The organism is Corynebacterium felinum (assembly GCF_030408755.1).
In the GTDB taxonomy this organism is placed as follows: domain Bacteria; phylum Actinomycetota; class Actinomycetes; order Mycobacteriales; family Mycobacteriaceae; genus Corynebacterium; species Corynebacterium felinum.
Genome location: NZ_CP047209.1, coordinates 1,902,618 through 1,960,288, shown reverse-complemented (window position 1 = coordinate 1,960,288; position 57,671 = coordinate 1,902,618). Strand labels below are relative to the sequence as shown.

Genomic DNA, 57,671 nt, shown 5'->3' with positions numbered 1-57,671 from the left:
ATTTGCCGCGTTCTTCGTGGTGGGTTGCGACCTGTTTTTTGGCGGTTTCGAGCGCGTGTGCGGCGCTGCGTTCGGCGCTAAGTAGTTGTGCTGCTTCTGGGGTGGATGTGCGGTGTTCGATTTGGGCTTTGATGTGTTCTACTTGTTTTTCCACGCTGTCTACGTCGATGTTTTCCCAGCGTGTGTTCTTAATTGCGAGCGCGGCGTCGTAGTTTTTGCGCTCTTGTGTGATTTTTGCTGCGATGTGGTGTTGGTGTTGCAGGGCGTGTTGTTCGGCTGCGCGGGCGTGCTGTAGTTCGGTGCGCAGTAGTTCCACTTTGTCCATGTTGGAAGATCCCAGTTGGTAGTGGCTTTTGGCTCCGAGTGGGCTGCGGTCGTCTTTGAGGTAGGAATAGGCGCCTTGTTGTGTGCTGGCAAAGCGCATCAGCCCGTCGATGGTGACACCTTTAAGGTGTGCTGGGAGTTGGTCGAGTTCGGCGCGTGTGGCTACACACTGGTAGTCGAAGCGGCGGGCTAGTTCGGAGTCGAGCCATGCTTTCATGGGGTGGTCGATGACGTTGATTTTGCGCACGAGGGAGTTTGCCCCGGTGCGTTTGGTGGGAAAGTCTTGTGTGGGCTCGATGCTGTGGAAGTTCAGTCGTAAGTTGAGCGGGGTTGTATTGATGTAGTCGGCGACTTGCGGGTAGAGCTGGTGTGGGACGAGTAGTTGTTGGGCGAAGTTGTATAAGGTTCGTTGAATGACAGGTTCCCATTTTCTGTGCTCGGGGTTGATATCGATGAGTTCGCCGATGTAGGGCAGTTGGGTGGGGTCGAGTTGGAGGCTGGTGCAGAGTTTTTCGCGCAGCTTTTGGTAGCGGGCTGAAATATTGCTTGTCGACGCCGCTATGGCGCTGAGATTGTCTTCGCACTGTGTGCGCGTATCGCGGGCTTGTCGCGTTTCGACGATTGCGTTGTGGTGTTGTTCTTCCAGTGCTTTGTGGATGTGGTGGTAGTCGGCGATGATTGCTCGCGCGGAGCCTAAAAGTTCATAGAATGACTCAGGGGTATCTGGGGTGATTGGGGTTAAGGGGGCGATTGTGGTGGCCAGCGTGTTGCGTGCGTGGGTGCAGTGGTGAAGATCGCGTTGGCGTGATTTGAGTTGTTCGTGAAGTACTGCGATTTCGCCTTGGGAGTGTTGTTGCAGTGCGTTTTGGGCGTGGCGGTAGTTTTCTTCGGCGAATTTTTCGGCGGTGCGGGCTTGTTCGAGGGCAGCTTCGGCGATGTCGGCTTCTGCTTGGGCAATGGTGAGTTCGTTGTGTAATTCGACTCGTTTCAGTTGTGTTTCCACATGGGGCAGGGCGTGGATGAGTTGCTCACATGTTGATAGTGACTGTGCGGTGCGGGTTGCGTTGTGGTGGAGTTTTTTCAACGGCTCGAGGTGTTCGATTTGCGCTTTGATGTCTTGGACATGCGCATAGGCTGTTTCTAGTTCGGCGAATTGTTCGACTGCTTCGGCGGCGTGGGTGAAGGTTTCGGGTACGGCAAGCATGTAGTCCCGGAACAGTTGGTCGAGGCTGTCGAGGGATTTGGCTGATTGTGTGCGTTGGAGCAGCAGCAGTACTTCTAAGGAGCTGATGCCCACAAGGGGGCGAAATTTCGCGGAGAAAACGGAGTGTTTTTCACTAAAAGTAGCCTGTGGGAACTGTTTTTTGATGGCTCGTTTATCTATTCCGCGTTTTAAGAGTGCAATGAAGTCTTCAGCATTGGCTTCGCCTTCGGGGAATACACCGAAGAATTTGCTCACATCGGATTGGGCGTGTGCGCCCCCACGGAGGAAAAAGAGGGCAACAGCGCTGCGCACTAAGCCTGCCCCATTACTGAAGCTGAGCACGATGATGGAATAGGTGGCGTTGGTGCGTAGATATTCGGAGACAATGCCGCCGGAGTGTAAGTCTTCCTTGGTGCGCCAGGCGCCACGGATATAGGAGACGAGGTCGCGTCCCCGGCCGCGTTTGGTTTCGTGTTGTGCAGCGGCGTTGAATTTCAATTTTTCAGTGGAGACTAGCACTGCGGAGATGGCGTCAATGAGGGTGGATTTGCCAGATCCGGAACCTCCGGTAATCAGATAACCTTTGCGGTGTACTGGGATGGTGACTAGTCCGTGAAAAGTTCCCCAGTTGACCAATTGAATTTTTGACAGGCGCCATTGCGAAGGAAAGATTTCACGTACGTTTTCTTCGGTGGGGAGGTGTGGGTGGGATGAGGTTGGGTTAGCTTTTGAGGAGTTCATCGCAATAGATCCTGTGAAAAGGGTGGGGTGTTAGTCTTCGGTGGTGGTTTTTTCTAAGAGTTGGGTAAATTCGGCGCGGATTCCTTCGACTACTTGGGGGTCGAAAAGATGACGCAGCACGGGTGAAACTTCGTATCGGTCATCAGTTTCTGTTGGCGAAAGCAAGGCGTAGTCGGTGATCATGCGTTTAAGTGAGGCGCTCAAGCGTTTATCGAAGGTGGATTCGTCGCGGTCTTCCAACCGGCGGTAGAGGCGGGCATTGTCGCGTAATTCTTCGGCGTCGACAAGCACTCGTTCGCCGGGGGCGGCTAAACCGAGCTGTGTGCGCATATAGAGCAGGAGTGCGGTATCAATGATGGTCATTGTTTTGGTGCGCAGCACTTTAGGTACTTCCACTTCTTTACCCCCGAGTGATAGTGGTGCCCCTCCATTTGCGGTGCGGGTAAAGGCAATGCCTGCGTCTTCGTCGACAATGAGGTCGAGGAAGATATCGGCGAGCCGTGAGCGCAGGGCGGTTTCATCGGTGAGGATGGCGTGCCAAATATGGGGTTGCTGGCGTGCGCGCACTAACGGCCCTTGGAGGAGTTGGGCAAGGGCGCGGCGCGAGTCGAAGCTCAACGTGCCGGTGTCTGATTCCCATAATTTATCGTCGACTGGCGTGTGTTGGGTGCTGTGAGGTTGGGTTGTGCTCATTGGTTTTTCCTTGCAGTTGTTCACACCGCGGTGGTTGGGCTTGAAAAGAACCACCCTTCGATTGTTGCGTGCATGGTTATTTCCTTGTGCTGATCCTCATCGGGTGCTTCGAGGCTGTCGCCGATGGGTGCGCGTTCGGTCCAGGACACGGATTCTTGGTGTCCGAGGGGGTGGCCGTTGGACAGCGCTAAGTAGAGTAGCCCTACTACAGATGCTAATCCTTGGGTTGCGGGGAAGTGGTGCAGAACCTCGCCGATGGTGATTTTTGTGTGGGTTTCGAGCAAGTGGGCTATTGCTTCTTCGAGTTCGGTGAAATTGATCTCTGAGGCGCTCACTGAGGCAAGCAGTTCATCCACGTCGATGGTGACTTCCGCGATGGGCACGGGGTCGGTGTCGACGAAATCGAGGCCCGGGTTTTTGGGCACCAGCGCCGATACAGAGGATATCGACATGCCAATTTTGGTCAGTGGGGTGTTCATGTGGTGCAAAGGGCCGAGTTGGTGGCTTTCGACCGCCTTCGCACTTAAGGCGCGGGTGGCGCGTAAGAGTTCGAGCATGCGCCGGTTTTCGGCGAAGTCTTGGGTTGTCACATAGTGGCGTAAGCTGCGCGCGAGGGTGGTCATCACAGTGTTGACCTCATAGCCGAGGGTTTCCATGTCGCGGAACAGATGTCGCAGGCGCTCTTTGTGCTCGATTTCGATGCTGGCGGATTGTTCGCGCTCTAAAATGCTGGCGATCCAGGAATCGATGTGGGCGGAGCGTTCGTGATCGAGCAGTATTTCGTAGAAACCATGAAAGCTGCGCCCGGCTTCGGATTCGGCAATGAGATCAACGCCGCGGAAAATATCATCGAGTACTGTTCCGCGGGAGTCTTCGGGGTCAAGCAGTTGCCTGCGTACGGTGCGGTTGAGTTCTTCGAATTCTGCGCGTACCCGGGCAAAATCCGCGGGCACGGAGGAGGCGAGGTCGAGAATGTCGGTGATTCTTTCCCGGATTTGTTCCGTGTCGAGAACGTGGAAGTGACCGGATTCTGTTTCTTTAATCAGCTGGTCGATCTGTTCGCGTTGGCGCAGCAAATGGTCGATTCTTTGCTGCGCGTCGGGGTCGGAATCCCGTGCGAGGCTTTCCACAGCAAAAGCGATGGATTGGATACGGGAGGCTGTCATTGTGGAGCGTGGATCGCGCCAGCGGTGTACGGCTTCGAGTGCGTTGAGGCTGTGGTCGCTGGGTTCGAGGGTTTCGCCGGTTTTGCTAGTGCCGGGTTTGCGGATCAGCCAGCCTGCTTTGATCCAGTCGGCAACATATCCTTGCGGGCCTTTGGGGAGGTCAAAGTTGTGGCTGCGCAGCATGTTGAGGTCGGCGTCGAGAAGCTCGTAGATTTCTGCGGCCGGCCGCGGGGAGCTGCCGTGGGGGAAGTGGACGGCTAGAAAGCTGAGGATAAGTGGGGCATGTGGGCTGCGTATAAGACTAAACACGGGTGATTGTTTCGCTAGTGTGCGAAAGCTGAGAGCTTGGGCAACAACGCTCACACAAAAACCTCCTTGTGCTTGTGGTCTTGTTCTACCATACCTAAGCTGCCCCAGTGGGGCGTGTCGGGCAACCTCAACAGCGGGGGAGGACGTGGGCAGGCTGAGGAGCAGGTGTGTTCGGCGGTGGGGTAAATACATCTGTGTGGTTTAGCAACCTACTACAATAGTGCGAATGACACTTTCCATTAATGCTGCCATTGCTTCTACCGTGGCCCATGAGCTGGGTGTGGACACCGCACAAGTTCTAGCCGCAATCACCTTGTTGGATGAGGGGAATACGGTTCCGTTTATTGCCCGCTACCGCAAAGAAGTAACAGGTGGGCTTGATGATTCCCAGCTGCGCCGACTCGAGGAGCGCTTGGGGTATCTGCGGGAGCTTGAAGATCGGAAGCAGACTATCCTGGCTGCGATTGACGAACAAGGCAAACTCACCGACGCCCTGCGCACCCTGATTGTTGAGTGTGAGACCAAGGCGCGCCTGGAAGATCTGTACTTACCGTTTAAAAAACGCCGCAAAACCAAGGCAGACAGCGCCCGCGAGGCAGGGTTGGAGCCCCTGCTCGATCAGCTTATCGACGCCCCCACGAACAATCCCGTATCGCTTGCCTCGCAGTTTGTGTGCGCAGGTTTCGAGGATGAAAAGAAAGCGCTGGAAGGTGCGCGCGCCATTTTGGTTGATCGCTTTGCCCTCGATGCGGACTTGGTGGGTGAAGTGCGCGAACGCCTTTATAACACGGGCACGATGGTGGCAACGGTGATTGAAGGTAAAGAAACGGAAGGGGCAAAGTTCAAAGATTATTTTGAATTTTCCGAACCTTTTCACACCCTGCCATCGCATCGCATTTTGGCGCTATTTCGGGCAGAAGCTGAAGGGGTAATTCACCTTTCTCTCGATGCGGGCGATGAGCAAGCGTATACCGGAATGATTGCCTCACACTGTGGTCTGGATACCTCCTCGGCGTGGCTTGCCGATGCCATCGCCTGGGGGTGGAAAACCAAACTGTATGTTTCTGCCAGCCTAGATACTCGCATGCGGTTGAAAGAAAAAGCAGAAGTAGGCGCACTAGATGTGTTTGCCCGCAACCTCAAAGATGTGCTTCTAGCCGCACCGGCCGGCCAACGCGCCACACTGGGGCTTGATCCCGGCTACCGCAACGGTGTCAAATGTGCTGTTGTGGATGGCACAGGCAAGGTAGTAGATACTTTGTTCGTCTACCCACACCAGCCACAAAACCAGTGGTCGCAGGCGGTACAGCAGTTGGCCGCGCAGTGCGCTACCCACAGTGTGGACCTTATTGCGGTGGGCAATGGTACCGCATCAAGGGAAACAGAAAAGCTTGCCTCTGAAGTAGCAGCCTTAATCGCGCAGGCCGGCGGGAAAAAACCCACCCCAGTGGTGGTCAGTGAATCCGGCGCCTCAGTCTATTCGGCCTCGGAAATTGCGGCAAAGGAATTTCCCACCATGGATGTGTCCTTACGCGGTGCGGTCTCCATTGCGCGTCGTCTGCAAGACCCTTTGGCTGAGCTGGTCAAAATTGACCCCAAGGCCATCGGTGTGGGCCAATACCAACACGATGTGAACCAAACCCAGCTGGCAAAAACCCTCGACGCTGTGGTTGAAGATGCCGTCAACGCCGTGGGCGTGGACCTAAATACCGCATCTGGCCCACTACTTTCCCGCGTCGCCGGTATCAACCCCACCATTGCGGAAAACATCGTCGCCTACCGCGATGAAAACGGCAGTTTCGCCTCCCGCGCCGCATTAAAGAAAGTACCCCGCCTAGGGCCAAAAGCATTCCAGCAGTGCGCCGGATTCTTACGCATTAACGGTGGCAAAGACCCACTCGACTCCTCCGCCGTGCACCCCGAGGCCTACCCAGTGGTGCGCAAGATCGCAACAGCTACCGGTTTGAGCATTCCTGAGCTCATTGGAAATACCGCAGTGCTCCGCACCCTTACACCCGCCGATTTCGCCGATGAAACCTTCGGCGTACCCACCGTTGAGGATATTGTCAAAGAATTAGACAAACCCGGCCGCGACCCACGCCCCGAGTTCAAAACCGCAACCTTTAAAGAAGGCGTGGAAAAAATCACCGACCTAAACCCTGGCATGATCCTCGAAGGCACAGTCACCAACGTGGCAGCATTCGGCGCCTTCGTCGACATCGGAGTACACCAAGACGGCCTGGTGCACATCTCCGCCCTGAGCACCACATTCGTCTCCAACCCCCACGATGTTGTGCGCTCCGGCGACGTAGTAAAAGTCAAGGTCATCGACGTCGATGTAGCCCGCAAACGCATCGGCTTAAGCATGCGCCTAGACGACGAACCAGGGCAAAAAACCACACCTGCCCGCACACGCGAGCGCCGCGAAAACAAACAGCACACCAAAAACACCAACACACGTCGAAACCAACCAGCCGGAGGCTCCCTCGCCGATGCCCTCAAACGCGCCGGGTTTTAAAAAAACAATCACCGTTTGAGGGAAAGACAAAAACCATGACCCACATTCTTTACACCATTGAAGAGCTGAAAAAACAGCGCGCCACCCACAACGGCCCCGTAGTTTTGGTCCCCACCATGGGAGCTTTACACGAAGGGCACTTAAGCCTCGTACGCCTAGCCCAACAAATCCCAGCGGCCACCGTCATCGTGAGCATCTTCGTCAACCCACTGCAATTCGCGGAAGGCGAAGACCTCGACGCATACCCGCGCACACTTGAAGCCGACGTCGACAAGCTCACAGCAGTCGGCGCCGACTACGTCTTCGCACCCAGCCCCCGCGACATGTACCCACAAGGACCTCGAACAACGATCCACCCCGGCCCAGCCGGAACGGTACTAGAAGGCGCATCCCGCCCCACCCATTTCGCCGGCGTACTCACAGTCGTGCACAAACTTTTTGCGCTCACGAACTGCACCCACGCCATATTTGGCGAAAAAGACTACCAGCAACTTCTACTCATCAAACAGATGGTTGCCGACCTCAACCTCAACGTGAACATCATCGCTGCACCCATCGTGCGCGAAAAATCCGGCCTCGCGCAAAGCTCCCGCAACCAGTACTTGAGTGCGCAACAAACCCAGCTTGCCACCACACTATGGCGCGCACTCGCCGCCGGGCAACAACAGCACACAAAAGAAACAATCCTTCACTCAGCCCACGCCATCCTTGAAACAGAACCTGACATCAAACTCGACTACCTCGCACTCCGCCACAACGACCTGGTTAGCGAACCCACCGCGGGGGAAAACCGCCTCCTCGTCGCCGCCACAGTGGGCAAAACCCGCCTGATCGACAACGTTGCAGTAACCCTCAACTAATCAAGGACCAACCAATGCTTGCCCATTCCACCTACACCTCACCCACAGGTAATTACATTCTCTGCGCCCACAACGACAGCGTCTGCGGGATCTGGCGGGATGAGCAAGCACCCAAAAAACACCTAACCCAAGCCACCGCCAACCCCAACCACCCCACACTCAAAAACCTCAGCACCTGGCTAGACAAGTACTTCGCCGGGGAAAACCCAGACCCAACCACACTCAAACTGCAGCTCGAAGGAACCTCCTTCCAACTGCTCGTGTGGGAAGAACTACTTACCATCCCATACGGACACACCGAAAGCTACGGCGCAATAGCGCGCCGGGTGGCGAAGCGTGTAGGCAAGCCGAATATGAGTGCGCAAGCTATAGGGGGCGCAGTGGGCAAGAACCCGATTTCCATTGTGATCCCGTGCCATCGTGTTGTTGGGGCTAAGGGGCAGTTAACTGGTTATGCCGGTGGGATTGCGACCAAACAGTGGCTGCTTGAACACGAACACAAGCATGGATTCACAACGTAAATAGGTAGTGAAAGAGCTTTGGCCTAGCTTTATTGCTGGTCGAAGTTTTCGCTGCAGTAAATGCGAAGGTGCTTACAGTAAGAAAACTGGGGCACCTTCCTTTCGTGTGTGGGTGCTTATCCCAAGGGTTGGCTGATTTGCGTGTATAAGGCTATCTGCCAAAAATCCCCCTGAAGTTCCGGCTAACCGCCACGAGTCAAGAAAACTCTCGGGCAAGTGTGAGCTCTAGGGCAAATCCTGATGATCCTAAGCGCAGCTGCTACTAGCTAAAACAGCAGGTCACACTCTCACGAGTGTACGCAATGAGGAATCAGCATCATTTCCTTGGGTGGGTCTACTCGACCTTTTCGTGTGTACGCCTTTGTTTTAGGGCGTTGGGGGTCGGAAAGGTCGAGTTGGCTTCGGCACAGCTTGAGGGTATTGCCTTTGAGATGGTCTTTTATGGGTTTGCTCGACCTTTTCGTGTGTAAGCCTTTGTTTTAGGGCGTTGGGGTTTGGAAAGGCCGAGTTGGCTAATTCCAGCACCAAGACGACTCGACCTATTGGGATCACCGCAGCGTTTATCCACTGCGAATTGTTGTAAAAGTCGAGTAGGTACGAAAGCCCAGTTTTGCTCCCAGCACCGCAAGCGGGATTGTTCCCCGGGGGCAAGCTTTGAGGGGCCTGTTCGACCTTTTCGTGTCTGAGCCTATGTTTTAGGGCCTTGGGGGTCGGAAAGGTCGAGTTGGCAAAATCTCGGTTAGTCATGAATCACTGTTCACATGATGCGCGCGACAAAAAGAAGGTGCCCAGGATAATCCTTAGGGCACCTCGAATTAAGTAAAAGGGTTAAAAATTGTGGCGTTCACCGGGGAAGGTTTTTTCCGCGACTGCCTTTTTGTAGGCGGCCGCCGTGCGAATGAGTTGCTCACCAACCTCGCCAAATACTTCGACGAACTTTGGTCGATGTCCGCCAGGGAACATGGCTGCCATGTCATGCCACACCAATACCTGGGCGTCGGTATCGATACCCGCACCAATGCCGATAGTGGGGATGGGGCAGTTCCTAGTGATTTCAGCCGCTAAGGCTGCGGGAACCATTTCGAATACAACCATATCCGCGCCTGCTTCGACGACAGCGGTGACGTCGGCGCGGACGGCGTCGGCGGCGTCGCCACGCCCTTGGACTTTAAAACCGCCTAGCCCATTAACGGACTGTGGGGTAAAACCAACGTGAGCACACACAGCAATGCCAGCGGCTTTCAGCGCGCGGATGCGACTAGCCATTCGCACCCCACCCTCAATCTTGATCACATGCCCACCAGTGCGGTGCAGCATCTCAGTTGCCGAACGCACGCACTGTTCATCGGAAGCCTCGTAAGTGCCGAAGGGGAGATCAACAACCACAAGCGCGTTGCCGGCGCCGCGGACAACAGCGGCTGCAAGCATAGCCATTTCATCAAAGCTGATTTTTGTGGTGGTGTCGTAGCCGAGTACAACATTGGCGGCAGAATCACCGACAAGAATGCACTCGATGCCCGCTTCGGCGAAGAGCTTCGCGGTGGCGTAATCGTAGGCGGTGAGCATAGCCCAGGGGCGTTGGCCCTTCAGGGCTTGAAGATCGGTGACTCGAACCTGCTTGGTGGGTAGTAAGTAACCTTGGGTGGACATGAACCTTAATTTACCGCCTTTGTGGTGGTGGAACTAATTGTCGGCGGTAGGTATGAGGTAGGTGAAGTGACACTTTTTATTGGTAATATTTTTCTAAAAATCTGAATTAATAATTGCCCACTATGGTGAGCATTTTTGAAAAGGTATAAGTTTTGCCATGGGCGGTGATGATGGGGGTGGATTTTTAAACTTTTAAAAAATAATCGAAATGCTGGGTGGATTTTGTGGATGCGCTGGGGAAAGCGTTTTTCAACAACTGGTTTACTTGGGCAAGAATGGGGGGACATTAGACAAGTAGAGCCTTATTAAGGTAAGCCTTGGGTTATTCTAACTCTGGGTTGTCTTACATCACTGTGAGCAACGCAAGGTAGTTGAGAACACTAAGGGAGTTTCAGTTGAGTATTTTCACTCGTTCTCGCGGCATTGCACTGTGCGTGGCATTAGCCACAGCTTTTGGTTTGGGCAATGTTCCCGCGATCGCACAAGAAGACACCACAGCACAAGTGGAGGCTACGCAGACTGCACCTGCTGCTGATTCCGACGGTGCTGCCGCACCGGCCGAAAATGGTGCAGCTGCCGCTGCAAATAATGAGGCTGAAGGCGAAACTCCGGCGGATTCCGCCACCGATGGCCAGTCGCCAACTGGGGCAGAGGTAGCTGCAGAAACTGATGCTGAGGATTCTCCCGCTCAGGGGGAACCTAAAGGTACCGATGTTGCTGCTGCACCAGCTCAGCCAAACGCTGAAGCCCTTGCACCAGTATTGACTACTCCTTCCGGTGTCCAGGTTGTCGGTGCTGACAAGCTGAGCAATAAAGTTGTGACAGTAAGTAGCGGTAAAGCAAACTGGGACTGGGTTCGTTCTTTCCGTCAGTACGTTGGTTTGCATCAAGAAAAGCGCACCAATGTCACGCTTGATCCACACAACAATTACCTATTGTGGCCGCTTGATGAAGCACAGCAACTTGACTTGTCTAATCTTCAGACTTTGAAGTTCACGGGTAGCGTTAATTGGAATCACCATGGTGGCGTTCTGGATGTGACGCTGGCTAATCCCACGATCGATTTTGTGAACAAGAAGCTTTTGGTTGACGGTAAGACAATCGGTACTTTAGCCAATCCAGATGTGAAGGTTGACAAGAAGCAAACTGGGTTGGTGGACTTGGAAGACTTGAAGGTTGAAGTCAAAGACGGATACCTTTTGATCACTGCGTTTATCCCGCGAAATACCCACTTTTCTCATGAGCTAGTGGGTTTCTACCAAGGTGAGGCGCGCGAACCATTCGTTGCGGCAGTAAAGATCAATGAACTTGCCGGTGATGCACCAGAACCTATTTTGTGGCAACTCTTCCCGGAGAAATTCGGCCACTTGCGTCCAAGTAACTATCAAGTCGAAGACCCTGACTTCAAAGATGAAGCCATCAACCTGGATCCGGCTTTGGCGAAGTGCGTTCGCAAATCGTTGGATATTGCTGACGAGAATGAACAAATTATGAAGAGCCATATGGTTAAGCTGAAGGCCTTCCAGTGTATTGGTGTAAACACACCGGAAGACCAGAAAGTGCGCTCACTCGAAGGCTTCCAGTATGCACAGAACCTTTCGATTGTGCGTTTGCGTGATCAACGAATTGAAGACTTGAGCCCCTTGCGGGATCATCCAAATATTGTGCATTTGGACATTTCCTTCAATAATCTCTCGGAGATCAACGGCCTAGGATTCTTGCCAAAGCTGACTAATTTGAATGCAGACAATAATCAGTTGGTCAACATTGATCAAGTGGCAACCTTGTCAAACTTGGAACGCTTGCGTTTGAATAACAACAAATTGTTCCACCTGAAAGCACTGCCATACGATAAGGGAAATTTGCGCTATCTCGAAGTGAAAAACAACGAGATTGAAGATATTTCACCGTTGTCTCAGTACTTGTATTTGAAACAAGTCGATCTCAGCAGCAATGCCATTAGTAAGGTAGATGGTTTGGCTATTCGCGGTATCGAGCGGATCGATATTTCTGACAACTTCGTGGAAACGTTGGAACCACTAAAGGCGTTGCTTCAGTACGATAATTTGCGTTCGCTGAAAGCAGATAAGAATAAGCTCACCGATACTCGTGAATCACTGAAGGAATTTGGTGGAAAGCTACGCGGTATTCCAGACGAGGGTGACATTCCGCAGAATGATCGTGAAAAACCAGTAGCGAAGACCGCTCCGAAAATCATCACCCAGCCTGCAGCTCAAACGGCTGAAAAGGGTAAGTCTGTTACTTTCACCGTGGAAGCAACTGGTAACCCTGCTCCTGTGTACCAGTGGCAGCGCAAGGTAGGCAATAACTGGAATAACATCCCAGGTGCGCGTGAAGCAAGTCTGACTGTGACCGCAGGCGAAAATGGTGCTATCAATGGCGCTGAATATCGTGTTGCAGTTCGCAACGCTGTGGAGTCGGTATTTAGTAAGGAAGCAGTACTGACTATTCCTGAACCACCAAAGCAGCAGGAGCCATCTGAGCCAGCAACTCCACCGGCAAAGCCCAATGAGCCTGCAACCCCTTCGGTTGCGCCAAGCAATCCAGCAACTCCACCGGCAGCACCAAGTCAGCAGCCAAAACCATCGGTGACCCCATCTGCTACGTCATCGGCTACTCCAAGCAGCTCCGAGGCGCCGAAGCCAAAGCCACGGCTAAGCACCGGCGCGATCGTTGGAATCATCGCAGCCATCGCAGCGATCATTGGCGGAATCGCAGCAGCACTAGCAAACCTGCCTTTGCTCAACAACTTGGTAAAGCAGCTTTTGCCGCGATAAAAAACTTTGGTACCTTACAGCCTTGAAGCACGGGACATAACAAGGGCTAGAGGCTCAGGCGGTGCCAAAGACTACAACTTCACAAACCTATTCGAAACCACACCCCCTGCACACTGATTGCTTTTTGCGAAAAGTAGCAATGTACAGGGGGTGTGTTGTGCACGCACACCTTGCTCAAGGATTCTTGCCCGGTACAGGAAGACAGGAAGGTGGCGTCGATACGCATAAACACAATCTTGGAACAGCCTACGAACTTTCGCTAACCTAGTGTGAGCACCGCACACCCAACCTTGTTCAAAGAAGGAAAACATTGAGCACCCTTTGCGCCCTGATCAGTGTGTACCAACACAGTGACCCGCACGAACTCAACCAAGCACTAACCTCACTAGTTAACCAAACCCGCCCCGCCGATAGCATCATCATCGTCGAAGACGGGCCGCTGACAAACGCGCTCGAACAAGTCCTCAACCAGCACATCGCCGACAACCCCACCAGCCGACGCATACGACTAGCCACCAATCAAGGTCTGGGCGCAGCACTACGCGCAGGACTACAACACATTGACACAGAATTCGTCGCCCGCCTCGATACCGACGACATTGCCGCACCACACCGCTTCGAAACCCAACTTGCACTCTTTGAAACCCGCCCCGAACTCGACGTCGTCGGCAGCGCAGTAGCCGAATTCACAGACCAACCGGGCGATAGCACCACCATCCGGGCACTGCCGGAAACCCACGACGGGATTGCCCGCTACATGAAAATCAACAATCCCATCAACCACCCCAGCGTGATGATGCGCGTTCGCGCCGTCAAACAAGCAGGCGGCTACCGTGATGTTCACTTCATGGAAGACTACGACCTGTTTGCCCGCATGCTCGCAGGCGGAAGTCGCTTTCACAACATCGCTGAAGCACTCACATACTTAAGAGTCAGCGACGCACAATTTGCACGGCGCACCAGCAAAGGTATGTGGCGCAGCGAAAAAACCATGCAAACCAACCTCGTGCGCTACGGAATCATCAGCAAACCCCGCGCCGTAGCCAACTTCATCATCCGCAGCACCTACCGGCTACTGCCACAACAAGTATTGAAAAAAGCCTACGGGATTCTCTTCCACAAAAAATAGCCCTACAGCACCTTCAACACCACATCGAAGGAACGGGCCACATCCGCCCACTGGCGCACAAACTGTGCCGCGCGAAAACCCGAAGCGCAAAACACGCCCACCGTGCACCCGCGATACGTTGCACACAATTCTTCCACCTGTGTGTGCGTCAGCGTTGATAAGGGCAAGTGCACAGAATCAGCACACTTGAGCTGGCTGTTGCGCTCCTCCAATTCCCGCACATCCACCCGCACATCAGGAATGCGATGGGCATCCAGATTCACAGCTGGATTGCGGGCCGGATCACGCAGCACGCCGAAACGAGAACACGAACCCGTTAAGGCGTCGTAACGCACAAGCATGCCCTCAATCGTGGGCAAACCAGAAAAAAACTTCAACACCTCCGTCGCCATCAACGACCCCACCACCGCAGTTGTCGCCCCCAACACCCCAGCGGTTGCGCAATCCTCCCGCACATCAGGCAGCGTAGGAAAAACATCCCGCAAATGCGCGCCACGATGAAACAGGCTCAGCTGGCCTTCAAAACGCAACACCGTACCCCACACCAGCGGGGTAGCAGTGATCTCACAGGCATCAGCAACCACATACTTCGCCGCAAAAGAATCCGTACAATCCACTACCACATCCACCCCATCAAGCAGGGAAAAAGCCGTGGTCGCATCAAAAAATTCCTGGATAGGCTCCACCGTGATACTAGGCTGCAAACCCCGCGCCTTGTCAGCAGCCACCGCAACCTTCGGGGAGTTGACATCAGCAGCCGAAAACAACACCTGGCGCTGCAAATTGGACCAACTCACCACATCAGGATCAACCAGCTGAATAAACCCCACTCCAGCAGCCGCCAAGGCCTGCACCACCGGGCAGCCCAAACCCCCAGCACCCACCACCAGCACCCGACCGGCCGCAACACGATCCTGATCGAAACCCGGCAACAAGCGCTGGCGGTGCGTGCGATCTCGCTCAGAAAAACCTGCTACATCCACGACACTAACCCCTCCTTCGGGGAAGAAGCATGGGCATGTTCACGCTTGGGAATCCGACCCGCCGACCGCGCCAAAAAACCAGCCTCAACCGCGCACTTCATCGCCCGCGCCATCGCGACTGGATCCTGGGCACGATTGACCGCCGAAGCCAACAACACACCGTCACAACCCAGCTCCATAGCCATAGCTGCATCCGATGCCGTACCCACCCCAGCATCCAACAACACCGGCACTTGGGCGCGGGAACAAATCAGCTCAATATTATGCGGATTCAAAATACCCAAACCCGTGCCGATCGGTGAGCCCAAAGGCATCACGGCGCTCACGCCCACATCCTCCAAACGCTGAGCCGTGACCGGATCATCCGAGGTATAAGCCAACACCACAAACCCATCGAGTACCAGCTGCTCACAGGCATCAACGAGTTCGATCACATCCGGCAAAAGGGTGTGCTCATCAGCAATTACTTCCACCTTCACCCAATTCGTGCCCAGTGCCTCCCTAGCTAACTGGGCGGTGAGCACAGCATCGCGGGCAGTACGACATCCCGCAGTATTGGGCAGCGGCGCAATGCCGAGTTTTTCCAGCAGGGGGAAAATAGGAGTACCTGATGCATGGCGGCGCATCGCCACTGTGGTCATCTCCGTACCGGAAGCAACCAGCGCTTTTTCTAGCATGTCGAAACTCGTCGTCCCGCCCGAGCCCATGATTAGGCGAGAAGAAAAAACCTTGTCGGCAATCTGCATACTCTTCTAACCTCCCTGCACAGCGCTGAGCACATCAAAACAGTCGCCATCGTCTACTGGCGTTTCCTCCCACAAAGAGCGGGGGACAACCGTGCTATTGCGGGCAACGGCGACGCCATTGACCGACCCCACCTTCTCGACAACAAGCTGCGCCACCGTCGTAGCACTCGTAACACACGAAGATTCATTGTACACAATTGTTTTCATGATTTTTGGTTTTCCTTTCACTACAAATACCCACGCACCAACGCGCAAAATGTACCGAACACACAATTAGCTCGTGCCGAAACGCCCCGGATCGCAAGGGCTAAACTCGGGCACAATCTCACCCGTGCACAACGCCTCAGCGCCGGCATATCCGGCCAGCGCCGCCAGCAAAATCCCATGCCGGAAATACCCATTCGACACCAACTGTCCATCAACCCACCCAAAAATAGGCAGATCATCCGGCGTACCAGGGCGAGCACCTACAGAAATTTCCATAATCTCTGCTTCCTCTAGTCCCGGCACAATCGCAATCGCATCCCGGAGCAACTGATACACACCATCGACACTCGGAAGCCTGCGCTTATCCTCCCTAGAGGTCGCCCCAATGGCAATCTCCCCATCCGGGCGCGGAATGATATACACTGGCCGATCCTGGACAAAACCACGCACAACATGGCGCACAATCGACCGCGGCGCCTTCAGGCGAATAATATCGCCCAAGACTGGTCGTAGCGGGAAACGGTGCGCATCACCCAAGCCGGTGCACACAACATCACCGCGTACCTGCTCGCCCGAAGGCAAGCGGTAATCCTCAATCCGGCTGTGAATAAACTGTGCACCCTGCGCACGAAGCGCATCCATGAGCGCACGCAGCAACAACCGCGGATGTACCTGATGATCCGAAGGGATATGCACGCAACCAGCTAAAGCGGGAGCAAGCCCAGGCTCCAACGCGCGTGCTTGGCGCAGCGTGAGTCGGTGCGTGGGGCGCTGGGCGGACTGGTAGTAGCCAGAAATATCACCCAAATGCTGCGCGTCCGCCCGATCCGCCGCCACAATTAGAGTCCCGGTGCGATCGTAGCCAGTCGGCAGCGAGGTGCATTGAGAAATCCGGCGCAAAAAATCAGGATAAAGCTCAGCGCTTTTGCCCATCAGCGGAAACAGGTCATCTTGCTGAAACTGTACCTCCGCCATGGGAGCAAGCATCCCGCCGGCGAAAAAACTCGCCGAATCGCCACGCAATCCGGGGGCGGGGTCGAAGATACGCACCTTCTTGCCCCGCTGCACAAGCTCAAAAGCGGTGGCAAGACCAATAATGCCCGCCCCTGCAACATTGATAGGGCGATCGTGCGTATCGACGTCGCCACCAGCCGTCCCACTCACAGCACTGTGTGTCACGCTCATGCGTTGCCACCACCATTTTCGCTCGAAGGCGTAATGCACAAACCGGGATTGTCCACAAAGGCACGCACCATCGCAATTCCACTGACACCGGTTTCGAACAATGCGGGCGCATCTTTTGGCCAAATATCCCCGATGGCAACAACTGGAACCTTTGACAGTTCCACCAGCTGACGCATACCTTCAATTCCTAAAGGCGGCCTGTTTGACACCTTTGTTGGGGAGGGACGGAACGGGCCTGCACCAATATAATCAATCACATCCGCGAGATCATTGGCTTTTTCCACCAACTCGCGCGTGCCGGTAGTCAAACCAATAATCGCATCAGGGCCTAACAGGGCGCGTGCGTCATGAACTGGCAAGTCGGTTTGCCCAAGATGTACACCATCAACCCTGATCCCGCGGGCGCGCAACGCGAGGGCAACATCGACGCGGTCGTCGATAAGCAAGAGCTGATCGGGGCGAATAACCTCAGCGATAGCGCAGGAAAGCTGATACAGATCACGCACCTCAATCGGCTTCGAACGCACCTGAATACACGTTGCATGCTGCGCGTGACGTACCGTTTCAAAAGGGTTTTCCCCAGTAACAAGATAGGTAGAAAGATCCAACACATCACCAGCGCGACGGCGCATCGAAAAGTGGGATGAGGTAGTTGTAGTCACACACTCTCGCTTCCTTCGCCCAGCACAACACTGGGGCAGGTTCGGACGGTCTCTGACGCGCAGCACCAGCGCTTGATACAGATCTCAGCCCCGCTTTTGCTATTCCGGGGCACCCGTGGAGTTAAAAATGAAAAGGATTTAGCCACAACCAGCTGGGCAGATACCTATAAAACCCAACCAGATTAGACTCACGTAAAAGAGTAAGTCAGTGCGCACCAGCTGTGCAAACAATGGGGCAAGCACGGGGGCGGGAAGCACACATGCGAACAGGGGAGTGGGCAAGGTGAAGGAAATACATGCTGAGCACGAGTAGTAAAAGTTGAAAAACTCAGCAGTTTCGTGCGATAATGCCATGGTTGTCTGGCATCTTGCCAGCCTTCGCACATATGTAGTGGATATGAACCAGCACGAAGCGCCCTGAAAAAAGCTAGGGAGATGCCGCTAGGTTCCTCTTTCCTAAAAGTAAAGGATTTGGTTTTCACATGAACCTTCTTGACAAGGTCGATGCAGCATCTTTGCGCGACGACATCCCAGCTTTCTTCCCAGGCGATACCCTGAACGTTCACGTTAAGGTTATCGAGGGTTCCAAGTCTCGTATCCAGGTGTTCAAGGGTGTTGTCATCCGTCGCCAGGGTGGCGGCATCCGCGAGACCTTCACCGTCCGCAAGGTTTCCTTCGGCATCGGTGTTGAGCGTACCTTCCCAGTTCACACCCCTAACATCGAAAAGATTGAGGTTGTGAGCCGCGGTAAGGTCCGTCGTGCCAAGCTGTACTACCTGCGCGACCTGCGCGGTAAGGCTGCCAAGATCAAGGAAAAGCGCTAATAGCGTTTCACTTGTTCCGCGCGTAAGCGCACACACCCAGCGTTATCTTTGTTTTGATACAAAGACAACGCTGGGTGTTTTTCTCTGTTTTTTAAGGCGGCGCCGCCCGTTGGAGCGCTCCTAATCCCCAGCTGCTTCCACCTCGGGCGAATCAGCCGACACCTTCTTGGGATTCGTCTCGTCCAAAGCCCAATTCAGCTCCGTCAGTGTTGGTGCTTCAGGATTATCCTCCGTAGGCATCGACACATAGTTCTCCCACGACAACCTATGTTGCGGGGTCGATGCACCGTTCTTAGCGAAATGCTGTGACACTGCCTGTTGGAATTCTTCCCACGCCTGACCCAAACCGTCGTAACTACCCTCATAAGTCCAAGAGGCCACTTCGCCCGGGGTGAATTCATACACCTCAACATCCACCGTGGCGGCCCTATCCAATACATCATCAAGCTTGTGTTCGGGAATTTCGAAACCACTGAAGACGTCGAAAAGCTCAGCAGCTGCGGGGAAATAGTACGAAGCCGACGCACCCAAATCCGCCTCAGCCGCCGCCATGACCGCAGCGGCATCGGCAAAAGCAGTATCAAAAAACTTCATCATCGCATCGTGATCTAACAACGCACGCTTGCCGACGAAAAAACGCTGCGGAACCGACGAAAAATTCAACGAAACCATCACACACTACCTTTCTAAGAAAACACAGGTATTCGTCAACCTTCACTCATCCCCGCACCACAAACAGACGACACCATAAGAACAAGTTGGCCGAGAAACTTTCGCCCCATTATAGTGACAACGAAAGCAACAGGGGGCGCTGGGCTGAAGATTTTCGGCGCACAAAACTGCTAAGCTCAGTGGTTGTGAATCAACAGGACAGTTTTGACGCAAACGACAACGCACACTCGCGTGCCCACGCATCACAAGATGTGCCCGCGCAGGATGCGAAAGATTTTGGGAAAAAGAAAAAAGAAAAGAAACAAGCACCCTGGTACGTGGAAATTCCCGTCGCAGTACTTGTCACCCTCATCGTTGTCGGCTTGCTTCAAGCATTCGTGGGCCGGATCTACATGATCCCTTCCCAATCCATGGAGCCCACCCTGCACGGATGCTCCGGCTGTATCGGTGACCGCATTTTGGTCGAAAAAATTACCTACCGGTTCTCCGACCCAAAGCCCGGCGATGTCATCGTCTTTGAAGGCACCGAATCCTGGAACAGGGGAGTAGTATCACAGCGCTCCGCCAACCCACTATTGCGCGGGGTGCAAAATATCGGATCCTTCGTCGGCGTCGTCGCACCTGACGAAAACAACCTTGTCAAGCGCATCGTGGCTACCGGCGGGCAAACTGTCCAATGCCTGCCAGGCGACGAAGGGATCATGGTTGATGGCTCAAAGGTCGACGACTCCTTCACCTTAAGCCCCTTCCAATACCCCATTAACGAAGCCACCGGCTCCCAAGCCTGTGGTGGTGACTACTTCGGCCCCATCACCGTGCCCGATAAACACCTGTTCATGATGGGCGACAACCGCACCAACTCCTCCGATTCCCGCTACCACCTCGGCGATGACACCCAAGGCACCATCCCGCTGGAAAACGTTCGCGGTAAAGTCTCCGCCATCGTCTTCCCATTCAACCGCATGGGCCTCGTCGACGACCCAGAAATCCAGCACTAGTAGCTCAGGAAGAAACCTTCCACACATCCACGGAAATACTGACGAGTGCGCAAACTCAAACACCACCGAACCTATGAAGTAGCGCTGGACAAAGCAGGTTTAGGGCCCGTAGCAGGTGTCGATGAAGCAGGGCGTGGCAGCTGCGCCGGCCCTATTAGCATCGCCGCCTGCATCCTGCCGGTCGAACCCATCAAAGATCTAGCAGCGCTCACCGATTCGAAAAAGCTCAGCGCCAAAACCCGCGCCGAACTTTTCCCACTCATCCAAAAACACGCACGTGCGTGGTCCATCGTGCACATCGACGCCGGTGAGATCGACAGCTGGGGAATCCAACACGCGAACATCTCCGGGATGCGCCGCGCCGTCGCCCAACTCGAAATCCAACCCCACTACATCCTCACCGATGCAATGAAAGTGCCAGGTTTTGCCACCCCCTCCCTTCCCATGATTGGTGGGGACGCGATAGTACGATGCATCGCCGCCGCCAGCGTGCTCGCTAAGCACTCGCGGGATGAAATTATGGACGAATACCACGAGAAATATCCCAGCTACGGCTTCAACGGGCATAAAGGATATGGCACAAAGATTCACATGGACGCGGTGCGCCTTTACGGCGCAAGCCCTGTCCATCGATATAGTTATGCAAATGTGGCTGCAGCACACGACGAATACTTGCACGCCCGACACTAACAAGACCCAATACGTATCAGATGGGGGAGGACTCCAATGAGCGCTGACGAACTGGAAAACTACGAAGCCGAAGTCGAATTGGCACTGTACCGGGAATACCGGGACGTGGTCAGCCAATTCTCCTATGTGGTGGAAACCGAGCGCCGGTTCTATCTCGCCAACGCCGTGGAACTGATCCCACACACCGAAGGCAACGACGTGTACTACGAAGTCCGCATGTCCGATGCATGGGTGTGGGACATGTACCGAGCCGTACGCTTCGTACGCTTCGTCCGTGTCATCACCTACAAAGATGTCAATATCGAAGAACTCGACAAACCAGAATTTGTCATCCCCGACTAAAACACCCCGTGCCACCGTCCACGCGGTGGAACATGTGTGAACTTCAACCCCGCGAGTGTGAAGCCCCAGGAAAAGGGTGCGACACTTTCGGGGTTGTGTGCATTGCACAACTCCCCACATTTCGCGGAACAAAATCCTCGGCACTAGGGAATTCCACAGGCGGTCTGCGTTCGCCTTGCGCAACCATAAAAGTAGCCATTAAAATATTTCCCCTCTAAACGTGCGAACCCCAGCCAAAACAGCTGGTCAGTGACCGGCGTCGAAAAGCAAATTCCACAAGCGGTACCACAAATGCGCCCACAACAGCATCGACACACCTCATCACGGTAGCCTCAAGATCAAGGGATGCGATCACAGCCTCCACATTTTCGTGCACATGCGTCAACCCCCTCACGCACACGGAAAGGAAGGCGTGCAATCACCATGCCCGCACCCATCTTGAGCACCCACAACCGCCACACAGACACCTGGCAACCACAACCCGACCCCCACAACGATGCACTCCAGCTCGATGCCCACGAGCTCGGGCGCCGTGGCGAAGAAGCAGCCGCACGCTTCCTTCAACGCCACGGATACACAATCATCGAACGCAACGTGCGCAACGTGGCCGGTGAAATCGACATCATCGCCGCCATCCCGAACACCAACACCCTTGCCTTTGTCGAGGTCAAAACCCGCCGCGACGACTCCTACGGTGCCGCCGACGCAATCGACCCTGCCAAATTCAACCGCATGCGCAAAGCCGCGTACGTGTGGCTTCGCGGAAAACCCAGGGTGACCGTGCGTTTCGACGCCATCATCATCCTCGCCCGCACCCTCAAGCAAGCCGAGCTCACCTGGTATCAGGAGGTGGATCGTGGCGCTCGCTAAAACACTCAGCGTGGCATTCGAAGGCGTCAGCGCCACCCTCGTGCACGTCGAAGCAAATATTGGGCCGGGTTTGCCCGGCACCTATATCGTCGGCATGGCTTCAGCAGCGGTGACTGAAGCGAAAGATAGAATCAAAACCGCAGCCCACAACAGTGGATTGGACTGGCCTAAAACAAAAGTCATTGTCAGCCTCGTGCCCGGTAATCTCCCAAAATCAGGCACACATTTCGACCTCGCCATTGCCGTAGCAATCTTGTGTGCCGCAACTACTAACGCCCGCATCATTGATTCAGTCAAAAACATCCTGTTTCTCGGGGAGATTGGACTGGATGGACAATTAAGGGAAGTCCCCGGCGTGCTCGCAGCGTTGCTTGAAGCCGGTAACCACAACGTCACCGCAGTAGTAGTACCCCCAGGAAACGCGGCGGAAGCAGCGCTAGCAGCGGGCGTCGATGTGTTTGTCGCTACGAGCGTGGAAGAAGTAATGGAGTGGATCAACGGCGACCGCATCCTTGAACGACCACAAGCACTAAGCGCTGAGCAACACGCCAACACGCGGCGGATCGACATGGATCAAATCGCCGGACAAGAACACGCCAAATTCGCTGCCGAAGTCGCAGCCGCCGGCGGGCATAACCTCTTTCTCATCGGCCCTCGCGGAAGCGGAAAATCCATGATTGCCGAACGCATCCCCACCCTGCTACCGCAACTGAACCAACGGGAGCGAATCGAAACCACTGTTGTCCACTCCATTGCTGGGCGCAGCGACAAACATCACCCAAACCAGCCCCCATTTGTAGCACCCCACCATTCCATTTCCCCCGCAGGGCTTTTAGGTGGGGGATCAGGCAACCCCAAACCCGGTGCGGTAAGTCTCGCCCACAACGGTGTGCTGTTTCTAGACGAAGTATCAGAGATACCAGCCCGAGTACTCGACGTATTACGCATCCCCATGGAGCAAGGCTCCGTACGCCTTGTGCGCAATCAACGCACCGTCGAATTCCCTACCCGATTCCTACTTGTTCTCGCGGCAAACCCATGCCGCTGCGCTGCGGAAGAACCTAGCGCCTGTAGCTGCCCTGCGAGCGTGCGCGCAAACTACCTGAATAACATTTCTGGCCCTTTGAAAGATCGCATCGATATTTTCGCACACACGCACGCCCGAGGAGGTCTCAGCACAGCCGCGGGCGAAAGCTCCGCCACCATCGCACAGCGTGTAGCACATGCACGCGATCGGGCACGTCACCGGTGGCGTACAGGCGGATACGGGGATATCACCACAGCCGCTATGGATCCTTGCGAAGTGCGTAAACGATACCCCGCCGATGCGGAAGGAATGGCGATGCTGGAATACTTCCTTGCCAGCGGGGATATCACCCAGCGGGGAGTTGACCGCGCCCTGAAACTAGCCTGGACCTTGTGCGACCTTGAAGATCTCACAACTCCAACAGTGGACCATGTCGCTCGCGCCGTAGAATTGCGCTCCGCCGCGTGGCCGGAGGTGACCCATGCCGCATGATGAAAGGCGACTAGCATGGGCCTATCTCTCCCGCGCCATCGAAGGACCCAGCCGCACACTTTCGACACTTCTGGCCAGTGGAAAAGAGGTGGAGGCAATTGCCACCGCAGTGAAAAAACGCGAACCGTGGATCGGTGATCTCCTCGCCGAAACCGCCAGCCGCTACGACTGGAATCGGGCGGCACAAGACCTCGATGATGTAGCAGCACTTGGTGGGCGCATGATCACACCCGACGACGCCGAATGGCCCAGCGAAGCCCTTGATAGCGCGTTCAGTTTTGCCGCCAGCGGAATGAGCGAACATATCCGCAGCTACCAATCAGATGCCATTGCGCCACATGTTTTATGGGTGAAAGGTGCACCGCTACGACCTTTGACAGCCCAAGCTGTGACCATCGTAGGAACACGTGCATTAAGCAACTATGGGCGCAACGCCACAGCTTTACTGACCCGTGGGCTCGTCCAACATTCGTGGACAATCGTATCCGGTGGTGCCCTTGGGGTGGATACCGTGGCGCATGAAGAAGCACTCGCCCAAGGCGGAAGCACCATCGTTGTTCAAGCATGTGGGCTTGACCGAACCTACCCATCGGCGAATACTCGCCTGTTCCGCACTATTGGCACTAGCACCCATTCAGCCCTCGTGACCGAATACCCACCCGGTGTTAATCCCCAACGCCACCGATTTCTTACCCGCAATCGACTCAGCGCAGCACTAAGCCTAGGCACGGTTGTAACCCAAGCAGCGTGGCGGTCCGGTGCGCTCAACACGCTCAGCTGGGCTGCCGGATTAGGAAAAGTCGCCATGGCTGTACCAGGGCCTATCACCGACACCAACTCCTTTGGCTGCCTTGCAAAAATTCGTGACGGTGACGCCCAGATGGTCTGCTCCGCCGACGAAATCAGGGCACTGCTGTCCGCCGTTGGTGAAATCGATGTAGATGCCCAGTACGAACTCGACTTTGCGGCAAACCCAATTCAAAAACTTAGTCGTAACGAAATGCGAGTCTTCGATGCGCTTTGCGCCCAACCCCAAAGCGCAACAACCATCGCGGAAAACGCAGGGCTCACCGTTGGGCTCACCATGCACCTACTCCTCGAGCTCGAACGCAAAGCACTGATTCAACGACAGCGCACCAACTGGGTCAGGCACCCTAACTTCAAAGGTTACTGATCGCCCGCTAACCTAGAACCATGACTCCAAGGCACCACACGCACGCATCACACCAAGCTGAACTATCGTCGTGTGGGCCTAACCCCATCGGCGAAGCCATTAACGACTTCGCCGAACACCTCACCTTAGTGGTCGGTCGATCCCCAGCCACTGTCAAAGGCTACCGCGCTGATCTCAACGATCTCGTGTCGTACCTTCACACTCAAACCCCCACACCAACCTTCGCTGACTTCACGTTGACAAACCTCCGCGCCTGGCTTGCGCATACTGTTGATGCGGGTAAAACCCGCGCCACACTCGCGCGACGTGGCGCAGCGGTGCGCACATTCTCCACGTGGTGTGTTAAACAAGGATTCATCGATCGTGATGTAGCCGCGAAACTGCAAACGCCCAAGGCTGGGCGCAGCTTACCAAAGGTGCTCACCGCCACTAGTGCGGCACAGGTGATGGAAAGCTCGGCTGCCACGCGTGAACCAGAATTCCTCCGTGACTGTGCCATCCTTGAACTTCTCTATGCCACGGGGATGCGTGTATCGGAACTGTGTGGCACGAACCTCAACGATTTTGATTTTTCCCGTAACCAAGTCAAAGTCACAGGTAAAGGCGATAAACAACGCGTTGTTCCTTTCGGGCCCACCTGTGCTGATGCGCTACTGATGTGGCGCGATAGTGGGCGAGCGGCATTGCTTAAGAAAACCACCGATGCGTTTTTCCTAGGCTCACGGGGTGGACGCATCGATCCCAGCGTCGTCCGCTCAATAGTTGCTAGGGCTGGCGCGCAGGCGGGGGTTCAAGGTTTAGGCCCGCACGCGCTACGACACTCAGCAGCCACACATATGCTCGACGGTGGTGCCGACCTACGTGTAGTCCAAGAAATGCTGGGCCACTCGTCACTCCAAACCACCCAAATTTATACCCATGTGTCAACGGCGCGATTAAGGGAAGCCTACCGCCAAGCACATCCGCGGGCTTAAGGATTCTTCCACGGCTTGAGCCTAATTACTGGAGTATCCAACAATCCGAGGGGGTTGATATACGTATCGTCATCGTACTTTGCGCCCCACTGTAAACCAGGGTCGAGGCGAGGTGCTGCGCTCAGTGTGCCGATGCGTTGCCCAACGGTCACCTCATCACCTACCACAAGGGTGCTCGACACGGGCTGATAGGTGGTGCGAAAGCCTTGCGGGTGCGCGATGGAAATTGTGGGGATTCCAAAAATCACCCCGACGAAATGCACAGTTCCGCTGCCAGCGGCATGAACAGGAGCGCCAACCGTAGCGGCGAGATCAACTCCGCGGTGCCCAGGCATCCACGGCTTGTCAGGATTGTTAAAACCCCGTAAAACTCGGGAAGGAAATGGCGAAACCGCTATAGGGTCGACAAATCCTTGGCGCGAAACAACGCTACTGGCAGGTAGAGTGTGCGCTTTTGCCACAGCGATCTGATTGAAAGAGATACCGAGAACAAAAGGCATAAGGCAGCTGATACACAGCACCACGAAACGGTGAACGTACGGGGTTGGTAGCAGGGAGCGTCGATAAGCACGAAGCGTCAATGCATCGTTTCGCGTGCGCGCGCCGGTGTTGAGAAGGAGAGTAAAGATCGACATAGTTTGAGCACACCGTAATGCAGCAAGGTGATGCTAGCGGTGGCGCTTGAGGCTGTGGACGCAGTGACAGATGTGATAATTGAGACACATGTGATTTTGGCTGTGGATAAACCCTGGGATCGGGGCGAAGAAAGTACTGAAAGCAAATGGTGCGACCAGCAGATAAAAGGGTTTGGAAAGTTCACCATTATGCACTAAGATTGCTCGTCGGCAGTGTGTCTGCATCACCGTAACGGTGAAAAGGCGCACTGACTACGCGCAATCACGACCCCTATCAAGCACTACCGCAGGAGCGGTCAAGCAAAAATAGGGGGCCGAAGAAGTTGTCCACGCGGTCCACGCTTCTTGCTTTTTAAAGTTGTTCGTGGTGTGTACACCGGTGCTGATTGCTAGGACGCAGGGAAAACCTGCGATTGTAAGAACCAAAAGCCTATAAAGAAAGGGAGCACCATGGCAGTTGTAACCATGCGCGAGCTTCTCGATTCTGGTGTGCACTTCGGCCACCAGACCCGTCGTTGGAACCCAAAGATGCGTCGCTTCATCTTCACCGAGCGCAACGGCATCTACATCATCGACCTGCAGCAGACTCTGACCTTCATTGACGAGGCTTACGAGTTCGTCAAGGAGACCGTTGCTCACGGCGGCACCATCCTCTACGTTGGCACCAAGAAGCAGGCTCAGGAGCCAATCGCTACTGAAGCTGAGCGCGTTGGCATGCCTTACGTCAACCACCGTTGGCTCGGCGGTATGCTGACCAACTTCCAGACCGTTTCCAAGCGTCTGCACCGCATGAAGGAACTGCAGGCAATGGACGCAGCTGAGAACGGCTACGACGGCCGCACCAAGAAGGAAATCCTCATGCTGACCCGTGAGCGCACCAAGCTGGAGCGCGTCCTCGGTGGTATCGCTGAGATGACCAAGGTTCCTTCCGCACTGTGGGTTGTTGACACCAACAAGGAGCACATTGCAGTTAACGAGGCTCACAAGCTCAACATCCCAGTTGTGGCTATCCTCGACACCAACTGCGACCCAGACGTTGTGAACTTCCCAGTTCCTGGCAACGACGACGCAATCCGTTCCATCTCCGTTCTGACTCGCGTCATCTCCCACGCAGTGATCGAGGGCAAGAAGGCACGCGAAGAGCGTGCACTGGCTGCTGCTAAGGAAGCTGCTGGCGACGCAAACCGCGAGACCGTTGAGGTTGCCGCTAAGGTTGAGGCACCAGCTGAGGTTGCTGCTGAGGTTGAGGCTGAAGCACCAGCTGCTGGGTAATTAACTTGTGCGTGAAGCGTGCGCACACAGCCGTGAAACTTTTCACACTTGAGATTTGATCTCGGTGCGTAGAGTTTCTGGTGGTGTGCGTGTTTCATGTTTTTACTCTCACCACAACCGTGCCGTGCGCTTATGTGAGCGCGTGGTCATGTGAACCCCGCCCTCACGTTCTTAAAAAACACCCAATATTCACCTTGGAGTGACTTTAAGGCTGGGGGCGTTTTTTGACTACGGGCTCATGATCTGTGTGCGCTGCGGTCCTGGAAAAGCCATACATGAGTTTATAGGCTTTGAGATGCGGCAGTGGGGTTTGAACAGGGTGGTTTTTGTCCACTGTTTTCACCATTGCCGTGCAGGATACTCAAAATTTGAGTACTCTTACTCTAAGAAATTTTCTTCAACAAACCCCTATACCAGAGGAGGATCGCCCCCACATGGCGAACTACACTGCTGCAGACGTAAAGAAGCTCCGCGAAGTCACCGGCTCCGGCATGCTTGACTGCAAGAAGGCTCTTGAGGAGACCGCTGGCGATTTCGACAAGGCTGTCGAGGTTCTGCGCATCAAGGGTGCTAAGGATGTTGGTAAGCGCGCTGAGCGTAACGCAACTGAGGGTCTGATTGCTGTTTCCGGCAACACCATGGTTGAGATCAACGCTGAGACCGACTTCGTTGCTAAGAACGCTGAGTTCAAGGAATTCGCTCAGAAAGTTGCTGAGGCTGCTGCAGCTGTTAAGGCTAACTCCGCTGAGGAGCTGGCTGCTGCTTCCGTCGATGGTGAGCCAGCTGCTGAGGCTATCTTGAAGCTGTCTGCAAAGATTGGTGAGAAGCTGGAGCTGCGTCGCGCTGTTACCGTTGAGGGCGACAATGTTTCTGTGTACCTGCACCAGCGCTCCGCTGACCTGCCTCCTGCAGTTGGCGTCCTGGTTGCTTACACCGGCGAGGGCGATGCTGCTAAGGCTGCTGCTCACAACGCTGCTATGCAGGTTGCTGCTTTGAAGGCTGCTTACCTGACCCGCGAGGATGTTCCTGCTGAGGTTGTGGAGAAGGAGCGTCGCGTGGCTGAGGAGATCACCCGCGCTGAGGGTAAGCCTGAGGCTGCTATTGCGAAGATCGTTGAGGGCCGCTTGGGTGGTTTCTTCAAGGATGTGTGCCTTCTGGAGCAGGCTTCTGTTGCTGATTCCAAGAAGTCTGTGAAGCAGCTGATGGATGAGGCTGGTGTTGTGATCACCTCCTTCGCTCGCTTCGAGGTTGGCCAGCACTAATTTTGGTGTTCGGTCCTTTATAAAAAAGGGAAGTGGTGCTTTGGCGCTGCTTCCCCTTTTTTAGGTTTTCTTCCCTGCGTGCGTTGGCGATCGTTGGTGGTTGCTGTGGTGTGTGGGGATTTTGTTGTTTTTGCTCACTTTTTGGTTGTGTGGGGTGGCTGTGGTGGGTGGGGTGTGGGGTTTTTAGGGTAGAATCTTGATTTTGAGATTTACGGATCTTTGTTGCCCTTTGGTATCGGAAGTGTTTTTCGTGCTGCTGTTTGCGTGTGTGCACGTGGGCAGGTTTTTATAAGGGTTGCACGTGTGCCAACTTCGGTGTTGCTTGTCGACGTCGCCACCTATTCTTCCTGCTGTTGCGGCGGGTGTTGTGGGTGGGGGTTTTGAGGTTGTGGATTCGTGTGAGAGAAAATCACAAACAATTGAAAGGCGTCTGGGGACGAAATATGGCTGAACAAAGCACCAAGCGTACTGGTTACAAGCGAGTGATGTTGAAGCTTGGAGGTGAGATGTTCGGCGGGGGTGCTGTGGGCATTGATCCAGATGTTGTGTCTAATGTTGCGCGCCAAATCGCAAGTGTTGCCCGTGATGGTGTTGAGGTTGCTGTGGTGATTGGCGGCGGTAACTTCTTCCGTGGCGCCCAGCTTCAGGAGCGCGGGATGGATCGTAACCGCTCTGACTACATGGGCATGCTCGGTACTGTGATGAACTGCTTGGCTTTGCAGGATTTCTTGGAGCAGGAAGGCATTGATTGCCGTGTGCAGACTGCGATTAATATGGCGCAGGTTGCTGAGCCTTATTTGCCTTTGCGTGCGAAGCGCCACTTGGATAAGGGCCGTGTTGTGATCTTCGGTGCGGGTATGGGTATGCCGTATTTCTCTACGGATACCACTGCGGCGCAGCGTGCATTGGAGATTGATTGTGAGGTTCTGCTGATGGCTAAGGGTGTGGATGGTGTGTATTCCGATGATCCTCGCGTGAATCCTGATGCGAAGCTGTTTGGTGAGATCACTCCTCGTGAGGTGATTGAGCAGGGGCTGAAGGTTGCTGACGCTACTGCGTTCTCCTTGTGCATGGATAATAATATGCCTATTTTGGTGTTCAATTTGCTCACTGAGGGCAATATTGCCCGTGCTGTTGCTGGCGAGCAGATTGGCACTTTGGTCCAGTCGTAGAGCCTCTTAGCCTGTGAGTGGTTTATGGTGCGGCGTGCACGGTGGGGCTTGATGCCTTGCGGTGCGGGCCGCATTGTTTTTGCCCGGGGTGTTGTGGAGTGGTGGTGGGGGAAGTTTTCGGGTGGTTCAAACTGCCTACTTTTGGCTTCGGGCTGTTATTGTTGAAGTTTGTAGACTTTCCCTTCGCATGTTGATGCGGGGTGCCTTGTGGGTGCCTGTGTTAGGGGTCCGACGATTCTTAGAAGGAACAAACCATGATTGATGATGTCTTGTTTGAGTGCGAAGAGCACATGAACACCTCTGTTGAGCGCACTCGCGATGATCTTGTAAATATTCGTACTGGTCGCGCGAATCCTGCAATGTTCAACGGTGTCATCGCTGACTACTATGGCGTTCCTACCCCGATCACTCAGATGGCAACCATTTCGGTTCCTGAGGCGCGTATGTTGCTGATTAAGCCTTACGAGCAGTCGATGATGAATGAGATTGAGAACGCTATCCGTAATTCTGATCTTGGTGTGAACCCGACGAATGATGGCCAGGTTTTGCGTGTGACGATTCCTCAGCTGACTGAGGAGCGCCGTAAGGAAATGGTGAAGCTGGCGAAGGCGAAGGGTGAGGACGGCAAGATTGCTATCCGTAACGTGCGCCGTAAGGGTATGGATCAGCTGAAGAAGATCCAGAAGGATGGCGAAGCTGGTGAGGATGAGGTGACCGCAGCTGAGAAGGAGCTGGATAAGGTGACCGCGAAGTATGTGTCCGCAATTGATGAGGTTGTGTCGAAGAAGGAAGCTGAGTTGATGGAGGTGTAGTCCTCTCGTTTGCTTTCTCCCTTGTTGGCCGCGCGATCGGTGGCACCTAGTGTAGGTGTGTGTCGTGTGGTGGTGAAAGCCTGATGGCGAAAGTTTTTCCCCGTCAGGCTTTTTGCTTTCAATGCGTGAGGTTTTGTCAAAAGTATTCTTCTGTTTGGTGTCGAGTAGTAGGTTGCTGGACGTAAAGTGGAAGAATTGTTCATTAGTCCCCCTTTGTTGAAGGAAACGTTGGTATCGTTAGCTCCGGCTTGGTGCCAAGGTTTGCCGACGTGGAAGGATGACCTGTGGGGGTAGGGGTGTCCTTCTTTGGAAAGAGAGCTTCCATGAGTAAACAAGTGCGGCATTTGCCGAAGCCGAAGAATTCTGCTGGTCGTGATTTGAAGGTTGCGATTCCGGTGGGGTTGGGTTTAGGGGCCGCAGTTCTGCTCGCAATTTTTATGATTCCCCATGGCTGGTATCCGCTTGTTGCTATTGCGATCTTTTTTGCGATGTGGGAGGTGGTTTCGCGCCTGCATGAGAAAGGCTATATTGTTCAGCGCTGGTGGTTGCTCATTGGTGGCCAGTTGATGTTGTGGATGAGTTGGCCTTTCGGCCCGAAAGGGCTTGTGTCGGGTTATGTGACCGCCGTGTTGCTCTTGATGTTTTCTCGGTTGTTCCATCATGGCCGTCATACTGCTCCGCAGAATTATCTTCGTGATACTGCCATGGGTGTGTATGTTTTGACCTGGATTCCACTGTTTGGCAGTTTTGCAGCGATGATGTGGCTGCTTGAAGGCCAAGATGGTGTGAAGGGGTCGATGTTCATCATCACATTTATGCTGTGTGTGATTGCTTCGGATACTGGTGGTTATGTTGCGGGTGTGATGTTTGGCTCGCATCCGATGGCTCCTGCGGTGAGCCCGAAGAAGAGCTGGGAAGGTTTTGCCGGTTCGGTTATTTTCGGTGTGGCTACGGGTTGTTTGACCGTGCAGTTTCTACTTGGCTACGACTGGTGGTGGGGCATTTTGCTGGGCTTTGGTCTGGTGATTTGTGCGACGTTGGGGGATTTAGTGGAGTCGCAGTTTAAGCGCGAATTAGGAATTAAGGATATGTCGGCGATGCTGCCTGGTCACGGTGGTGTGATGGATCGTTTGGATGGAATGTTGCCTTCGGCGATGGTCACCTGGCTAGTGCTCAGTTTTATCGCCTCCTAAGTGTTGGGAAAGTCCCTGCCCGCGGTTACTTTCGCGGGCAGGGACTTTTCCTAATCTTGGGCATGATGGGGTTTTATTTTCTGGTCATTTTTTCGGCGAGTATTGTGAGAAAGCCAGTGATAAACAGCGGAATGCTCAGCCAGATTGGCCAGAAGTAGAGTGCTTCGTTCGTGATCGCGATAATCACCCAGATCAGTACGTTGATGAGAAACGCGAGCAGGCACAGGTAGAACAGGATGGTTGCGGCAACGCGTAGTGCGTTGCCGGAGTTGGCGGTGGTGCCTGCAGTGTGGTGTACGCGACATTCAATGGTGTTAAGCGGTGCGACAATGTCTAACGCGCGCTCGGGGGTGGGTGCTTGGTTGATGCTGGCGAGGAGCCTGTCAAGTTCATCGAGGCTAATCCAACCGTTGCTGAATGCTTCTTTCGCGGTTGCGGTTGCGCGTGCGTGACCGTCGAAATGTGAGGTGCTGGGTTGGGTTTCGTCCATCACTGTTTAGCCTCCCTCGCTGTCCTTAGCGCGGTTTTTATCCACGGCGTATTTGAGGCCGAAAACGATGAGTAGGGGGATGATGATCCAAATTGGCCAAAAATACATGACGTTGCCTGCGAATGCGAGCCCTGCCCAAATAATGATGTTGAGAATGCTGGCGAGAAACAGCATGAGAAACAGTGCTCGCAGGGCTTCGCTGAGCGAGTGTTTTCCGTGCGTTCCTGTGGCTGGGTAGTGCAGCGCGTGGCTTGGGGGTGCAGCGGGGTTGGGCATGATTGTGGAGAGCCCATCGACGTCGGTGTCATTTCCCAAGACGTGGTCACCCATGGCGCGTTTGAAGGCGTGTGCTGCGTGGAGTTTAGATCCGTTACGGCCGTCAAGTGCTCCCAAAAGTGGCGGGGTCGAGTGGAAATGAGTGTGGTGGTGATTGGTAATCACTGGTGGTTGGGGTGGGGTAGGAGGGGTTGGTGGAGTAGGCGGTGTAGGAGGGGTTGGTGGAGTAGGCGGCGGTGGCGGTGGAGTAGGCGGCGGTGGCGGTGGAGGAGGTGGCGGCGGCGGAGGTGGCGGCGGAGGTGGCGGCGGAGGAGGTGGTGGGGGAGGTGGTTGTGGTGGATAAGTCATGGGGGCTCAACCTCCTTGGTGTAGCAAAACTCAGGTGAATCATTGTGCGCACAACGCGACTGACCTAGCAGGTGTTGTGCTTGAAGATCATGCGCGTACGTGCGCAATATCCCATTAGTGAAATTTATGGGTATTTAATCTCATGATAATTCTAGTGTCTTTGGCGTATTTGTGCACGGGAGTTTCCATGCTGACTGTAGTTGAAGTGACAGCTAGGGGTGGGGTGTGGGGTGGTGAAGTGCGGATTCCGTGGGGTTTTAAGAGTTGTTTAAGATGTTGTTTACTTCATGCAATTTAGGTATTTCCTGAATGTTTTAAGTTTCTTTCTTAATGTTTTATCGTATGGTTGTGGTGGATCGTGCTGGCTTTGTTCCCGGCAATCATGTTGTGAACAGTGACGAAAGAAGTGGCATCACGGCATGGTGGTGCCTTAAAGCGTGATGGTGAAAGTCTTAGGATGAACCGTTGCGGGTGAGGTACTGAGAATAAATAGCAATTTTTAAGTCCGCACGATTTTTGCTGTGCTCTATGCGGTTCCAGGTGTGGTACGCACGCACTACCTGCACTATCGGGGCGGGGCGAGTGCGGCGTCGATACGCTTGTTGTGAGTAGACAAAACCCCCGCTACATCGCGTTGTGTGCATAACAACGAGTAACGGGGGTGAGAAACGTGAAAGCTTAGTGTGCCTTCTTGATCTGGCGGCGCAGTTGCAGCATGCGCACGCCACCAACGATGGCCATAATAAGCGCTCCTAAAATGGCAGCAAGCAAGAAACCCACGCCGGCAGGGAATGTAAAGTTCCACGCAAACAGGGTTAAATCAACCGGCTGCTGGTTTTGCAGAATAAACACAAGCAGCACAATTAACAGCAATGCGCCGATAATAAGCGCAACCCACGTGCCCCCGGCGAAAGAGCTTTTCACCGCAGGCTTCGGGGCGGGCGCGGGTGCGACGTGGTCCTCCGCCACGGCGGGCAGGTTCTCGGCTGCAGGTGCGCTGAAATCAGTGTCGAAGGTATCGTCCAGCAGCGGTTCGGTGTGGTCGCCGCTTACAGTGGTGTCGGGTTGAAAATTGTTGTGGTTACGTTCTGGCATAAACACTATTCAACTTGAATGGTGGTGCTAATACAACCACAGTGGCGAAAATCGTAGAAAATTGTTGTGCAACGAGCTTGTCACTTCCCGCCCCAAAGAAATCGACCTTTGTGGCAAAACATGACAAGATTAGTGGATTATGTCTACACCCATCCCCTTAAACTTTTCTACTCCGCGCCGGAGTATGCCACCGAAGCACTTTGCTGATTTGAGTCACGACGAACGTATCGCGGCTGTTGCCGAACTTGGCCTGCCCAAGTTCCGTGTCAACCAGTTGGCGAAGCACTATTACGGTCGCATGGAGGCTGACCCGCGCACCATGACTGACCTGCCAGCAGCGGCACGTGAGAAGGTAGCAGACGCACTGTTTCCTACTTTGATGGAGCCGGTGCGTCAGGTGGAAGCTGATGATGGGGAGACGCAGAAAACACTGTGGAAGCTTCACGACGGCACATTACTGGAGTCCGTTTTGATGCGCTACCCCAACCGCGCAACTTTGTGCATTTCTTCTCAGGCGGGTTGCGGTATGGCTTGCCCATTCTGCGCTACTGGCCAGGGCGGTTTGGACCGTAACCTTTCGACCGGCGAAATTGTGGATCAGGTGCGTGCCGCCGCGGCCACGATGGATGCGGAAGGTGGGCGTTTGTCCAATATTGTGTTCATGGGTATGGGCGAACCTTTGGCTAACTATAAGCGTGTGGTGTCGGCGGTGCGCCAAATTACCCAGCCGGTGCCGGAAGGTTTTGGGATTTCGCAGCGTAACGTCACCGTTTCCACGGTGGGTTTGGCACCAGCGATTCGCAAGCTTGCGGATGAAGATATGTCGGTGACCCTCGCGGTGAGTTTGCATACTCCCGATGATGAGCTGCGCGATACCCTTGTGCCGGTGAATAACCGCTGGTCGGTGGAGGAAGTTTTGGACGCCGCCGCTTATTATGCGGATCGTTCCTCCCGTCGTGTCTCGATTGAATACGCTCTTATTCGTGATGTGAACGATCAAGGTTGGCGTGCCGATATGTTGGGCAAGAAGCTGCGCAAGGCTTTAGGTTCTAAGGCTCATGTGAATCTGATTCCTTTGAACCCGACCCCGGGTTCGAAGTGGGATGCTTCCCCGAAGGCGCAGCAAGACGAGTTTGTTCGCCGCGTGATCGCCCAGGGCGTGACTTGTACTGTGCGTGATACCAAGGGTCAAGAAATTGCTGCAGCCTGTGGTCAGCTTGCGGCCGAGGAGCGTTAAAGCGCAACAATTTTACTTTGCCGATTCTGGCCAATTCCAGCATTGGTGGGTGTAAGTGTAACCAACCCCCTCATCACAGTTTTATTGTGTGGCGAGGGGGTTTACGCATGGGCCATGAAATTTTTTTTGCAAGTTCGACGACCAGTCGAGGCGCATTCCGGCCTAATTTAGGCTAACCGCCCATAGGCTACTCGACCTTTTGGTATGAAGGGGTGGGTCTGGCGTGCGTTGGCGGTGGAAAGGTCGAGTTGGGTGCGTGGGGCTTGGGGTTGGTGAGAGGTGGGAGAGTGTTGGTGTGTGCATCGCTGGCGGGGGTTGCTCGACCTTTTGGTATGAAGGGGTGGGTATGGTGTGCGTTGGCGGTGGAAAGGTCGAGTGGGGGTTGGTGTGAGGGGAGTGTGGAGGCTGAAGCGGGAGGAGGTGGGGTGGGTTGCTTTGAGCTGAGCAGAATGCGCGAGGGGTGAAAGATGAGGGGTATGGGGGTGGGAAAAGCAAGGAGCTTCAGATGTCAGAAATTCTTTGCGATTTTGCCGCCAAGGGCGATGTTTCTGCAGCGTGAGGGGAATTTTTGGTGGGAATGGCGGAAATGCTTATGGGTGTGAGAAAAAACTTTTTAATCCAAAACCCTTTAAACCTACGCTTTCGTAACCTACGCTGGCGTAGTGGGGCAGTTGCTTTTTGTCCCAAAATATAATCCCTAGCCTAACTTTCTATGAAGGAAATGGTATGAATCTCTCCCCGCTGCACACATTGGAAAACCCCGGCCTGCTCTTTGGCGGACAAGCATCCGACTGGAAAACAAACCTCGCAGCTTTCAACACAGACCCATTCATGAACGAGCAGCTGATCACACTGCTTGAAAAAGCACAGCACAAAACCGCGCCCTGTGCACGAGAACTCGCACAAATCGTGCCCGGCGCGCACGCACGATTGCTTGAGATCATTGCCGGTGATACTTCAGCGCATGCGCTTGATGGCGAACCGGCCGTCAGCGTTCCGGGTATTGTGTTGGGCCAGATTGCAGCGGTGGCGCAGTTGAAGCAGCTGGGTTTGGGGGAGTTTGTTGGCTATGGGCATTCGCAGGGGATTTTGGGGGTGTTTGCTGCACGCCATGTTGATGAGCGCCCGTGGGCGGATAATGAGGTGTTGGTTGATTGTGTTGCGTTTGCGTTGCTGTTGGGGGCGGGTACTTCGCAGGCGCGTTTTGGTCGCATGGTGGCGGTCAAGGGTGTTCCTGTTGAATTGTTGCCGGGTGTTCCGGCGGTGACGAATAGTCCGCGGCGTGCGGTGTATTCCGGTGCTGCTGTGGAGTTGGCGAAGGTGCGCCGTGTGGTGCAGGAATCGGTGGATAAGCACAATGCGGCTATCGACCAGCATGTTCGGGGTGGGGAGCATGTAGATGTTGATTTCATTGATTTGGGGGTGGATGCAGCCTTCCATCATGAGGGCAATAGGGATGCTGTGGCACAGATTGTGCAGTGGTCGGCTGATTGTGGGGTGCAGTTGGATGCGGCTGGTTTCGCTGAAGATATTTTGATTACCCCCTTTGTGTGGGAAGTAGGCGAGCATGACTATTTCGTCTCCTTGGATTCTGCACTGGGGGCGATGACTGCGGAGCTCAGCGATGCGGTGATCATTGATGCATCGAGCCCTGCGTTGCGGGATGATTTGTCAACGCCTGGCACACAGTTGCCACAGGTTGTTGATTACAGTGCGTTTGCGCCGAAGGTGGTGCGTTTGCCTCATGGTGAGGTGAAGGTGGAAACGGCGTTTAGCCGTTTGACTGGTTTGTCGCCGATCATTCTGGCAGGCATGACGCCAACCACGGTGGATGCCGATATTGTTGCAGCGGCAGCCAATGCCGGCCACTGGGCGGAGCTTGCTGGTGGTGGCCAGTATTCGGAGGAGGTGTTTAACCGCAATAATGGGAATCTGCAGGCACAGCTGGCCCCAGGGCGCAGTGCGCAGTTTAACTCCATGTTCTTCGACCGCTACATGTGGAATCTTCAGTTTGGGCAGCAGCGGATTGTGTCCAAGGCTCGTGCGGCAGGAGCTGCCATTAATGGTGTGACCATTTCCGCCGGTATTCCGGAGCTGGAAGAAGCAAGTCAGTTGATTGCTGATTTGCATGCCGATGGTTTCCCCTTCATTGCGTTCAAACCAGGTACCGTGGCGCAGATTGAAAGCGTGCTCGCTATCGCCGATGCGCATCCTGAGACTGATATCGTGATTCAGATTGAGGATGGGCATGCAGGTGGACACCACTCCTGGGTGGACTTGGATGATCTTTTGCTGGCCACCTATAAGAAGCTTCGTGCCCGCGATAATGTTGTGGTGGTTGTCGGTGGCGGTATCGGTACCCCTGAGAAAGCCGCAAAATACTTAAGCGGTGAGTGGGCCAAGGCGCACGGCCGTCGTGTGATGCCTTTAGATGGCATTTTGGTCGGAACTGCGGCCATGGCAGCCAAAGAAGCGAAGACCAGTGATCAGGTTAAGCAAGCACTCGTTGACACCCCCGGTATTCCGGAAGGGTGGGTTGGCCGACTGAAGTCGAAGGGCGGAATGACCTCCGGGCAGTCGCACCTGTTGGCAGATTTGTACGAGATCGATAATGATTTCGCCCGCGCCTCCCGCCTGATTACCTCGCTTGACCCCGACACCTACGCCGATCACGCCGATGAAATCATCGAGGCGATTAATAAGACGGCGAAACCATACTTTGGCAACCTCGAAGACATGACCTACGCACAGTGGGTTGAACGCTTCGTCGAACTTGCCTACCCATTCACCGACCCCACCTGGGACGATCGCTTCTTCGACCTGCTGCACCGCGTCGAAGCGCGTTTGAATGAGGCAGATCACGGGGAAATCCCCACCCTGTTTGCCACCATCGAGCAGATCGCCGACGCCCCTGCCGCCGTCGATACGCTTCTTGCCGCCTACCCGCAAGCCCGCGAGATTCTGGTACGCCCCGTCGACGCCGCCTGGTTCATCGCACTCAACCGCAAGCACCACAAGCCCATGCCATGGGTGCCGATCATCGACGGCGACCTCAAACGCTGGTTCGGCCTCGACTCACTGTGGCAAGCACATGATTCCCGCTACCCCGCACACGCCGTGCGCGTCATCCCCGGCCCCATCTCAGTCGCCGGAATCACCGAAGCCAACGAACCCGTAGCCAGCATCCTCGGCCGCTTCGAGCAAGCATGCATCGACCACGTGCGCAACGCAGGTGGGAAGGAAGAACACAAGTTCTCCAGGTTAGGCGCAACCGCATACGACGCCGTGCGCAATGCGCGCACCATCTCCTGGCACGGGCACCTCATCGACAACCCTGCGCACTTCCTCAACGAGGACGCCTTCGAACTGATCGAAGAAGACGCACACAACTACACCCTGCGCATCCTCGCCGACACCACCTTCGAGCACCTGCCGAAAGAAAACCGACCCTACCTCGTGGAATCGGTGGACATCCCGCTGGAACTCGGCCCCGACTTTGCCACCGGCGCAAGCCCAGTAGTGTCCCACTCGCGCCTGCCCGACGCCGTCTTCGCGCTACTTGCCGGAGTCGCAGGTGTCGGCTCCACCTCCGCCGCAGGCGATACAATCACCGCCCTGCCGCGCGTCGATAGCGACGGCTACGTGCACGACAGCTTCCACCTGCCCGCGCAACTCCCACGCACCCACGCCGGAGTCTCGAGCGGCAACCCCGAAGAAATCACCCCCGATGTACTCGTCGGCCCCTGCTGGCCCGCGATCTACACCGCACTGGGCACCGGCAAGCTTCACGACGGCTACCCCGTGATCGAAGGCCTGCTCAACGCCGTGCACCTCGACCACCTCGTCAACCTGCACGTGCCGCTGAAAGAACTCGCCAACGGCCGCGAAATCACCGTCACAAGCTACTGCGAGTCCATCGCCGAATCCGCCTCCGGGCGCATCGTCACAGTCACACTTAAGCTGTATTCCGGCACAACACTCGTGGGCACCATGATGGAACGCTTCGCCATCCGCGGACGCCAACAAGGTACCAACACCCCAATAGCAGCCCCCAACTACGGTGACGCACAGGTCGACATCACTAGCACACCACGCTCCTTCATCGACCGCGCCACCTACCACGCGCCCGCCGACATGACACCGTTCGCCATGGTCACCGGCGACTACAACCCCATCCACACCTCCTACAACGCCGCCAACCTCGTGGGCCTGCCCGCGCCACTCGTCCACGGCATGTGGCTATCAGCCACCGCCCAACAAGTAGCCGGCCGCCACGGAACAGTCACCAGCTGGACCTACTCCATGTACGGCATGGTCCAACTCAACGACGAAGTAGAAATCACCGTCGAACGCGTCGGACGCGCAGGCACCCGCCTCGCACTCGAAGTCACCTGCCGTATCGACGGGGAAGTCGTCTCCCGCGGCCAAGCCCTTCTTGCCCAACCACGCATCGCCTACATCTACCCAGGCCAAGGCATCCAAGCCAAAGGCATGGGACGAAGCGACCGCGACGCAAGCCCAGCCGCCCGCGCAGTCTGGGAACGCGCCGATGCCCACACCCGCGCACATCTCGGCTTCTCCATCGTGGAAGTCATCGACGACAACCCCACCGAACTCACCGTTGGCACTACCACCTTCCGCCACCCCAAGGGAGTGCTTAACCTCACCCAATTCACCCAAGTCGCACTCGCAGTTGTCGCCTTCGGCCAAACCGAACGCCTCCGCGACGCCAACGTGCTGTCCACCAACTCCTACTACGCAGGACACTCACTCGGCGAATACACCGCACTGGCCTCACTGGGCAACATCTTCGACCTCGAAGCCGTCATCGACATCGTCTACTCCCGCGGCTCCGCCATGCACTCGCTGGTCCCACGTGACGAGCACGGCCAATCCAACTACGCACTCGGCGCACTACGCCCCAACCGCATCGGACTCGCCGCCGAAGACGTCGAAAGCTTCGTCGCCAAGGTTGCCGAACACTCCGGCGAATACCTCGAAATCGTCAACTACAACATCGCCGGCCAACAATACGCCGTTGCCGGAACCCGCGCCGGGCTTGCCGCTTTGGAACAGGCCACGGGGCATCCGAAAGCCTTCGTGCTCATTCCTGGCATCGACGTGCCCTTCCACTCCGCAGTGCTGCGCCCCGGTGTTGCTGCATTCGAGGAAAAACTCGACGAGCTGCTGCCTGAAACCATCGATGTTGATGCACTCGTTGGCCGCTACATCCCCAACCTCGTGGCGCGCCCCTTCGAGCTCAGCGACGATTTCGTGGACGCAATTCTAGAGGTGGTTCCATCTGAGCGCTTAGGAGAGCTCAAAGCTCAGGGCGGGGTAGCAAAAGTTGCCGAAAACGCCCTCGCCCGCCTGCTGCTGATTGAGCTGCTGAGCTGGCAGTTCGCATCTCCTGTGCGTTGGATTGAAACCCAGGAACTGCTCATTGCTCAGGTCGATGAAATCATCGAGGTTGGCCTCGCGGCGAGCCCAACGCTGACCAACCTCGCATTGGCCAGCATGAAGATCATTGGGTTGGATGTTCCGGTGCGCAACGTCGAACGCGATCTGGATCAGGTGATGTACAACGATGCTGTCACCGCCCAAGAACCGGAAGTAGAAGCACAGCCAGCTGAAGCGGAAACTGCACAGTCGGCTCCTGCTGAATCGGCCCCAGCGCCAGAACCCGCGCCACAGCCGGTTGCTGAACCTGCACCTGCTCCTGCGCAGGCAAGCGGCAGTGGCCCTGTGACGGATCTGCCCTTTAGCGCAGCCGATGCCATCGATGTGCTGTTTGCCTTCCAGAACAAGGTGCGCGTCGACCAAATCGTGGGCACCGACACCACTGAAATTCTCACCGGTGGTGTCTCCTCACGCCGCAACCAGCTGCTGATGGACATGTCCGCCGAACTCGGCGTGGCCGCCATCGATGGTGCCGCCGATGCTGAAATCACGGTGCTGCACCAGCGCGTTCTTGTCGCAGCCCCTACCTACCAAGCCTTCGGCCCTGTGCTCGGCGATGCGATTACCGCGCACCTGCGTCACCTGTTCGGCGCGGCGGGAATCAAGCCCGCACAGATCGCTGAGCGGGCAAGCAAGGTGTGGAATCTACCTGCAAGCTGGGTTCCCCACATCGAAGCGGAACTGCTGCTGGGTACCCGCGAAGGTGAATCCGTTCGCGGCGGCGCACTCGGTAGTTTGCCACAGAAGGCGCATAATAAAGCTGAAGCTGAAGCGCTGATTGATGCAGCGATCACTAACGTTGCCGCTCAGCACAACGTGTCAGTTGCCATCGGCGGAAGCAGTAGCGGCGGCGGTGCGACGGTGGATTCCGCCGCGCTCGACGAGTTCGCGGACAAGATCCTCGGATACGACGGCATCCTTGCCCGCAACGCCCGCCGCATCCTGCACGAACTCGGCCACCTCAATGAGCTGGAAGAAGTCGAGCGCAGCGATGATGATGTGTACGCCGCCCTCGACGCGGAGCTGGGCGCAGGCTGGCTCAAAGATGTCCAACCTGTGTTCGACGAGCGCCGCGCTGTGCTTTTCGACGACCGGTGGGCGCTCGCCCGCGAAGAACTCGCACAGATTGCCCTCGGCTACGTCGAAGGCCAGCCGCACCGCTTTGCTGGTGTCGGTGAGGTTGTGGCCAACCAGGCTCGCTACTGGGCAACGCAACACCCCGACCAGGCAGCTGTCCTTGAGGCTATTGCACAGGCGGCACGTGGCGAAAGCTTAGAGCCGTACCGCAACGACATCGCCATTGTCACCGGTGCCTCACCAGACTCGATCGCCCAGGCGGTCGTCGAAAAGCTGCTGGCAGGTGGCGCAACCGTGATCATGACAGCCTCACGGGTGGATCAAAAGCGCAAAGAATTTGCCCGCCGACTCTTTAGCGAGAACGCATCAGCTCATGCCGCCTTGTGGCTGGTTCCGGCAAACCTGTCGAGCTACCGCGACACCGATGCGCTCGTGAACTGGGCTGCCACGGAGCAAAAAGCCTCTGTGGGTGGTGTCACCGAGGTGACCAAGCCAGCACTCGTGCCTACCTTGCTGTTCCCCTTCGCCGCGCCTAAGGTGCACGGATTGCTCACCGACGCAGGCCCAGTGGCCGAAAACCAGGCCCGCCTGCTGCTGTGGAGCGTGGAACGGCTTATTGCGAAGGCTGCGGAAGTGCAAAGCACAGGGCGTGTCCATGTGGTGCTGCCGGGCTCGCCGAACCGCGGAACCTTCGGTGGCGACGGCGCCTACGGTGAGGTCAAGGCTGCGCTGGATGCCGTGGTGAATAAGTGGCATGCCGAATCCGGCTGGCCTGCAAAGGTCAGCCTCGCCCACGCCCACATCGGCTGGGTGGCTGGCACCAACTTGATGAGCGGCAACGATGCCTTGATCCCGCTTGCCCAAGCAGAAGGCATTAAGATTTACCGTCCTGCCGAAATCGCTGCGGAACTGCTCGGGTTGGTGAGCGCAGATGCCCGCGAGAAGGCACAGCGCGAACCGCTCATCGCCGACTTCACCGGCGGGCTGCGGGAGACGAACATCTCGTTGCCTGAACTGGCCAGCCGTCTTGAGCGCGACGTCGAAGTGGAAGAGCCTGAGACTCCTGCGCAGATTAAGGCCCTGCCGACCCCCGTGTGGCATGAGCAAGCAGCCGCGATTGAGACCGCTGAAATTACGCAGTCGTTGGATGACATGGTGGTTATCGTCGGCATTGGTGAGGTCAGCTCCTGGGGTTCGGGACGTACCCGACACGAAGCTGAAATGGGTATCAACCGCGACGGCAGTGTCGATCTCACCGCCGCAGGCGTGCTGGAACTCGCGTGGATGACCGGCCTTGTCACCTGGAAGGAAGATCCTGCACCTGGCTGGTACGACGAGAATGATCAGGCGGTTGCTGAGGAAGATATCTACGATCGCTTCCGCGATGAAGTGGTCGCCCGTGCCGGTATCCGCCAGCTGACCGACAAGTACTTCCTGACTGGTCAAGGTTCGATCGACGTGGCTACTGTCTTCCTCGATCGCGACATTGAGTTTGTGGTCGATTCGGAAGAGGATGCCCGCGCCTACCTCGATGCGGATGAAAATGGCACCACCATTGGTCTTAATGCTGATGGGGAATGGGTTGTGCGCAAGGCCAAGGGTGCGATCGCTAGGGTGCCGAAGAAGGCGACGCTTAGTCGAACTGTGGCTGGCCAAATGCCTGATGGCTTTGACCCTGCGAAGTGGGGCATTCCGGCAAGCATGCTCGATGGGCTCGACCGCATTGCGGTATGGAACCTTGTCACCGCTGTGGATGCATTCCTCACCGCTGGCTTTAGCCCCGCTGAGCTGCTCCAAGCAGTGCACCCTGGGGATGTGTCGAATACGCAGGCTACCGGTATTGGTGGCATGGAGAGTTTGCACAAGGTGTTCGTCACCCGCTTCCTTGGGGAGGCGCGTCCAAGCGATATTCTCCAAGAGGCGTTGCCGAACGTGGTTGCCGCGCATGTGATGCAGTCCTATATTGGTGGCTATGGGCAGATGATCCACCCCGTGGCTGCTTGCGCGACCGCCGCGGTCTCGGTGGAAGAGGCGGTGGATAAGATCCGCCTGGGCAAGTCCGATGTTGTTGTTGCCGGCGGTATCGATGATGTGCAGGTGGAATCCTTGGCGGGCTTCGGCGACATGAACGCTACGGCGGAAACCGCAGCTATGCTTGCGAAGGGTATTGATTCTCGCTTCATTTCGCGTGCGAATGACCGTCGCCGCGGTGGCTTCCTTGAGGCGGAGGGCGGCGGTACCGTGATTGTTGCGCGCGGTAGTGTGGCTAAGGAGCTTGGTCTGCCCGTCTACGCTGTGATCGCGCACGCCCAGTCTTATGCTGATGGTGCGCACACCTCGATTCCGGCACCAGGGCTTGGTGCGTTGGGCGCTGGTCGCGGTGGTACGGAGTCGCGTCTTGCGAAGTCGCTGCAGTCGCTGGGCTTGAGCCCTGATGATGTGGCGGTGGTGAGTAAGCATGATACGTCGACGAATGCGAATGATCCGAACGAGTCGCAGTTGCACTCGCTGCTGTGGCCGCATGTGGGTCGCGATCAGTCGAAGCCGCTGTTTGTGATTTCGCAGAAGACTTTGACTGGTCATGCGAAGGGTGGCGCGGCGCTGTTCCAGATGGGCGGGCTTATCGACGCCTTCACAACGGGGATGCTACCGCCCAACGCTGCCCTTGACTGTGTGGATAAGGCGATTGAGCCGAAGGCAACATCTTTGGTGTGGTTGCGTAACCCGCTGAATGCGGGCCTGATCAAGGCTGGTGTGTTGACCTCGCTGGGCTTTGGCCATGTGGCTGCGGTGGTTGTGCTTGCGCACCCTGGTATTTTTGCCAAGGTGGCAGGGGAGCAGTGGCGCAAGCGCGCAACCCAGCGTTTGCGCAATGGCCAGCACGCCCTGGAGAAGGGCATGATTGGTCGCGGTGATCTTTATGTTCAGCCGCAGGATCGCCGCTTGCCGAAGAGTGGTGCGGATGCTGCTGAGATCAACATGCTGCTTGATCCTGAGGTTCGCTTGGGTGCTGATGGGACGTATCCTCAAGCATAAGTCCTGTTAGTGGACACATCCTGATGGGGGTGTGCTGGTGAGATAAGAACCAGCACACCCCTTTAAAAATGGGATAAGAATAGGAAAAAACCGCAGCCTAGTGCACAAGGCTGCGGTTTTTTTAAAGTGTGAAGACTATTTAGGCTTCGAGCTTACGCAGGTGAGATACGCGGGATGGCTCGATGTTGAGTGCGCGTAGCTCGGAATCGGAAAGCTCAGCATAAGGGCCGGTGCAGGTTGCCTGCAGGTAGTTCCAGTCTGGCTCCTTGTGGCCTACTGGCTTGTTGTGGCCAGTGAGGGTGCGTACCTGCTTGCCCTTGGGCTCGAACAGCTGCCACAGCAGACCAATTGCGATCAGTGCTGCGAAGACGAACAGGAAGATTGTTTCGACATGACCCTTGTGGTTACCGAAGTTGTAACCAAGCAGGATGAAAACAGAAATCCAACCGGAAATCTGGGTCGCGTTACGACCAATGTGGTGCCAACCCCAAGCTGCCGATGGCTCATCCAGGGTGGATACGCCGTTGTGAACCTCAGGGGCGATCTCGTGGGAACCGGCCACGTTCTTCTCCTTATCTCGCGCTCCCCGCGCCCACGGTCTCTGGCCTGAATCAAGCGTCAGATGGCAGTGGAGGAAAAATCTTTTAAGGGAGCTAGTCATGAATGATCTAGATTTCCCAACTATTTTGGCACATCAGGACCACAAAAGCGACATGAAAACCCCAACAGCTAAGCAATGTGGCTCATGCCACAAGCTAGTTATCCAAGTGCAGGGGGCTGTGACCTTGGGAATTAGTAGCTGGTGGTGGGTAAAAAGTTCCCCCACGCAGCCTATCTGTGTGCGATTCAACCGAAAGTAGGTCCACGTTAGGGGGTAAATGCCTCCCGCTATGCACATCGATCGCAGGTGCGTTGTTTCCGCGGGTTTGGGTGGTGGTTCTTTTTGAATGTGTGAGAAGTTTGGAACAATGGTTGAGGTGAGCAAGCAAATTTTAATTCTTGGCAGCACCGGTTCGATTGGCACCCAGGCGCTTGAGGTGGTGGCTGATAACCCCGACAAGTTTGAGGTTGTTGGTATTGCGGCGGGCGGGCGCGATCCTCAGCTTGTGATCGACCAGGCACGCACGCTCGGGCTTCCTGCCAGCCACGTGGCAATCGCCGATCCTGAATCCGCCCGTGTCATTAGCGCGGCGTTGGGTGGGGACGTGCTCGCAGGTCCTGACTCGGCGGAGCGGCTGGTGCGGGAAGTTCCCGCCGATACTGTGTTGAATGCGCTGGTGGGTTCGCTGGGGTTGGCGGCAACGATGGCGACGATTGAAACGGGCTCCTATCTTGCGCTTGCGAATAAGGAATCGTTGGTTGCTGGCGGTGATTTGGTGATGAAGGCTGCCCGCCCTGGCCAGATTATCCCGGTTGATTCTGAGCATTCTGCGATGGCGCAGTGTTTGCGCTCCGGTAGCCGTGGTGAGGTGGCACGTTTCGTGCTTACCGCTTCGGGCGGGCCGTTTCGGGGTTGGACGCGCGAAGAGATGTGGGAGGTTACTCCGCAGCAGGCTGCCGCGCACCCTACGTGGTCGATGGGGCAGATGAATACGCTGAATTCCGCCACATTAATTAATAAGGGTTTGGAGCTGATTGAGGCGTCCTTACTGTTTGGGGTGCATCCCGATGACATCGACGTGAGTGTGCATCCGCAGTCGATTGTGCATTCCATGATTACGTTCTGCGACGGTGCGACGATTGCGCAGGCCTCCCCGCCGTCGATGAAGCTGCCGATTGCGCTTGCCCTGAATTGGCCGGAGCGTGTCGACGCCGCGCAACCTGCCCTGGATTTCCGCGAGTCCTTCAGCTGGGATTTTGAGCCTGTCGACGACCACGCGTTCCCCGCTGTCCGGCTCGCGCGGGAGGCGGCAGCGAAGGGTGGTACTTTCCCTGCTGTGTACAATGCTGCGAATGAGGAGGCGGCTGCTGCGTTTTTGCAGGGCAAGATTAAGTTCCCGCAGATCGTGGACACTGTGGCGCATGTGCTTGCGCAGGCTGATGAGTTTGCGGGAACTCCCACATGTATTGCGGACGTTCTAGAATGTGAAAACCAGGCGCGTACTCGTGCACACGCCTATCTAGCCACCATATTCTCATAATTTTTCTAGGAGCCCTGTTTCCTTCATGATGTCGTATTCTTTCGGTGTCCTTCTTTTTGGTCTTGGCATTGCCGTGACCATTGCTTTGCACGAGTGGGGGCATTTTGCCACCGCCCGTTTTTTCGGCATGAAGGTGCGCCGCTTCTTCGTTGGTTTCGGCCCTACTGTTTTTTCCTTCAAGCGGGGTGAAACGGAGTATGGGTTCAAGCTGATTCCGTTGGGTGGTTTCTGCGATATTGCTGGGATGACGAATCAGGATGAGGTCACTGAGGATGAAAAGCCTCGTGCGATGGTGAATAAGCCGTGGTGGCAGCGTGTAATTGTGCTGCTCGGCGGCATTATTATGAACCTGATTGTGGCCACCACTGTGCTCTATGGGTTAGCCGTCACTTCTGGGCTTCCTGATCCGAATCCCGACACCACCGCCGTTGTGGGACAGACTGGCTGCGTGGCACCGGCTCAGAAACCTACTGGGGAACTCGAAGCTTGTACCGGTGTGGGCCCTGCTGGTGGAGCTGGCCTGAAAGCAGGCGATCGCATTATTGCTGCCGATGGGAACAACTTGGAAAGTTTCGCCGAACTGCGTGAATATGTGATGGCGAAGCCTGATGAAACAGTCAGCCTTACCGTCGTGCGTGATGGTCAAGAAATCATGACAGACATTGTGGTAGCAAGCGCACAACGACTGAACGAAAAAGGCGAGCTGCACACCGTTGGTGCGATTGGTGTGACCAGCGCACCACTGGATTTGTTTAAGACCTACGGCCCAGTTGAGGCGATTGGTGCGACCGCTAATTTCTCCGCCACTGTTGTGGGCGATACGCTTCGCGGACTTGCCGCCTTCCCTGCGAAGATCCCAGGCGTGGTGGCCGCCATCTTCGGTGCTGAGCGCCAACTGGATGGCCCTGTGAGTGTGGTCGGTGCCTCACGAGTGGGTGGCGAACTCGTGGAGCGTTCCATGTGGCCGATGTTCTTTATGATGTTGGCCAGCCTGAACTTCTTCCTCGCGTTTTTCAACCTTGTGCCACTTCCGCCTCTCGACGGCGGGCACATCGCGGTTGTACTCTACGAAAAGGTTCGCGACTTCTTCCGCCGCCTCCGCGGTCTTGCACCCGCTGGCCCTGCCGATTACTCCAAGCTCATGCCGATCACCATTGGCTTTGCCGCAATCCTCATGGGCGTGGGTGCGATCGTCATCATCGCCGACGTGGTGAACCCGATCAGAATCTTCGGTTAACCCAAAAACGAGCAACCACCCAAGAAAGGTACCGAGTAAACGGTCACCTTCTCTTGGGTGGTTTTCCCTTTTTTTGCAAGAAAACAGTCTTGCGGGCAAGTTACCGTTGCTACGATAAGACTGTTTGCTGTAATCGACAAACATCTAGCTATTCAAACTAACTCGTAGTTCCAAGGTGATCCCATGGGTAAAGACTTAGAAAAGATCACCGTTATTTATCTCTACAAGAAGAAGAAAACAACGGCAGAATCTGGACAGAAGAACATGTTCCGAGAGATAGTTTCTCTACGACCCAAGAGCTTGCTTTTAGATATTTCTCGTTGGGTCTTCTTCGCACTGTTTATTTTTACGCTTATAGGGTCTATTTATGCTCCTAAAGAAGAAAATTGGGGATTGCTCAAACGTTTTATTGCGATTTGGCTTATTCGATCACAGGACAAACCCTTAGATATAGTCACCGTTGTTTTAACTTTAGTGGGTGCCATTGGTGCGATTGCCTACTTTGTGATTCGTTTTCGCGAAAGAACCGATCAAGAAACTGAGCTCCTAGTAAAAGAGAAAGCAGCAATTGAGGACCGATTTGATAAAGCGATTGAACAGCTCGGCGATCCCTCCCCTCAAGTTCGTATCGCTGGCGTTTATGCCTTAACTGACATAGCTGACACTTATTTAGGGCATTACCAGCAGCGCACAGTTGATATCCTATGTGGTTATCTACGTATTAATAGAGTTGATGAAAATGGTAAGTTTAACGATGCTGCAGTCGAGTCAACGATACTAAATGTGCTGCGAGAACACCTACTTTCTGATAAGAACGAGAAGATAGATGAAAACGTACAAGTAAAGAACGATGAGCAATTATGGACTAATTGCATCATAGATCTGCACGGTGCCGTAATTAATGAGAGATTTTCGTTCGCAAATTGTACTTTTAATTCTTGTAATTTTAATAGAACACTTTTCAGGCAAAAAGTCACATGCAAAAAGTCTGATTTTATTTCACAAGCCAACTTTGATGAAGCGTGTTTTATCGGGAATGCATCGTTTGAAGAGGCTAAATTTTGGGGCGAAGTTTCATTTAAGGGGGCTAAATTTGTGAATGGCACCTCGTTTGCAAAAGTATCATTTGTAAAGCGTTGCACTTTTAATGGTATGGTAAACCAAGGGGCGGTAACATTTACAAACTCCGTCTTTGGAGATGTTGCTAATTTTAATGATTCTAAATTTAATCATAGTTTAGTTTTTCGAAACGCGATATTTAGAAATAGATGTTCTTTTGCTGGTTTATTAGTTGAGGGCTGGTCTTCGTTTATAGAGATAGCCTTCCATGGCGGTGTATCCTTCGCGGGGACTACCTTTGTTGGAGAATCCTCGTTCAGGAAATCCATTTTTCATAGACCTGCCACATTTGATGCTGTTACTTTTGTGGGTGAAGCTACTTTTAGGGAAGTTAAATTTGTGAAAAAAGCTTCATTTGTTGAAGTCTCATTTTTGGGCGAGGTCTCATTTAATGAGTCTATGTTTCAGGGTGAAACCATTTTTAATAAAGGAAGTTTCTGGAGCTGGGCTTCATTTTCTGGTGTTAACTTTCAGAATTACGTTTCGTTTGAAGGTGCTGCTTTCGAAAGTCGTTGTTTTTTATAAAAGCGATTTTTTGCGCGAAGGTCTCTTTTTGTAATACTTCTTTCCAAAATGAGACTATATTTAACTTTTCATTGTTTGATCGCCCGGTAGTTTTTTCAGAGGTGGAATTCCGAGCTTTATTATCGTGTCATCAAGTCATCTTTGAGTCCGATGTGGTATTTAAAAATGTACAGTTTTCTGGATTAAGCAGCTTCAAAAAGGCGAAATTTAAAAGTGGCGCAAAATTTGATGATGTGAAATTTTTAGAACATTCTTTCTTTGACCAAGTTGTGTTCTACGCAGATATAAGCTTTGAAAAGGTCTTTTTTAATCGCGTGCTTTCTATGAAAAATGCGCGTTGTATGAGTGTTATAAAATTAAAGGAGATCAACGCTGGTTTCGTGAATTGTTGGCGATCGCATTTTAATGAAGTCTACTTCAGTGGCGTTAAAATTTCGAATCTTAACTTTTGGGGCGTAAAGATATTTAAAGACTTTTATTGTGAAGGCGTGTTTGATGGTTGGGTTTTTGTTGAGAAGCCAACAATTTTTCAAAATGCTATATTCAATGGAGTTTTCACTCTGGAATAAATAATATTAGCTCGTTTTTTCTCATCGGAATACCTTATTACCTACGTGGCCTAATAGTTCTTTGAGATCAGCATCTGGAATTTCAATAGGCTGGGAATCAGTGGTGAAGTTCTTACGCCAAGGATCTTCTTCCCGCGTCATATTGCGCAGTACCCACGAGCAATAACCGCCATATTTGTCCCACACTTCGACGAGATCCTTTTCCACCTCGCGGAAGTTATCCCAATCGAAATCTGGTGAAACAAAGCGTGAAGAATCAATGGGCCGGTTTTCAAACGTGCGTAGTTCATTGAAAAGAGAGGGAATGACAGGCCCATTCGACCACGCTTCCATCCGGTCAGAAAACAAGCTCATTCCGTGGTGCTGCCGCATAACATGCGCCTTCGCGTAATACAGTAGCTTCTGTAACTGAAGGCTGCTTAATTCAGCATCTTCAATCTCTTCAGCCCAAGCCACAAACCACTCGGCAATATCACGCGCAGAATACTGCTTCATCGTCACTCCTCTCTAATGTTGCAGTATGAGGTTTGATTCTAAAATACCCTCACGCAATTCCGCTAGAGTAGCAACCTGTTTTAAGCGGATAACCTTGATAAGGAAGACGCGACATCATCTACTTTGTGGGTTTCTTCCACGAAATATCCGCATCCGTAGCCAGTGCTGAGGCGATGCCGAGGAGGATCAGCAGGACGGTGGGGGCGAGCATCATCCAGGGGGCGCGCTCAGCGTAGCGGATAGATTCATTCAAAATCATGCCCCAGTTCGGTGAATCATGCGCGGCACCCAGGCCGAGGAAACCCAGGCTGACCAGGGCGAGTGCGTTGTGGGCGATGCGGCTGGCGGCATGCCTGGCTACTGCGGGAACTAGTGTGGGCATGGTGTGCACCCACACCAAGCGCATACGGCTTGCCCCTTGAAGTGCAGCCCAACGGTAAAAACCGGTAGTGCGTACCTCCGCAGCCACGCTTGATGCGTGAGCAGCCAGGGGAATCCAACCCACGAGTAGGACGGCGATAGCGGCGGTGGTTTGGGAAGGGCCGAAAACACCAGCCAAAATCACACCGATGAGTACGGCGGGAAGAGCGTTGAGGGCGTCGCCAAGCTTCGAAACCCACACACCCGCAAGCCCCAAAAACAGCCCGACCACCGCGCAGGCGCAGGTGACTAAGAAAGCGGCACCGAGGCTAAACACTGCGCCGTGGGCTAAACGCACAAGCAAATCACGGCCCAGCTGATCCGTGCCCACAATATGTGCGCTGCTGGGGGCAAGCAGGCGATTGTTCACATCAAGAACAGGGGCGTTCGTCACCAGCGCGAGGAGGATCAGCGCAACAAAAGGGCTGATCGTGGCAAGAAACAACACCCTTGCTGTAGGGCGGTGGCTGGTGCGCTGTGCTGTGGAGGAGGCGGAATCCGCGCTGATTAGCGGATGCAGGAGTACGTGTCGCAGCAGTTGTGAAAGCGTACCTGTGACAAGCCCGACCACAATCGTGGTTAACACCAGCACCTGAAGCACCGGAATATCACGGTTGGTGGCGGCAACAACAGCGGTGCGGCCGATGCCGGGAACGTTAAAGGCTGTCTCAACCAGCACGGTAGCCGCGAGCGTGCCAGCGAAAAACAACACGATCTGTGGAAGCAAAACTGCCAAGCTGCGGTGCATGAGCGCGAGGAAAAACGCTCGGTCGCGCACCCGATTCAGCCGCCACATCCGCACCCACTCCTCATGCGCCAAACCATCAATGGTGATCAGGAGGATACGCCCCAACAAACCAGCGGAAGGGATCGCAAGTGATAACACCGGCATTACTAGATGCGCGGGGGAGGAGTAGCCGCTGACGGGCAAAAGCCCAAGCCGCAGCCCGAAGATGACGAGTAAAACAACTGCGAGCACAAATTCCGGGATAGAGCCCATGATCGCCATGCCCATGATGTGCGAGGCTTTCGAAGGCTTGCCCCGCATCACCGCAGTAATGCGGGGAAGGACAAGAATAATCGCCAACACAACCGCAACGGCAGTCGACAGCCCCGCAATCGACGCACTGACGTTTAGCCCACGCAATGCGGCATGGGCAGCTGAAGTGGAAGGATCGACCCAACTCACACCAAAATCGCCCTGACTTGCACGCGCAAGCCACTGGATGAGCCCCGACCAAGCAGAATCTGGCAAATCCAGCTCATTCCGGATCGCCTCAAGCACCACGGGGTCTGGTTCACGTTCCGCCTCACGGGCGCGAAACACGCTCAAAGCTAAGTCTCGGCCGGTGATAAACGGCAACGCGGCAGTAATCAGCACACCAGCTGCCACAAGGGTGCAGGGGAACACAAGGCCACGCAGAAAGCGACGAAGAAGTATACCCGGACGTCGGCCCTGCTGGGGCAGGAGTTGGGGTGCGTGAGTAGAAGGCGCGGTAGCGATCATGGAAGGAGTGAAAACCTCAGCGTAAGAAGAAAAACAACGACACGTGCAACACGCAGCGTGTGCACGCGGAATATGTGGGTGACACCAAGGCGGGGGGACTTCTTTGGGTGACTTCTTTTTAAAGTGCGGCGTGGTGCTTGTGGTGCACCAGCACCCTCCGCCGGTGCTAGGTGGATGTCGGCGAAAGTTCAAGGCATCGCCGACATGCAGGATGAAGGGTTAGTTGGCGCCAGCGTCGGCTTTGGCCAGCTTTTCCGTGATCAGGCGGCGCTCAAACGGATCGATGGTCACGCCCTCAAGATCCTTAAACACAATCAAGGAATATTCATGGGCGAGTGGAATCACCGCATTATCGGCCACAATCTTGCCAGCAATTTCAGCCGCGCGAGTGTAGCGGGCATCAAGATCAGCAATATTCATCGCATCGTTGATTTCCTTATCGATCTCCTCGTTGCAGTACATCGACAAGTTATAGCCGCCTTCACAGGTGTAGTCGGAGCTTAAGAAGCTCACGGGGTCAGCCGCGCCCAACTGGTAGTTGCGGGAAGCAATCACCGCGTCGAAATCACCGGCGAGCAGCGCATCTTCGAGTGTCGTGTATTCCTTTGCCACAACCTCAACCTCAAATCCAGCTTTGCGCAGCTGATCAGCCACAACTGAGGCAGCTTCGGGTAGCTCCGGGCGCTCGGTCCAGGTAGCAAGCCGAATCTTTGCCCCAGCAGGGTCGGTGGCACCAGCCAGGGAGTTTTTCGAAATCACATCCTTCGACCAGCTCGCGTTAGCCGAAAACATCTTGCCCTCAGTGGCTGCGGCGTGACCTTCATAAATATTCTCAACAATCGGGCCAGCTTCCACGAACTGTGCAGCCTGTGCACGCATGGCAGGATCAGCGAACACACCCTTGTTCGTGTTCAGGTGCAAATACACACCGCGCGGGAGTGGAGTTGCCTCCACCTGGTGGTCGGAAAGTTCCCCCAGCTGGGCAATCGGCACAGCCTGGGCGAGGGATACTTCACCGCCGCGCAGTGCGTTGGCGCGGGCGACACCGTCTTCGATGAAGGTGGTGCGAATACCTTGAGCAAGTGGAGCGCCGTTCCAGTAGTCGGCAAAAGCGGTGCTTTCAGCCTTATCGGTATCAAAGGAGGCAAGAGCGAACGGCCCGGTACCTGTGTTGATGAGGGTGACTTTGTCGCCGTCGAAGGCTTTTTCCGACAAGATGACGGTGCCCGGATCAGCAAAACGCTGCACCAGCACCGGGTCGGGCACTTCACTAGTGACGTGCACAGTGTGCTTATCGACGGCGCTAAAGGTCAGCTCCTTCTTACCTAAACCCTTGGGCTTGGAGGATGCTTTCATGGCGTGATTGAGGCTGTTGACAACCGCCTCGGCAGTCAGTTCCGTTCCGTCGTGGAACTTCACGCCTTGGCGCAGGTTGAAAACAGCGGTGGACTCATCAGGCATCGTCCACGACTGAGCCAACAATGCTTCAGGTTTGCCGTCTGAATCAAGGCTTACCAACGTTTCAGCAGTACCCATGCGGGTATTCAGAAGAGCATCGTCGGAATAGGGGGAGAATGAACCCACCGGCTTAAACGGCAAGGAGATTCCTACTTTCTCATCGGTGGCCATCTCAGTTTTTTCAAAACCGCAGGCCGACAGAAGAGACGCTGATAGAACAGCAGTGGCACACACAGCCACGAAACGGCGGGATGACAACATACCCACACACGTCCTTTCACCAGTTGTGCCTTCGATACACTAAACACCGCAGGCAGGTTGATACTTGAAATTTTTATGAAGTTATACACACCAAACCTGAGAAGCTTTGGTGAAGTTGTGACTCACCACCACGTGCTTTAGCGTGTGGCGCGGGCAGCAATCATGGGCAAAACCACCGCCGATGCGGCCATCATGCCCGTGAGCACCAGCCACGGGAATGCGGCTTGGGGCTGGGGTATGGTGGCGGCGTCGAGAAGCGAACCGACGATCAGCGAGCTGAGCAAAACAGCAACCCCGCCACAGGAGTTCAGGAAACCGAAATAGGTGCCCACGCTCTGTTCTTTCGCCAGCACACCCACTAAATCGCGGGCGATCGGCAGTGCGATCATCTGCCCAGTGTGCATGAGAATGAGCATGAGAATCGACGGCGCTAAAGCCAGCATCCCGCCCAAGGCGGTAGGGGCAGGGAAAGGGGCGCACAGGGCGATGATGGCAAAAGCTGAAGCCATCAACCCGAAACCGATCTTCAATGACACCGTGCGCGGGTGGGCCTGAGCCCAGCGTGCCAGCGGCATCTGCAACGCCAGACTGAACACAGAGGCGAAGACAAACATCCAGCCCAATGCGCCTTGATTACCCGTTGCGCGCATCAGCTCGACCGGCAGTGCGAGGTATTGCTGGTTGTAGCAGACCAAACCTGTGCTGTAAGCAGCGGCGAAAATGAGAAACGGCCGGTTGCGCAAAACCTGGGAAAAACTTGCCCACACCGATTCGGATGGGGGAGTTTTCACCGCGGGCACGATACAAGCGTGGGCGAAAAACAGCAGCGTAAAAATCCCCGCTGCCACCATGCACATCACGGGGAAACCAGTGCTTAAAAGCAGTGCGCCTAGAACTGGGCCGGTGAGTGAACCCACGCGGGAAAATAAAGCATCGAGGGCGAAAAGTTCCGCGCGGGAGACAATGCCGTCTTCTTCTGTCTTTTTACCGGCAACCGCAAAGGATGCTTCAGCAGCTGGGGAGAATAGGGCGGCGGCGAAACCGATCAGGATCACCGCAATCATGAGGGAGCTGATGCTGGTCGATAGCCCGGCGAGGATAAAACCAGCCACCCGAATCGCAATGCCGGTCAACAGGACGGGTTTGACGCCGAAGCGATCCGTCAGCGCCCCGCCGAGGAAGAAAAGCCCCTGCTGGCTGAATGTGCGCATGCCCAACACGAGGCCAATCATGGCACCGGTTGCCGCAAGATTTTCGTGCATGAATGTGGCAAGAAACGGCACCACTAAATAGAAACCGACATTAAAAAGCAGTTGGGTGATAAGCAGCAGGCGCACGGGCAAAGGGAGTGCGAAAAAGACTGTGTGGTCGCGCGTTTTTTTGGCGGTGTTTTCAGGCTTTAGCATGGCAGCGCCCCCTCACAACCCGCAGGTGACAGGGAATTGTTGTGGGCGCCGTGATGAACAGCAGCACCAAGCACCGTAGCAGCGTGCACCAGGCGCTGCCGCGCCGGCGAAACAGTCGGCGCTAAGCTATCGGTATTAGTGGGGAAAAGCTGATCGGCGGGGATATCTTCAACAATTGTGCCGTTATCGACAACGATGATGCGCGTGGCTAGGTCTTGTGCGGCATACAGGTCGTGGGTGACAAGCACAAGGGTCAGTTCGGGGGTGCCAAGCAGCGCGAGCGCTTCTTTTTTCGCCTGCGCATCCAGAGCACTTAATGCTTCGTCGGCGTAGATGGTGCTGGGGTTGGTGATCAGTGCGCGCGCGATTCCTACGCGCTGGCGTTGCCCGCCAGACAGCTGGTGTGGTCGCCTGTGAGCAAGTTCGGGGTCGAGTCCCAGTGCGGACAGTAGATGGGGGACTTTAGCTCGCGCTTTTGTGAGGTTGCCACGCGCGATGGCAACGGGTTCGCAGATGATATCGCGGACTTTCAGCGCGGGGTTGAGGCTGGCATCAAGGTCTTGGGGGATGAAAGCGAAATCGCCGATAGTAGGTGCACTTACTTGACCATAGGTGGGCTGTAGCCAGCCGCAGAGGAGTCGAATGAGTGTGGTTTTGCCCGAGCCGGATGCGCCGATGACGGCGACTTTTTCCCCAGCGCTGATTGTTAAGGTGGTGGGGGTGAGCACGGGTGCGTAGGAGGCGTCGACAAGCTGAATTACCATTGCCCCGCCTCCTTGACATCGGCGCGAAATCCCCCAGCGGGGTTGGGGTTAAGCACGATGGCGCGGTGGCATAGCGCGTGTGCGGCGTGGTGGTCGTGGCTGATAAACAGCACTGCACGCTTGGGGTTGGTGGCAAGCAGGCGTTGGAGGGTTTCAATGACGGTGACGGTGGCAACGGGGTCGAGGGCGGAGGTCACTTCGTCGCAGATCACAATGTCGGGGTCGCCGCCGAGTGCAAAGGCGATGCTGGCGCGTTGGCGCTGCCCGCCGGACAGTGCAAGGGGGTAGCGGGAGTGCAGGTGGTCGTCGATATCGACGCTGCGCAGAAGCTCCCGGGCGCGCGAAAGGCTGCCAGCGGTTAAGGCTAGTTGCTTGTCGACGCGGGCAAGGGGATTCAGCGCCCCGAACGCATCTTGACCCACCACGCCCACGCTGAGAGTTCTGGTTTCATTCGGCGGTGACTGTTGCTGCAAAGTGGCTAAAGGGTCTAAGAATCCGCCTACTACAGCGGCCAGTGTGGATTTTCCCGCCCCGGAAGGGCCAAGCACTGCGATCGCTTCGCCGGGGAAAATGGATAGTTCTGGGATGCTTAACACGCATGTTCCGCTGTAACTGACCTCAACATCGGTGCAGGAATACACGGGT

The 57,671-nt window shown here is 55.1% G+C and carries 46 protein-coding genes (2 of these 46 cut by a window edge); 24 read left to right on the top strand and 22 right to left on the bottom strand.

Going from position 1 to position 57,671, the window contains the following annotated elements; all coding sequences use genetic code 11:
- The 3 genes in view from CFELI_RS08360 to CFELI_RS08350 are tightly spaced (at most 30 nt apart) and all read right to left on the bottom strand, a layout consistent with a single transcriptional unit that may run on beyond the window.
- On the bottom strand, positions 1-2,269 hold the 5' portion of the coding sequence (locus CFELI_RS08360; RefSeq protein ID WP_277103516.1) for an ATP-binding protein. It extends 1,127 nt beyond the left edge of the window; 2,269 of the gene's 3,396 nt are visible here — the first part of the coding sequence; its start codon is at positions 2,267-2,269; its stop codon lies off the left edge, out of view.
- A 30-nt stretch (positions 2,270-2,299) separates the two neighbouring features.
- Positions 2,300-2,962: a DUF4194 domain-containing protein gene (locus tag CFELI_RS08355; protein ID WP_277103517.1), complete on the bottom strand. Its 663-nt coding sequence runs from the start codon at positions 2,960-2,962 to the stop codon at positions 2,300-2,302.
- A gap of 20 nt (positions 2,963-2,982) precedes the next feature.
- Positions 2,983-4,491, bottom strand: coding sequence for a DUF3375 domain-containing protein (locus CFELI_RS08350; protein ID WP_277103518.1), 1,509 nt, complete (start codon positions 4,489-4,491; stop codon positions 2,983-2,985).
- Between the two features lie 172 nt (positions 4,492-4,663).
- Between CFELI_RS08350 and CFELI_RS08345 the strand changes: the two genes are divergently transcribed.
- Genes CFELI_RS08345 through CFELI_RS08335 form a run of 3 tightly spaced genes read left to right on the top strand, consistent with a single transcriptional unit; the run spans position 4,664 to position 8,336 of the window.
- Entirely contained in the window at positions 4,664-6,955 is a 2,292-nt protein-coding gene (locus CFELI_RS08345; RefSeq protein ID WP_277103519.1) for a Tex family protein, read from the top strand.
- Between the two features lie 35 nt (positions 6,956-6,990).
- Positions 6,991-7,815 (top strand): pantoate--beta-alanine ligase, encoded by an 825-nt coding sequence (gene panC / locus CFELI_RS08340; protein ID WP_277103520.1) that lies wholly within the window; start codon positions 6,991-6,993, stop codon positions 7,813-7,815.
- A 14-nt stretch (positions 7,816-7,829) separates the two neighbouring features.
- The gene (locus CFELI_RS08335; RefSeq protein ID WP_277103521.1) at positions 7,830-8,336 is read left to right on the top strand and encodes a methylated-DNA--[protein]-cysteine S-methyltransferase; all 507 of its coding nucleotides are present in this window, start codon (positions 7,830-7,832) and stop codon (positions 8,334-8,336) included.
- 828 nt (positions 8,337-9,164) lie between these two features.
- Here CFELI_RS08335 and panB read toward each other — a convergent pair.
- Positions 9,165-9,986, bottom strand: a complete 822-nt coding sequence (gene panB / locus CFELI_RS08330; RefSeq protein WP_277103522.1) for a 3-methyl-2-oxobutanoate hydroxymethyltransferase — start codon at positions 9,984-9,986, stop codon at positions 9,165-9,167.
- A 395-nt stretch (positions 9,987-10,381) separates the two neighbouring features.
- Here panB and CFELI_RS08325 point away from each other — a divergent pair, with 395 nt between their 5' ends.
- On the top strand, positions 10,382-12,784 hold the full coding sequence (locus CFELI_RS08325; protein WP_277103523.1) for an HtaA domain-containing protein: 2,403 nt from the start codon (positions 10,382-10,384) through the stop codon (positions 12,782-12,784).
- Between the two features lie 310 nt (positions 12,785-13,094).
- On the top strand, positions 13,095-13,913 hold the full coding sequence (locus CFELI_RS08320) for a glycosyltransferase (protein WP_277103524.1): 819 nt from the start codon (positions 13,095-13,097) through the stop codon (positions 13,911-13,913).
- Positions 13,914-13,915: 2 nt separating this feature from the next.
- Here CFELI_RS08320 and CFELI_RS08315 read toward each other — a convergent pair whose 3' ends face one another.
- The 5 genes from CFELI_RS08315 to CFELI_RS08295 all read right to left on the bottom strand — a co-directional run bounded on the left by CFELI_RS08315 (position 13,916) and on the right by CFELI_RS08295 (position 17,666).
- A complete protein-coding gene (locus CFELI_RS08315) occupies positions 13,916-14,896 on the bottom strand; it encodes a ThiF family adenylyltransferase (RefSeq protein ID WP_277103525.1) in 981 nt (326 codons plus the stop codon).
- The gene (locus tag CFELI_RS08310) at positions 14,887-15,642 is read right to left on the bottom strand and encodes a thiazole synthase (protein WP_277103526.1); all 756 of its coding nucleotides are present in this window, start codon (positions 15,640-15,642) and stop codon (positions 14,887-14,889) included. Before CFELI_RS08310 ends, CFELI_RS08315 begins: the two co-directional genes overlap by 10 nt.
- A 6-nt stretch (positions 15,643-15,648) precedes the next feature.
- Entirely contained in the window at positions 15,649-15,849 is a 201-nt protein-coding gene (gene thiS, locus CFELI_RS08305; RefSeq protein WP_277103527.1) for a sulfur carrier protein ThiS, read from the bottom strand.
- A 66-nt stretch (positions 15,850-15,915) separates the two neighbouring features.
- Complete coding sequence (thiO, locus tag CFELI_RS08300; protein WP_277103528.1) at positions 15,916-17,034, bottom strand: glycine oxidase ThiO; 1,119 nt, start codon at positions 17,032-17,034, stop codon at positions 15,916-15,918.
- Positions 17,031-17,666: a thiamine phosphate synthase gene (locus CFELI_RS08295; protein WP_277103616.1), complete on the bottom strand. Its 636-nt coding sequence runs from the start codon at positions 17,664-17,666 to the stop codon at positions 17,031-17,033. Before CFELI_RS08295 ends, thiO begins: the two co-directional genes overlap by 4 nt.
- Before the next feature lie 512 nt (positions 17,667-18,178).
- Here CFELI_RS08295 and rplS point away from each other — a divergent pair.
- Positions 18,179-18,520, top strand: a complete 342-nt coding sequence (rplS, locus tag CFELI_RS08290; RefSeq protein WP_277103529.1) for a 50S ribosomal protein L19 — start codon at positions 18,179-18,181, stop codon at positions 18,518-18,520.
- A gap of 120 nt (positions 18,521-18,640) precedes the next feature.
- On the opposite strand, the gene CFELI_RS08285 is transcribed toward rplS, so the two are convergent.
- Complete coding sequence (locus tag CFELI_RS08285) at positions 18,641-19,192, bottom strand: GyrI-like domain-containing protein (protein ID WP_277103530.1); 552 nt, start codon at positions 19,190-19,192, stop codon at positions 18,641-18,643.
- 251 nt (positions 19,193-19,443) lie between these two features.
- On the opposite strand from CFELI_RS08285, the gene lepB reads away from it, so the two are divergent.
- The 7 genes from lepB to CFELI_RS08250 all read left to right on the top strand — a co-directional run bounded on the left by lepB (position 19,444) and on the right by CFELI_RS08250 (position 25,759).
- Positions 19,444-20,190, top strand: coding sequence for a signal peptidase I (gene lepB / locus CFELI_RS08280; protein WP_277103617.1), 747 nt, complete (start codon positions 19,444-19,446; stop codon positions 20,188-20,190).
- Between the two features lie 45 nt (positions 20,191-20,235).
- Positions 20,236-20,880 carry a ribonuclease HII gene (locus tag CFELI_RS08275; RefSeq protein WP_277103531.1) on the top strand — a complete coding sequence of 215 codons (645 nt, stop codon included), beginning with the start codon at positions 20,236-20,238 and terminating at the stop codon, positions 20,878-20,880.
- Between the two features lie 36 nt (positions 20,881-20,916).
- Entirely contained in the window at positions 20,917-21,222 is a 306-nt protein-coding gene (locus CFELI_RS08270) for a DUF2469 domain-containing protein (RefSeq protein WP_277103532.1), read from the top strand.
- 423 nt (positions 21,223-21,645) lie between these two features.
- Positions 21,646-22,092, top strand: a complete 447-nt coding sequence (locus CFELI_RS08265) for a YraN family protein (protein ID WP_277103533.1) — start codon at positions 21,646-21,648, stop codon at positions 22,090-22,092.
- Positions 22,079-23,611, top strand: coding sequence for a YifB family Mg chelatase-like AAA ATPase (locus tag CFELI_RS08260; RefSeq protein ID WP_277103534.1), 1,533 nt, complete (start codon positions 22,079-22,081; stop codon positions 23,609-23,611). Before CFELI_RS08265 ends, CFELI_RS08260 begins: the two co-directional genes overlap by 14 nt.
- Complete coding sequence (gene dprA, locus CFELI_RS08255) at positions 23,601-24,785, top strand: DNA-processing protein DprA (RefSeq protein WP_277103535.1); 1,185 nt, start codon at positions 23,601-23,603, stop codon at positions 24,783-24,785. The genes CFELI_RS08260 and dprA overlap by 11 nt, the downstream gene beginning before the upstream one ends.
- Before the next feature lie 20 nt (positions 24,786-24,805).
- On the top strand, positions 24,806-25,759 hold the full coding sequence (locus CFELI_RS08250; protein ID WP_277103536.1) for a tyrosine recombinase XerC: 954 nt from the start codon (positions 24,806-24,808) through the stop codon (positions 25,757-25,759).
- Here the strand turns inward: CFELI_RS08250 and CFELI_RS08245 are convergent.
- A complete protein-coding gene (locus CFELI_RS08245; RefSeq protein ID WP_277103537.1) occupies positions 25,756-26,394 on the bottom strand; it encodes a M23 family metallopeptidase in 639 nt (212 codons plus the stop codon). The genes CFELI_RS08250 and CFELI_RS08245 overlap by 4 nt on opposite strands.
- A 450-nt stretch (positions 26,395-26,844) precedes the next feature.
- Between CFELI_RS08245 and rpsB the strand changes: the two genes are divergently transcribed.
- From rpsB to CFELI_RS08220, 5 genes are all read left to right on the top strand, one after another.
- Positions 26,845-27,666, top strand: a complete 822-nt coding sequence (gene rpsB, locus CFELI_RS08240) for a 30S ribosomal protein S2 (protein ID WP_277103539.1) — start codon at positions 26,845-26,847, stop codon at positions 27,664-27,666.
- Between the two features lie 434 nt (positions 27,667-28,100).
- On the top strand, positions 28,101-28,928 hold the full coding sequence (gene tsf / locus CFELI_RS08235; RefSeq protein WP_277103540.1) for a translation elongation factor Ts: 828 nt from the start codon (positions 28,101-28,103) through the stop codon (positions 28,926-28,928).
- A gap of 443 nt (positions 28,929-29,371) precedes the next feature.
- The gene (gene pyrH / locus CFELI_RS08230; protein WP_277103541.1) at positions 29,372-30,100 is read left to right on the top strand and encodes a UMP kinase; all 729 of its coding nucleotides are present in this window, start codon (positions 29,372-29,374) and stop codon (positions 30,098-30,100) included.
- A 254-nt stretch (positions 30,101-30,354) separates the two neighbouring features.
- Positions 30,355-30,912, top strand: a complete 558-nt coding sequence (frr, locus tag CFELI_RS08225) for a ribosome recycling factor (RefSeq protein WP_277103542.1) — start codon at positions 30,355-30,357, stop codon at positions 30,910-30,912.
- A 323-nt stretch (positions 30,913-31,235) separates the two neighbouring features.
- Positions 31,236-32,105, top strand: a complete 870-nt coding sequence (locus CFELI_RS08220; RefSeq protein ID WP_277103543.1) for a phosphatidate cytidylyltransferase — start codon at positions 31,236-31,238, stop codon at positions 32,103-32,105.
- Positions 32,106-32,178: 73 nt separating this feature from the next.
- Here CFELI_RS08220 and CFELI_RS08215 read toward each other — a convergent pair whose 3' ends face one another.
- The 4 genes from CFELI_RS08215 to CFELI_RS08200 all read right to left on the bottom strand — a co-directional run bounded on the left by CFELI_RS08215 (position 32,179) and on the right by CFELI_RS08200 (position 34,314).
- The gene (locus CFELI_RS08215) at positions 32,179-32,595 is read right to left on the bottom strand and encodes a hypothetical protein (RefSeq protein ID WP_277103544.1); all 417 of its coding nucleotides are present in this window, start codon (positions 32,593-32,595) and stop codon (positions 32,179-32,181) included.
- 6 nt (positions 32,596-32,601) lie between these two features.
- Positions 32,602-32,988 (bottom strand): hypothetical protein, encoded by a 387-nt coding sequence (locus tag CFELI_RS08210; RefSeq protein WP_277103545.1) that lies wholly within the window; start codon positions 32,986-32,988, stop codon positions 32,602-32,604.
- Positions 32,975-33,229 (bottom strand): hypothetical protein, encoded by a 255-nt coding sequence (locus CFELI_RS08205; protein WP_290258964.1) that lies wholly within the window; start codon positions 33,227-33,229, stop codon positions 32,975-32,977. Before CFELI_RS08205 ends, CFELI_RS08210 begins: the two co-directional genes overlap by 14 nt.
- Before the next feature lie 668 nt (positions 33,230-33,897).
- On the bottom strand, positions 33,898-34,314 hold the full coding sequence (locus CFELI_RS08200; protein ID WP_277103547.1) for a LapA family protein: 417 nt from the start codon (positions 34,312-34,314) through the stop codon (positions 33,898-33,900).
- A gap of 139 nt (positions 34,315-34,453) precedes the next feature.
- Here CFELI_RS08200 and rlmN point away from each other — a divergent pair, with 139 nt between their 5' ends.
- Complete coding sequence (gene rlmN / locus CFELI_RS08195) at positions 34,454-35,551, top strand: dual-specificity RNA methyltransferase RlmN (protein ID WP_277103548.1); 1,098 nt, start codon at positions 34,454-34,456, stop codon at positions 35,549-35,551.
- 726 nt (positions 35,552-36,277) lie between these two features.
- Complete coding sequence (locus CFELI_RS08190; RefSeq protein ID WP_277103549.1) at positions 36,278-45,124, top strand: type I polyketide synthase; 8,847 nt, start codon at positions 36,278-36,280, stop codon at positions 45,122-45,124.
- A 139-nt stretch (positions 45,125-45,263) separates the two neighbouring features.
- Here CFELI_RS08190 and CFELI_RS08185 read toward each other — a convergent pair whose 3' ends face one another.
- Positions 45,264-45,686 carry a DUF2631 domain-containing protein gene (locus tag CFELI_RS08185; protein ID WP_277103550.1) on the bottom strand — a complete coding sequence of 141 codons (423 nt, stop codon included), beginning with the start codon at positions 45,684-45,686 and terminating at the stop codon, positions 45,264-45,266.
- A 406-nt stretch (positions 45,687-46,092) separates the two neighbouring features.
- Here CFELI_RS08185 and dxr point away from each other — a divergent pair, with 406 nt between their 5' ends.
- The 4 genes from dxr (at position 46,093) to CFELI_RS08165 (ending at position 50,715) form a co-directional block, all read left to right on the top strand.
- Positions 46,093-47,265, top strand: a complete 1,173-nt coding sequence (dxr, locus tag CFELI_RS08180; RefSeq protein WP_277103618.1) for a 1-deoxy-D-xylulose-5-phosphate reductoisomerase — start codon at positions 46,093-46,095, stop codon at positions 47,263-47,265.
- 25 nt (positions 47,266-47,290) lie between these two features.
- On the top strand, positions 47,291-48,502 hold the full coding sequence (locus CFELI_RS08175) for a M50 family metallopeptidase (protein ID WP_277103551.1): 1,212 nt from the start codon (positions 47,291-47,293) through the stop codon (positions 48,500-48,502).
- A gap of 183 nt (positions 48,503-48,685) precedes the next feature.
- Positions 48,686-50,146, top strand: a complete 1,461-nt coding sequence (locus tag CFELI_RS08170) for a pentapeptide repeat-containing protein (RefSeq protein WP_277103552.1) — start codon at positions 48,686-48,688, stop codon at positions 50,144-50,146.
- A gap of 101 nt (positions 50,147-50,247) precedes the next feature.
- Positions 50,248-50,715 carry a pentapeptide repeat-containing protein gene (locus CFELI_RS08165; protein WP_290258963.1) on the top strand — a complete coding sequence of 156 codons (468 nt, stop codon included), beginning with the start codon at positions 50,248-50,250 and terminating at the stop codon, positions 50,713-50,715.
- A gap of 21 nt (positions 50,716-50,736) precedes the next feature.
- Here CFELI_RS08165 and CFELI_RS08160 read toward each other — a convergent pair whose 3' ends face one another.
- The 6 genes from CFELI_RS08160 to CFELI_RS08135 all read right to left on the bottom strand — a co-directional run.
- Positions 50,737-51,210 (bottom strand): Panacea domain-containing protein, encoded by a 474-nt coding sequence (locus CFELI_RS08160; protein WP_277103554.1) that lies wholly within the window; start codon positions 51,208-51,210, stop codon positions 50,737-50,739.
- A gap of 118 nt (positions 51,211-51,328) precedes the next feature.
- Complete coding sequence (locus CFELI_RS08155) at positions 51,329-53,137, bottom strand: ABC transporter permease subunit (RefSeq protein WP_277103555.1); 1,809 nt, start codon at positions 53,135-53,137, stop codon at positions 51,329-51,331.
- 219 nt (positions 53,138-53,356) lie between these two features.
- On the bottom strand, positions 53,357-54,856 hold the full coding sequence (locus CFELI_RS08150; protein ID WP_277103556.1) for an ABC transporter substrate-binding protein: 1,500 nt from the start codon (positions 54,854-54,856) through the stop codon (positions 53,357-53,359).
- 137 nt (positions 54,857-54,993) lie between these two features.
- Positions 54,994-56,262 carry an MFS transporter gene (locus CFELI_RS08145; RefSeq protein ID WP_277103557.1) on the bottom strand — a complete coding sequence of 423 codons (1,269 nt, stop codon included), beginning with the start codon at positions 56,260-56,262 and terminating at the stop codon, positions 54,994-54,996.
- Positions 56,256-57,026 carry an ATP-binding cassette domain-containing protein gene (locus tag CFELI_RS08140; RefSeq protein WP_277103558.1) on the bottom strand — a complete coding sequence of 257 codons (771 nt, stop codon included), beginning with the start codon at positions 57,024-57,026 and terminating at the stop codon, positions 56,256-56,258. The genes CFELI_RS08145 and CFELI_RS08140 overlap by 7 nt, the downstream gene beginning before the upstream one ends.
- Positions 57,020-57,671, bottom strand: partial view of an ATP-binding cassette domain-containing protein gene (locus tag CFELI_RS08135; RefSeq protein WP_277103559.1) — the 3' portion only. It continues 35 nt past the right edge of the window; 652 of the gene's 687 nt are visible here — the last part of the coding sequence; its start codon lies off the right edge, out of view — the gene reads right to left on this strand; its stop codon occupies positions 57,020-57,022. The genes CFELI_RS08140 and CFELI_RS08135 overlap by 7 nt, the downstream gene beginning before the upstream one ends.

Coding starts and splice junctions, on each gene's coding strand:
- CFELI_RS08355 (WP_277103517.1), bottom strand. CDS start 2,962: ATGAGCACAACCCAACCTCACAGCACCCAACACACGCCAGTCGACGAT.
- CFELI_RS08345 (WP_277103519.1), top strand. CDS start 4,664: ATGACACTTTCCATTAATGCTGCCATTGCTTCTACCGTGGCCCATGAG.
- panC (WP_277103520.1), top strand. CDS start 6,991: ATGACCCACATTCTTTACACCATTGAAGAGCTGAAAAAACAGCGCGCC.
- CFELI_RS08335 (WP_277103521.1), top strand. CDS start 7,830: ATGCTTGCCCATTCCACCTACACCTCACCCACAGGTAATTACATTCTC.
- panB (WP_277103522.1), bottom strand. CDS start 9,986: ATGTCCACCCAAGGTTACTTACTACCCACCAAGCAGGTTCGAGTCACC.
- CFELI_RS08310 (WP_277103526.1), bottom strand. CDS start 15,642: ATGCAGATTGCCGACAAGGTTTTTTCTTCTCGCCTAATCATGGGCTCG.
- thiS (WP_277103527.1), bottom strand. CDS start 15,849: ATGAAAACAATTGTGTACAATGAATCTTCGTGTGTTACGAGTGCTACG.
- thiO (WP_277103528.1), bottom strand. CDS start 17,034: ATGAGCGTGACACACAGTGCTGTGAGTGGGACGGCTGGTGGCGACGTC.
- CFELI_RS08295 (WP_277103616.1), bottom strand. CDS start 17,666: ATGCGCCGTCGCGCTGGTGATGTGTTGGATCTTTCTACCTATCTTGTT.
- rplS (WP_277103529.1), top strand. CDS start 18,179: ATGAACCTTCTTGACAAGGTCGATGCAGCATCTTTGCGCGACGACATC.
- CFELI_RS08285 (WP_277103530.1), bottom strand. CDS start 19,192: ATGGTTTCGTTGAATTTTTCGTCGGTTCCGCAGCGTTTTTTCGTCGGC.
- CFELI_RS08270 (WP_277103532.1), top strand. CDS start 20,917: ATGAGCGCTGACGAACTGGAAAACTACGAAGCCGAAGTCGAATTGGCA.
- CFELI_RS08265 (WP_277103533.1), top strand. CDS start 21,646: ATGCCCGCACCCATCTTGAGCACCCACAACCGCCACACAGACACCTGG.
- dprA (WP_277103535.1), top strand. CDS start 23,601: ATGCCGCATGATGAAAGGCGACTAGCATGGGCCTATCTCTCCCGCGCC.
- CFELI_RS08250 (WP_277103536.1), top strand. CDS start 24,806: ATGACTCCAAGGCACCACACGCACGCATCACACCAAGCTGAACTATCG.
- CFELI_RS08245 (WP_277103537.1), bottom strand. CDS start 26,394: ATGTCGATCTTTACTCTCCTTCTCAACACCGGCGCGCGCACGCGAAAC.
- rpsB (WP_277103539.1), top strand. CDS start 26,845: ATGGCAGTTGTAACCATGCGCGAGCTTCTCGATTCTGGTGTGCACTTC.
- tsf (WP_277103540.1), top strand. CDS start 28,101: ATGGCGAACTACACTGCTGCAGACGTAAAGAAGCTCCGCGAAGTCACC.
- pyrH (WP_277103541.1), top strand. CDS start 29,372: ATGGCTGAACAAAGCACCAAGCGTACTGGTTACAAGCGAGTGATGTTG.
- frr (WP_277103542.1), top strand. CDS start 30,355: ATGATTGATGATGTCTTGTTTGAGTGCGAAGAGCACATGAACACCTCT.
- CFELI_RS08220 (WP_277103543.1), top strand. CDS start 31,236: ATGAGTAAACAAGTGCGGCATTTGCCGAAGCCGAAGAATTCTGCTGGT.
- CFELI_RS08215 (WP_277103544.1), bottom strand. CDS start 32,595: ATGGACGAAACCCAACCCAGCACCTCACATTTCGACGGTCACGCACGC.
- CFELI_RS08200 (WP_277103547.1), bottom strand. CDS start 34,314: ATGCCAGAACGTAACCACAACAATTTTCAACCCGACACCACTGTAAGC.
- rlmN (WP_277103548.1), top strand. CDS start 34,454: ATGTCTACACCCATCCCCTTAAACTTTTCTACTCCGCGCCGGAGTATG.
- CFELI_RS08190 (WP_277103549.1), top strand. CDS start 36,278: ATGAATCTCTCCCCGCTGCACACATTGGAAAACCCCGGCCTGCTCTTT.
- dxr (WP_277103618.1), top strand. CDS start 46,093: ATGGTTGAGGTGAGCAAGCAAATTTTAATTCTTGGCAGCACCGGTTCG.
- CFELI_RS08175 (WP_277103551.1), top strand. CDS start 47,291: ATGATGTCGTATTCTTTCGGTGTCCTTCTTTTTGGTCTTGGCATTGCC.
- CFELI_RS08170 (WP_277103552.1), top strand. CDS start 48,686: ATGGGTAAAGACTTAGAAAAGATCACCGTTATTTATCTCTACAAGAAG.
- CFELI_RS08160 (WP_277103554.1), bottom strand. CDS start 51,210: ATGAAGCAGTATTCTGCGCGTGATATTGCCGAGTGGTTTGTGGCTTGG.
- CFELI_RS08155 (WP_277103555.1), bottom strand. CDS start 53,137: ATGATCGCTACCGCGCCTTCTACTCACGCACCCCAACTCCTGCCCCAG.
- CFELI_RS08150 (WP_277103556.1), bottom strand. CDS start 54,856: ATGTTGTCATCCCGCCGTTTCGTGGCTGTGTGTGCCACTGCTGTTCTA.
- CFELI_RS08145 (WP_277103557.1), bottom strand. CDS start 56,262: ATGCTAAAGCCTGAAAACACCGCCAAAAAAACGCGCGACCACACAGTC.
- CFELI_RS08140 (WP_277103558.1), bottom strand. CDS start 57,026: ATGGTAATTCAGCTTGTCGACGCCTCCTACGCACCCGTGCTCACCCCC.